We start from the raw sequence: 56,072 nt of genomic DNA, 5'->3' as shown, positions 1-56,072 counted from the left end.
GCGCAACTACACCGCGCAAGCAACTATTCTTTGGAGGAACCGGAATGGGTATCGCAGACGATGCCGTCGAGGTACGTGCCCAGGGCTGGCGGACCCTCGCCGCACTACACGGGCTGATCGAGCAGGCCTTGGAGCGCAGCCTCGGCGAGGCGGTCGAGCTGTCGGTCGTGGAGTACACGGTGCTGGATGCGCTGGGCCGTCAGGACGGCTGGCACATGCGGATGCAGCAGCTAGCCCGGGCGACCGCGCTGAGCGCGAGCGCGACCACACGTCTCGTGACGCGGCTCGAAGACCGCGGCTTGCTCACCAGGGTGCTGTGCGCGGATGACCGGCGCGGCATCTACACCGAGCTCACGGCCGCCGGTCAGGCCCTCTACGGGCGCGCCAAGCCGATCCATGATGAGACTCTCGAGCGCGCGCTGGACGACGCCCAGGCACAGCCAGAGCTCGCCCCGGTCGTCGCGGCGCTCCACGACTTCGCCCTGCCGGTCGGTGCCGCGTCCTTATCGCCGGGACGACTCGCTGAGCGCCGGGTCGGGTGACGGCGGCCGATGAGCAGGCCGAGCCTCGATCATCTACGCACGTTCGTGACCGTGTACCGGGCGGGCTCGGTGACGCGGGCCGCGCGACTACTGGGGATCTCTCAGGGGACGGCATCCATGCATGTCCAGGCGTTGGAGGAGTCGTTGGGGTACGCGCTGTTCCATCGCGACCATGACGGTGTGACTCCCACGGGGCGAGGGGTTGAACTTGCCCGCGAGGTCGCTGGTCACGTCGACGCCATCGAGGACGCCGCGTTGCTATCCGGACCGGACGCCGGGCCCGCGCGGGCAGTTCGCATCGGCGGCCCGGCGGAGTTGCTCTCCACCATGGTCGTCCCGCATCTGCGGGGCCTGATCGACGCTGCGGGAGCGCCGGTGTTTCTTCAGTTCGGGCTCGCCGAGGACCTCCTCGATCGTCTCGCTGACCGTTCCCTCGACATCGTGGCCAGTTCGGTGCCGCCGCGACGGCGAGGAGTCGCATCCGTGCCGCTCTACGACGAAGAGTTCGTCCTCGTCGCGACATCGCGGTGGACCGGTGTCGACCTGGACACCATTCCCGCGGTCGCCTACGCGGAGAACCTGCCCATCATTCGGCGCTACTGGCGAAGCGTGTTCGACCGCCCTCCCACGGGGCTGCGCGTGGCCGCGGTCGTCCCCGACCTCCGCGGCATCCGCACACTCATCCTCGCCGGAGCGGGAATGTCCGTCCTCCCCACCTACCTGGTCGCCGCCGATCTGGCCACAGGGGCGCTGGTCGCGCTCGACACACCCGACCTCGCCCCGCTGAACACGGTGTTCCTTGCCACGCGGGGACGGGAGGCCACCAGCAACGCCTCCGTTGGCGCGGCCGCCACGCACCTGCGCACACTCATTCGTTGAACCGCCGCCGTCGCCGGCGCGCCGCCGATCGACGAACCGATACCGGCGTTCGAAAACCCGATGGGGGCTTCCGACTCAATGTCGTCATGATCGGGTCCGACGAAAGGACCTACACATGTCGAACATTCTCATGGTCGTGACGGCGGCCGACTCCGTCACTCTCGCTGATGGCACCGTCCACCCGACGGGATACTGGGCGGAAGAGCTCGTCGTCGCACACCGCGACCTCGCACGCGCCGGCCACACCATCATCATCGCCACCCCCGGCGGCGACGTCCCCACCGTCGACCCCGGTTCACTCACCGTCGAGATCGTCGGCGATCAGGCCAAGGTCGACGACTTCCGCAGTTACCTCGACTCGATCGCGGCCAATCTCGCACACCCGCTGCCCCTCGACGCGGTCGCTGTGTCGGACTACGACGCGATCGTGATGCCCGGCGGGCACGGTCCGATGGTCGACCTCGCGTTCGATGCGAATCTGGGCCGGATCCTCACCGAGGCCGACCGCGACGGTGTCTGGATCGCCCCGTTCTGCCACGGCCCTGCAGGGCTGCTCAGCGCCGTCGATCAGGACGGGTCGCTGGTCTTCGCCGGGCGCCGGCTCACGGTGTTCAGCGACGAGGAAGAACTCACCGGCGGCCTCGGAAAGAACACCCCGTGGCTGGTCGCTACAACGCTTCGCGAGCGCGGCGCCCTCGTCGAGAACGGCGCGCCATGGTCGGAGCACGTGGTCCGTGACGGCAACCTCATCAGCGGGCAGAACCCGCAGTCCAGCGACGCCGTCGCGAAGGCCATCGTCGATGTGCTCGCCTAGCAACCGGAAGGGTCCGCCGAGAGGCGGGCCCTTCGTCGTCCACCCGTCAGCCCGGGTCGGGATCGGCCTTCCCGTCGCGCTCCTGATCCGCAGTGTTCGCTCCGTCGGAGTCCGCGCCGCGACTGTCCGACGTCACCGCGCCGAAGGCGACGGCGAACGCCATGCCGATGCCGACACCCAGCGCGATCCCGATCCCGATGTTCCCGAGCGCGACGCCGAGTGAGGTCCCGATCGCGAGCCCGAGCGCGATGCCGATCCCCCACGCGGTAGCCTGACTGCGCTCGCGCCGTTGCTGCGCGTCATCCTTCTCGCCCTCGTCCATATCGTCACGCTAGCCGCGGGGCTCGCGGGCTGCATCCGCCGCGGGACGGAGATCGCGTGGTCGGTATGCCTCTGTCGTCAGCCCTGCCCGCGGCGGAAGTCACGGGCCGCATCGAGCCAGAACAGCAGGCGTGTGTCGTCGTCGAGGTGGTCGTGATCCACGAGCAGCCAGCCCGGTCCCATCTCACGGCGCTGCGGCCCCATGACGGCCGGCGAGGCACCGGGTTCGAGCACCAGCGACGCCGCCTCCTCGACGTGCACCCGCACGAGCAGCGATGCGTCGCGGAAGACGGCGACCACGATCTTCTCGTCGAGCAGGAAGGCCCGGCTGCCGAACATCGCCTTCTCTTCGAGGTCGGGCTCGTCGGCCAGCAGGGCGCGCACGCGATCGGTCAGTTCGCCCTGCGCCTCGCTCAGCGGCATCCGCGGCTCCTCCCGATCGTGTCAGCCGCTCCTATCACACCGCATCGACGACGTCGGCGCGACGCTGGCGCACCGTCTGCGACGTCGCGTCGAACACACGCGTCCACCGGTCGGCTCCGTACGGCTCCCACCCGGGGTCGCCGTCGCGGATGAACGACAGCCACGCCTCGTGCATTTCGGCAGCCAGCGACGCGGGAGCATCGGCCCCCGACAGCGCGACGGCATCCGGGTTGGCGACGTCGCCGAAGGCGAAGGCGATCTCGACGGCGTGCGCGGCCCGCAGATCGCGCACCGGGCTCCGCCACGCGAACTCGTAGACGTAGGTGGGCGCCGTGCGTGCCGCGGCGAGCCGTGTCAGCGGTGCGCGCAGCAGCCGGTCGGTCACCAGCTGGCCCAGCACCTCGCCCGCCCCGGCATCCGGGAACTCCCGCCGCACCGCCCGCATCGCGCGACCCGGGATCCGCATCACCAGGCGTGCGATCGCCGCTTTCAGCGGGGAGATCGCCGCGAGCGCGGCGGGCGCCAGCCAGAGGCGGTACTCATCGGTGTTGCTGCCGATGAGCAGCGGCACCTCCACGTCGACGAGGGCCTCGTGCGGCGAGGCGGGCAACGAGTCGGGGTCGACGGCGAGCGTGAAGCCGGGGGTTCCGGCCAACGGCGATGCGCCGCCGGCCTGCGTCTCGCGGGCCTGCAGCAGCGCGGCGGGCGACTTCTCCCGGAACTGCGCGAGCGTCGGACGGATGCCGAGCACGCGGGCGAGGGCGTCGGTGACGCGTCCCGCGCGCGACCGGCTGACCGCCTCGAGAGGCCCGGACTGGATGATGCCGCCGCGCACGAGCGCACGCGCGTCGGGTCGCGCCAGCAGTGCCGCCACGAGCGCGCCGCCGGCCGATTCGCCCATGAGCGTGATGCGGTCGGGCGACCCGCCGAACGCGGCGATCTCCCGGTGCACCCAGGCGAGCCCCGCGGCGACGTCCTGCAGTCCGAGGTTCACCGGACCGTCGGCGAAGACGGAGAACCCCTCCGCCCCGAGCCGGTAGTTCAGCGAGACGAACACGACACCGGCGCGGGCGAACCCGGAGCCGTCGTATCCCACCAGCGCCGCCGTGCCCCGCTCGAGCGCGCCGCCGTGGATCCACACGACGACGGGGGCGTCGACGGCGTTCTGCGGTGCCCACACGTTCGCCGTCAGGATGTCTTCGCCGGGGATGTCGACCGACGACAGCAGTTCCGCGGTCGCAGGCGGATACGGCCGCTGCGGCGCGGTCGGACCGAAAGCGGTGGCGTCGCGGTCGCCCTCCCACGGCTCGACGGGCTGCGGGGGAGCGAAGCGGAGCTCGCCGAACGGCGGCTGCGCATACGGGATGCCGAGGTGTCGGACGACGCCGTCGCGGATGCTGCCGCGCAGCAGTCCGCTCGACACGGTGACGACGGCGGTCTCGGTGGTGTCCAACGCGTGTGCTCCCGTTCGGGTGCGCTCCCTCACGCACCTGCCCCGACCCTATCGAGCGGGGCGGCGCGGTCGCCGAACGCAGGTCGGTTTTCCCGGCGCGAGCCCGGGCGGTGAGCCGGCGGCACGCGTCAGACTGAGGCGATGCCCAAGGTGCCGGTGTACTACTACTCGTCCGTGTCGAACCTGACGCGTCGTTTCGCCGAGCATCTGGCGCAGCAGGGGCGCCCCATCCGCGACCTGGCGGATGCCGAGGTGCGCGCCAGTGAGGCGCCCGGGCCGTGGGTGCTGCTGACCCCGTCGTACAAGGCGGGTAACGCCGACGAGGCGACACTGCCCGCGCCGGTGCGCCGGTTCCTGCGATCGTCGACGAATCGACGCCGGCTGATCGGCATCCTGGGGTCGGGCAATCGCAACTTCGGTGCGCACTACCAGGCCGCGGCGCGCGAACTCGCCTCGATCTCGCACCGGCCGATCCTCTACGAGTTCGAGTTGTCCGGCACGCCCGAGGACGTCGCCGCGACGGTGCGGATCCTGAACGAGCTCGACGCGGGGCTCGCCGCCGGCTGACGTCCAGGCGCCCGCGCCCTGGCCCGACGTCCGGTGAGGCCAGCGCGTCAGACGCCGACGGAGTCGAGCCAGTCCATCAGCGCGGGGAGGGTGAGGTAGGCGATCGTGCCGTGCACGGCGCCCTCGATCTCGTGCAGCGTGACGTGCATGCCGTGGGCCGACTCCTGCGCGACGAAGTCCCGGGTCGCCGACGGCAGCACGAGCTCGTCCGAGAGCCCCTGCGCGACGAACAACGGCGCGTCGAACCCGACGCCGCCGGCGGAGTTCTCGGTGAGCAGGGTCGCCCACGGCTCGGTCTTCGTCGGCTCGGCCGACGTGAAGCGCCCGACGACGGGCTGCGCGATGCGGTGCAGCTCGCCGAGGTCGGAGAGCAGGCACAGCCGGTTCATCTCCGGCTGGATCGCCACCGCTTCCGGCGTCAGGATGCTGGAGATCTCCGCGCCCCGGTCGGCGTACACCTGCGAGAACGCGGTGAAGGCGTACGAGCCGATCGTCGCGCCCGAGATGTCGTCGAGATGGTCGCCCATGAGTGCCGTGAGGTCGGCGGCCGGTGCGGCGACGGCCACCGCCTCGACGTGCAGCTCCGGCGCGTAGGCGTCGGCGAGCTCGGCGGCGAACAGCGCCGCCTGCCCGCCCTGCGAATGCCCCCACAGGATGACGTCGTCGCCCGCTTCGGAGCCGTCGACGCGCTGCGCCGCCCGCACCGCGTCGAGCATGCTGTGCGCCGCGGTCGCCCCCACGAGGTACGAGTCCGGCCCCGCCGTCCCCATCCCGACATAGTCGGTGGCGACCACCGTGTAGCCCCGGTCGAGCAGGAAGCGCAGGCCCTCGATCATGTCGAACGGGTCGAACGAGCGCGAGGGAGCGCAGTCCGGATGGGTTCCCGTCGTCGGGTGCCCCCACGCGACGACCGTGCGCGGGCCCGGCACCGGATCGAGCGGGACGACCAGGATGCCGGTGGCGACGACCGGCGTGCCGTGCAGATCGGTCGTGCGGTACATGAGCCGCCACGCGCGCGCGTCGAGCGGGGCGGCGTCGAGCGCGGCGGCGCGCACGATCGTGCCGGGGTCGCCGACGGCGGCATCCGCGGGCTGGGCGTAGAACGCCTCGAGTCCGGCGCGGTCGATCGCGTCGCCGACGAGCCGCGCCTCGCCGGCGAGTACGAGGCAACCCGCGAGGGCGAGCATGAACGCGATGTACCGCGCGAACCCGGTGTCGCCGAATCGCCGCCGTGGCCGCGTGCGTGTCCCCATGAGCCGATCATGCCCGCATCCCGGGGTCTCGGCATACGGCGCGCGTACGATCGAGGGGTGGCAGGGGGCAGCAGGGGGCGGATCATGACCGGCCTCATCCGCGTCGCCCCGCACCGCGGCGATCACCGCGTCGCCCTGCGCGCGGCCTTCTCGCTCGCCGTTCCGCTGCTCGGGTTGTGGGCGCTCGGCCGGCTCGATCTCAGCGTGTATGCGAGCTTCGGCGCCTTCGCCGCGCTCTACGGCCGCTTCGACGGGTACGCCGATCGCATCCGGATGCAGGCGGCCGCGGGGTTGACCCTCGTCTCGTGCATGCTCGTCGGCACCCTGCTCTCACTCGCCGGCGTTCCGGATGCCGTGAAGGTCGGCGTCGTCGCGCTGGTCGCCGCCGTCGTCACCCTCATCGCGCACGCGGGACGCTGGCATCCGCCGGGGGCGCTGTTCGCCGTGTTCGCGAGCGGCGCGTGCGCGTCGATCCCGGCGTCGGGCGAGTCGCTGCTCGCGGTGCTGATCGTCGGCGGGGCGTCGGCGGTGTTCGGCATCGGCGTGTCGACGGCCATCGCACTCGTGCGCGGCCGCGGTCGCATCCCCGCGACACCGGCATCCCGGATCCCGGCCCGACCCTCCCTCCGGGCGGGCGTCGAGGTCGCGGCGACCGTCGCGATCGGCGCGGCGCTCGCCGGAGTGGCGGGACTGCTGCTGATCGGCAGCCACTGGTACTGGGCGATGGTCGCCGCCGTCGCCGCCCTCGGGGGAGCGGCGCTGAACGCGCGCGTCATCCGGGGTCTGCAGCGTCTGCTCGGGACGGTGATCGGCATCGCGGTCGCCGCCGGACTGCTCGCGCTGCACCTGCCGCCTCTCGTGGTGGTGCTCGTCGCGGTGCTGCTGCAGGCGGGCGCGGAGCTGTTCGTCGGGCGCAACTACGGCATCACGATGGTGTTCGTCACGCCCCTCGCGCTGCTCATGGTCGAGCTCGCCGTGCCCGTCGACCCGGCGGTGCTGCTGCGCGACCGCCTGCTCGACACGGTGCTGGGCGTCGCCGTCGGCACGGCCGTGGCGGTCGCGTCGGCGCTGCTCCGCCGCCGCGCCTGACGCCCGCAGCATCCGCATCCGCATGCGTCTGAATATGGTCTGACCTTTCATCTTGTGTGGTCGGACCACAAGGTGCATAATGGTCGCAAAGGACGGGGGACCATCCCGATCCGAACCGAGAAGGGCGCGGCGAACCGTGGCCCGGGTAGGAGACCCAGCAATGTCCACCTCGATCAATGCTCTGGTCGAAAAGGCGCAGCAGGCGCTGACGGAGTACGCCGACTTCACACAGGAACAGGTCGACCACATCGTCAAGAAGGCGAGCGTCGCGGCGCTGCACTTCCACGGCGAATTGGCCACCATGGCTGTCGAAGAGACCGGTCGTGGCCTGTTCGAAGACAAGGCCGTGAAGAACATGTTCGCGTGCGAGCACGTGACCAACTCGATCATCAACCAGAAGACCGTCGGCGTCATCGCGCACGACGAGCTCAACGGCATCACCGAGATCGCCGACCCGGTGGGCGTAATCTGCGCCCTCACCCCGGTGACCAACCCCACGTCCACCGCGATCTTCAAGTCGCTGCTCGCGCTGAAGACCCGCAACCCGATCGTGTTCGGCTTTCACCCGTCGGCGCAGAAGTGCTCGAGCGAGGCGGCGCGCATCGTTCGTGACGCCGCGGTCGCCGCCGGCGCCCCGGCCGACTGCATCCAGTGGATCGAAGAGCCCTCGATGGAGGCCTCGGGCGAGCTCATGAACCACCCGGGCGTCGCCCTCATCCTCGCCACCGGCGGCAACGCGATGGTCCGCGCCGCCTACTCGTGCGGCAAGCCCGCCCTCGGCGTCGGCGCCGGCAACGTGCCCGCCTTCATCGAGCGCACCGCGAAGGTCGGCCGCGCCGTCAACGACGTCGTGCTCTCGAAGTCGTTCGACATGGGCATGGTGTGCGCGAGCGAGCAGGCCGTCATCCTCGATGAGCCGATCGCCGCCGAGGCCCTCGCCGAGTTCGCCCGTCTGCACGCCTACACGGTCACGGCCGACGAGAAGCGGATGCTGGAGGAGTTCATCTTCGGCGTCACCGCGAACAGCGAGAACTGCGCCGGCGCGAAGCTGAACCCGAAGGTCGTCGGCCAGTCCCCGCAGTGGATCGCCGAGAACGCCGGCTTCACTGTGCCCGAGGACACCTCGATCATCCTCGCCGAGGTCTCGGGTGTCGGCCCGCACGAGCCGCTGACGCGCGAGAAGCTCGCCCCCGTGCTCGCCGTGCTCCGTGCCAACGGCGCCGACGAGGGCATCGAGCTGGCCCGCCAGATGGTGGAGTTCGACGGCCTCGGCCACTCGGGTGCGATCCACTCGAACGACCAGGAGGTCATCGCCCGCTTCGGCGAGGTCGTCCGTGCCGTCCGCATCATCACCAACAGCCCGTCGGCCCTCGGCGGCATCGGCGACATCTACAACGCCTTCATGCCGTCGCTCACCCTCGGCTGCGGCTCCTACGGTCACAACTCGGTCTCCAACAACGTCTCGGCGGTGAACCTCTTGAACGTCAAGCGCATCGGTCGTCGCAACAACAACCTGCAGTGGTTCAAGGTGCCGGCCAAGACCTACTTCGAGCCGAACGCCATCCGCTACCTGCAGGACATGCGCGGCCTCGAACGCGTCACGATCGTCACCGACAAGACGATGACGGACCTCGGCTACGTCGACCGCATCGTCGACGTGCTGAACCGTCGCGAGAACCGCGTTCAGGTGCAGCTGATCAACACCGTGCGGCCCGAGCCGAAGGTCTCGGAGGTCAAGGCCGGCGCCGAGCAGATGCGTCAGTTCCAGCCCGACACGATCATCGCCCTCGGCGGTGGCTCGCCGATGGATGCCTCCAAGGTCATGTGGCTGCTCTACGAGCACCCCGAGGTCGAGTTCTCCGACATGCGCGAGAAGTTCTTCGACGTGCGCAAGCGTGCGTTCAAGTTCCCCGAGCTCGGCAAGCTCGCCAAGCTCGTCTGCATCCCGACCACGTCGGGCACGGGTTCCGAGATGACCCCGTTCGCCGTCATCACCGATGACGAGACCGGCATGAAGTACCCGCTCGCCGACTACGCGCTGACCGCCTCGGTCGCCATCGTCGACCCGCTGCTGACCACGCAGCTGCCGGGCTTCCTCGTCGCCGACGCCGGATTCGACGCGCTGACGCACGCCACCGAGGCGTACGTGTCGGTCTACGCGAACGACTACACCGACGGTCTGTGCCTGCACGCGATCAAGCTGATCTTCGAGAACATCGAGCGCTCCGCCAAGGCGCAGCCGAACTCGACGGATGCTGAGGACATCAAGGCCCGCGAGAAGATGCACAACGCGGCGTCCATCTCGGGCATGGCGTTCGGCAACGCGTTCCTCGGGATCGTGCACGCGATGAGCCACGTGACGGGTGCGACGTACCACCTCGCCCACGGCCGCACCAACGCGACCTACCTGGCGCACGTCATCCGCTACAACGGCCGCATCCCCACGAAGCTCACCAGCTGGCCGAAGTACGAGCGCTACGTCGCCCCGGAGCGCTTCCAGGAGATCGCCAAGCACCTGGGTCTGCCGGCATCCACCCCGGAGGAGGGCGTGGAGAGCTACGCCCGCGCCGTCGAGGCGCTGCGCGAGAAGGTCGGCATCCAGCCGTCGTTCCAGGCGCAGGGCGTCGACGAGGCGACCTTCATCGCGGGTCTGCACGACCTCGCGATGGCCGCCTACGGCGACCAGTGCGCCCCGGCCAACCCGCGCATGCCGATGATCGAGGACATGAAGACGATCATGGAGGCCGCGTACTACGGCACCTCGTTCGACGAGGTGCGCGCGGGCCGCAAGGGCACCGAGGCGGCGAGCGAAGCCGCGACCGGCACCGTCCCGACGGTGAAGGCCGCCAAGGGTCGCGCCAAGGCCAAGGCCTGACGCCACCATCACGCGAAGGGGGCCGGGGGAGCATACCCGGCCCCCTTCGCCGTGCCCTGGCGGTGTTCAGTGCCCCCGGTGGTTGAGTAGCGCGCGCAGCGCGCGTATCGAAACCCCGCCAACGTCCTACGCTCAGCGTGCGTTCCCGTCGCAATCCGCGGCATCCACTTCTGGGAGAGAGCCTTTCGCGACAGGGATGCGGGTGCGTCGAAGCGCTCCATCGCCGGCGACGTCCAGTACTGTCCGAGCAGGCGCTGTCACACCCGACTGACCCGAACAGAGGGGGTGCGCGCCGTACACCCCCTGGCAGAAGGACCACAGCCGCGATGAAAGCCCTTCGGCATGTCCTGCGCGCGACGACAGTGCGCGAGGCCATCGATCGCGTTCCGGAGGCGTTCTACGAGCGCTTCGCGTTCGCCTTCCTTCTCGCCTGGCTCGCCGCGCCTCTGTTGCTCTGGTGGGTTGGGCCTGTCATCGGAACAGACATCACGTTCCTCGCGTGGGTGAATCTACAGGTCGGGCTTGGCGCGCTGATCCTCGTCGCTCTGCGGCTGGCGGCGCATCTCGTTCCGCCGAGAGACGTGTCCTGGCGGGTTGTCCTGCGTGACGAGCTGCCCCTCGTGCTGTTGGGTATGTTCCTGCTGCTCGCCGTTCTGGCGACCGCGCTGTCCCCGACTGCGGAAGCCCTGGACGGCGACTGGTACCGGCGGGAGTCCATCTGGACGTTCGCCGCATACGTGGGGTTCTTCTTCCTCGCCAGCCGGGTGGTCTCGGGTGTGCTCCGTCGTGCGCTGTTGGCCGGGGTCATCGCGCTCGCGCTCATCACGTGCATCGTCACGTTGGTGGCGGCGATCAGTGCGGGATGGCACACCGACGAAGGCGCCGTCGCGCATCGCGCGATCGCCTACTTCCACCAGTTCAACCACTACGGGTACCTGTTGGCGGTTGCGTGCGTGCTGGCCGCGGCAGCCGCCCTCACGGTCGCGCGGCGTGTGCTTCGCGGGGGACTGATCGCGGTGTTCGGCATCCTGCTGCTCACCCTGCTGCTCAACGACACGCTCGGCGCGTACCTCGCGGTTGTCGCCGGCCTCGCGGGACTCGTCACCTGGCTTGCCGTTCTCCGTCGGCTGCACGTCACGACGTTGCTCCTGCTCGCAGCGGTCGCTGTGGTTGTGCACGTTCTCGCGGATGCCCTCGGCGTAGGCGTCGCGGCGGAGATCGCGTCGCTCGGCGGCGACATGGTCGCCGTTTCGGAGGGAAGCGCCGATGCGGCATCCGCGGGTACCGGACGCTGGGGCCTGTGGATGATCACGCTCGAGCAGATCGCCGTCAGTCCGTGGTCCGGTCACGGCATCGAGGGGATCGCATCGTTGCTTCCGGGCGGCTACGGTCGTCCGCACGACGAGTACTTGCAGTACGCGGTCTTCTTCGGCATTCCGGCGCTGATCGCATACGTCAGCGCAGTGGTTGTGGTGCTCGTACGCGTGGTCCGCCGAGGACGTGCTGTCGACGGGATCACCGTCTGTGCCACTGCGGCAGCGTTCGCCTATCTGATCTCCGCGCTGTTCGGGAACACGATGTACTACACCGCCCCTTTGCTCTTCCTGCTTCTCGGCATCGCATGGGCGGGGGTTCGGGCCGCGGGCAGCGAATTGCTCGATGCGGAGTCCACGCCGTTGGCGGAGGACCGAACAGCTCCGACGCCAATAATCTGATTCCCATGCAGCAGCGCCCTCTCGCCCGCACCGGCCGTTCCGTCTCCGCCATCGGGCTCGGCACCTGGCAGCTCGGCGCGGACTGGGGTGACGTCGCCGAAGACGACGCGCTCGCCGTGCTAGCCGCATCCGCCGACGCCGGGGTGACCCTCTTCGACACCGCCGACGTCTACGGTGACGGCCGCAGCGAGCAGATCATCGGCCGCTTCCTCGCCTCCCGCCCCGGTCACGGCATCACCGTCGCGACCAAGATGGGCCGGCGGATGCCGCAGGAGCCCGCGAACTACACGCCCGAGAACTTCCGTGCCTGGACCGACCGGTCGCGCCGCAACCTCGGTGTCGACACGCTCGACCTCGTGCAGCTGCACTGCCCGCCGAGCGCCGTGATCGACGCGGATGCCACCTACGACGCGCTCGACGACCTCGTGGCTTCGGGTGCGACCGCGGCCTACGGCGTATCGGTGGAGACGTGCGCGCAGGCGCTGTCGGCGATCGCGCGGCCCGGCGTGTCGAACGTGCAGATCATCCTGAACCCGTTCCGACTGAAGCCGCTCGACGAGGTGCTTCCCGCGGCGGCGGATGCCGGCGTCGCCGTCTTCGCGCGCGTGCCGCTCGCGTCGGGACTGCTGAGCGGCAAGTACTCCTCGGCGACGCGGTTCGCCGAGAACGACCACCGCATGTACAACCGGAACGGCGAGGCCTTCGACAAGGGGGAGACGTTCTCCGGCGTCGACTTCGAGCTCGGACTGCAGGCGGTGTCGGAGCTGGATCGCGCGCTCCCGGCCGGGGTGTCCCTGCCTGCGGCGACGCTCGCCTGGATCGCCGGGCTCCCCGGCGTGACCTCGGTGATCCCCGGTGCGCGCAACGTCGCGCAGGCCGAGTCGAATGCGGCAGCGGGCGCGGTCGACGTGGACCTCTCGACGTTCGATGCCACCATCCACGACGTCTACGACCGCCTCCTGCGCCCCACCATCCACCCCCAGTGGTGACGCCCGCCACGCCCCGACCGGTGGTTGAGTAGCGCGCAAACCGCGCGTATCGAAACCACACCCTCGAGGTTGCCCGAGCCCGAACCCTCCGCGAGCATGGAACCATGCCGTCCCGCCTCGCCCTCGCCACCGCCGGTGTCGCCTGCGCGCTGGCGATCGCGGCCGTGGCGATCGCCGCATCCGTCGCCGTCACCGCACAAACCTCCCCGACGTTGACGCCTGTGCCAACAGCATCAGTCGTCGAGACGATGCCGACCGCGGTGCCGACGCCCACTCCGGATCCGATCCGCGGCGCACCCGAGAACGTTGCCGCCTATGACCTCGCCGCTCTGCCGCAGATCGACGTCTGGTCGGTAACGCCCGGTATCCCCGTCGACGACGATCCCATGGGCGGGTTCACCGGGCTCCTCGCGCAGCCGCGCACTGCGGCACCGATCTTCGCGGATCCCGCCGGCGAGCCGCTCGGCTACCTTCCGCGAGAGGCGACGTACGGCGGGACCGTTGTTCCCGTGATCACGCGCGACACGCACTGGGTGAAGGTGCTGCTCGCGGGCCGCCAGGGTGTGCCGCCGAACGGAAACGCCGCGCAGACGGTCGGCTGGCTGCGCGTCGCCGACGTCTACCTCACGCAGGCGACGCAGTCGGTGGAGGTGTCGCTGTCGGCGCGCACGATCGACATCGTGTCGGCCGGGGGAGCGGAACGCGTCGCAAATGACTTCGCCTGGGGCAAGGACGCGACGCCAACACCCGCCGGACGCACGTTCGTGATGCTGACCCAAGTCGTGCCCGAGCACGAGTACACCGAGGGGCATCCCCTGGTCTACCTCGGCGTGCAGTCGCCGACGCTCGCCGGCTTCGACGGCGGCGAAGTCGCGGTCACCGCGTTCCACTACTACAAGACCCGGTCAGGCAACAATTCGTTCGGCTGCATCTACCTCGACTCCGCCGCCATCACCCGCCTCGCCACCCTCCCGCCCGGCACCCCCGTCACCATCCGCCCCTGATCGCCGGCTGATTCCCGTCGTTGAGCGAGCGCAGCGAGTCGAAACGCCCCACCCTCCTCCGTTCGTTGAGCGAGCGAAGCGAGTCGAAACGCCCCGAGCGAACCACGCCGCGCGGTAGCGCTACCACGCACCCTCTCCACAAGTCCCATGTACAACATCTACAACTTTGCATCCACAGGCCTCAGAATCCTCAAGATTCGCTCAAGGCCCAAACTCCACATTGACAACAACATGAGAGTTCTCTCATGATTGCCCCTGAAGAGGTAGGACGTCCTCGCGACCGCCTCCCGCTTCACTCAGCACGTTTTCGATGCATCTTCGGATGCGGAGATCCCCCCCGATGTGCATATTCCCCCCGGATAGGTCATCGGCGTGCCGAGTTCCTGCAACCACATTCCTTCAGGAGAGGCACGCATCATGCGCAGCATCAAGAACTATGTCCAGGCGGTGAAGGCCCGTCGCGAGGAGAACGCCGATGACAAGGGCTTCTCGCTCATCGAGCTCATCGTCGTCGTCGTGATCCTCGGCATCCTCGCCGCGATCGCGGTCCCGGTCTTCATGAATCTCCAGAAGACCGCCCAGGAAGAGTCCGTCGCGACCATCGCGGCGAACGCCGCTACGCAGGTGGCGTCGAACATTGCCCAGGACGAGCCGGTGTCCACGAACCTTTCCAAGCTCGAGTCGACCGGCAAGGTTACGCTCACGGTCTCGCCCACGACGGGTGCGAAGATCGATAGCTACTGCGTCACGGCAACCAGCACGGCGGACACGACGATCGTGAAGAAGTCCGGCCCGGGCTGCACGGGCTCCTAAGCCGTTCCAGCTGACGAGGCCGGCCCGACCCGAACGGGCCGGCCTCGCTCGGCATCTGCGGCGCTTCGTCCTGGGGAGGTGAGTCATGCGCGCGCACTCGAAAGACGACGGCTTCAGCCTCGTCGAGGTGATCATCGCCATGTTCGTCCTCATGGTGCTCGCACTGGCAGTCCTTCCTCTGATGATCGGCGCCACCCGGCTGAGCGTAGACAATAAGGATCTCGCAGCCGCCAACGCCTTCGCCTCAGCCCAGCTGGCGGCGATCCGCGAAGACTTCCCGATCGGCGCGACGGCGACTACGAGCTGCGCCGCACTCCAGACCCGCAAGATTCCGCTGGCGTCCGCCGCTGAAGACCCCGCGGGCACCGGAATGGCGGCCACCGTCGACGTGCTCGACGCCTGCCCCGCAGCAGCCGCCGACTACCCCGCATCGATCCGCGTCACCGTCACCGTGCGTGACCGTTCCAGCGACGTCCTGGTGACACTTCCGACGCGCATCCGGGTGTCCGCATCATGATCGAGCGTGACGACGAAGGGATGACACTGGTGGAGCTCATCGTGGTCATCGCGGTCTCCGCTCTCTTCCTCGGACTGCTCGCGGGCCTCTTCATCAACGGCATCCAGACGCAGGAGCAGGCGACGGCGCGCGACCGGGCGACGGGTCGGGCGAACGTCGTCAGCAGCTCGATCGGAACCTCCGTCCGAAACGCCGTCGCCGTGAAGGTGAGTGGCTCCGGATCCCGCCTCGACGCGAAGATCCTGACGACCGCCGGTGGGTTCGAGTGCCGCGCCTGGGTGCTCGACGGCACGGCGCTGAGGTATAGCTCCGGCACGACGGCCCGGGCGAACACGCCATCCGGCTGGACGGCGCTCGCGACCGGCGTGACGGCCACACTGTCGGGGGGCGCGGCGTTCGCCCTGCAAGGCACCCAGGCTGTTTCCTTCGGGCTCACCGTCACCGACAACGGCCAGAAAGCGGTTCTCACCGACGGCGTGAAGGCTCAGGCATTCAAAGCAGGAGGCGTCGCATGCTTCTGAAGATCGATCCCGTGCGCGCACGTCGCGATGACGACGGCTCCGTCCTCGTGTCGGTGCTCATCATTATGCTCGTGCTGACCGTCGGTGCGCTCGTCCTCTCGAGCATCGTCGTCAACACGACCGGAATGCTGGCGGGAAGTCGCGGCACCGTGCAGTCCCGTGCCGCCGCGGATGCGGGACTCTCCGACACGATCGCCCGTGCGCAGCGCGGCGAAGACGTCTGCACGAACTCCACGTATTCGTCCACGTCTCCGAAGTACACCGTGTCGGTGATGTGCGATTCCGGTACCGTCACCTTCCGTGCGATCGGCAGCGGGGACGGCGTGGGGAGAACTGTCACGGAAGCCATCTACGCGCGCAACAGCACGCCGCGCAAGCTCGCCGGCGCGCTCGTCTCGGCAGCCGGCGCGCTCAACGTGTCGTCGCTGCTCGTGACGGCCCCCGCGATCGACGGCGACGTGGTGCTGAACACGGGCAACTTCGACTGCAACAACTCGATGGATATCAGCGGCGACCTCATCATCCGCAACGGCTACGCCAAGCTGTCGAACGCCTGCAACATCCGCGGTGATCTCATCGTGAGCGGCAGCGTGCAGATCGACAACAACGCCGTCGGCGTCGGCGGCGACGTCTACACCGGCGGCACCTTCGGGCTGACGACCGGTGCCACCATCAAGGGCAACGTCTACGCCGTGGGCGACGTCACGATCAGCAGCGGCGGCAAGATCGACAAATCGGTCACGACGCGCGGCAAGTTCACGATGGACGGATCTTCGTCGCGGATCAAGGGATCGGTCTGGGCCGCCGGCGCGCTCTCGGTGCAGAACACGTTCATCGACGGCAACGTGATCTCCTCGAGCACGAACAACGCCTACGTTTGGAACTCCACGCTCGGCGCACTGCGCGTGGCCGGCCCGATCGTGAAGATCCAGCAGTCGACCGTGACGCACGACGTGATCTCGGCATCGACCTCGACGAGCGAGATCCAAGCCGGCGTCACGATCGGCGGCAACCTGACTCTCGCCGGCGGGCGCACGGGTCAGCCGCCGACGGTCGCCGGAACGACAACGCTCAACGCAACCGGGGTCGTTGCACCGGCAGCTCCGACCATCAGTCCGCCGTGGCAGATGGACGCGAGTGCGTTCGAGTGGATCGACCTCGGCTACAACTCGTCCGCATGGGGCTCCTATGCGTACAAGACGACGCCGAGCTGCGACTTCCAGGGCTCGTGGAACCAGGCCCACAAAGACACGATCAATGCCTACACGACCCCGACCGTCGTGGACATGCGGGGATGCGCCAATGGCAAGGTCAACCTGTACCAGGCGACATTCAATCTGAAGACCGACATCGTCTTCCTCGTCGGCGAGGCGGAGGCGCAGGACCTCACGGTCACGAGCGCCGACGGCAACCCGCATGCGTTCCACATCATCTCGCCAGACAACACCGCAGACAAGGCGTCGACCTGCACGAACTCCTCGTGGAAGATCAACATCTACCACGTCACGATGTCCGACAAGATCAGCGGGATCGCCTACTCGCCGTGCACCGTCGCGGTCGGTTCGGGTGGCGGCGGGCGCTGGAACGGCCAGGTCTACGCCGGCAAGATCACGTGGAGCGGCAACGGGGCCCAGATGCAGCTCGACTACCGCGAAGTGAGTGTTCCGGGGATGGTCGTCTCGGTGGGAGGCGGCGGTGGTGCGGCGACCCCGTCGGTCATCGGGAGCCTCGTCTCGCTCGGAGACGTATGAGCACCATCACCGCCCTCCTCGTCGCGTTCGCCGCGCTGCTCGGCCTGATCATCGGATCGTTCCTCAACGTCGTGATCTACCGTGTGCCCGTCGGTATCCCGCTGACGCGTCCCAGCCAGTGCCCGCACTGCGACTCGCCCGTGAAGCCGTGGCAGAACGTGCCGGTGGTGTCGTGGCTGCTTCTGCGAGGGAAGTGCGCGAACTGCGGGGCGCCGATCTCGGTGCGCTATCCGCTCGTGGAGTTGGCGACGGGAGTCGCGTTCGCCGGGGTCGTGTGGATGCTGGTGGAGTCGGAGGCGTTTCGACTCGCTTCGCTCGCTCAACGACCGGAAGCGGGGGCGGAGGTAGGAGCGCTGGCGTTCGCGTTCATCGCCGTCGCGTACCTCTACCTCGCGGCGATCAGCATCGCCCTCACGATGATCGACCTCGACATGCGGCGCCTGCCGAACCCGATCGTCCTCCCGAGCTACATCGCGCTCGCCGTCCTCTTCACCGCCGCGTGTCTGGCAGGCGCACCGTGGGATGCGCTGCTGCGTGCGGCGATCGGCGGCGCGGCGCTCTTCGCGTTCTACTGGCTGCTGCGCTTCGCCAAGCCCGGCGGCATGGGCGGGGGAGACGTCAAGCTCGCCGGCGTGCTCGGCGCCGCACTCGGATTCGTCGGCTGGGGAGCACTGATCGTCGGCGCCTTCGCCGCCTTCCTCATCGGCGGCGTCGTCGGCATCGTCATGATGCTGACGCGCCGCGCGACCCGGAAAACCGCCATCCCGTTCGGCCCGTTCATGGTCGTCGGCGCATGGCTCGGCATCGTGATCGGCGAACCGATCGCCCGCTGGTACACCGGACTGCTCGGCCTCGCCTGAGCTCACACAGACACGACAGACAGTACAGAGAAAGGAGCGCGACATGGCCAAGACGATCGTCGGGCTGGAGATCACCGAGGAGGGAGTGCGCGCCGCCGAAGTGACGGTCGGCAAGAACCCCGTCGTCCTCGCGCAGGGCTCCGTGCCGCTTCCCGCGGGCGCAGCCAAAGACTCCGAGGTCTTCGACAAGGATGCCGTCGTCCTCGCGCTTCGCCAGCTCTGGACGCGCGCGGGCATCAAGGGTCGCAACGTCGTGCTCGGACTCGGCAGCCGCCGCATCCTCGTGCGCGAGTACACGACCACCGCGCTGCGGCCCGATCTGCTACGCCAGGCCCTGCCATTCCAGGTGCAGGACCTGCTTCCGGTGCCGGCCGAGCAGGCCGTGCTCGACTTCTACCCCACCTCACAGGAGGGCGATCAGGTGACCGGCCTGCTCGTGGCCGCCGTCGCCGAGACCGTCGAAGACCTCGTCGCGACGATCGCGAAGGCGAAGCTGACGGTCGACGTCGTCGACCTCGCCCCCTTCGGCCTCGCGCGAGCCGTCGCACGTAGCGCGGCATCCGGCGAGACGGTCGCCGCACTGCACCTCGGTGACCACACCAGCCACGTCGTGGTGGTGCAAGACGGCATGCCGCGCTTCGTACGCATCATCCCGATCGACATCACGACCGAGGCGGTGCGCTCCCGCGAGAACGCCGCCCTCGACGATCTCTCGATCGAGCAGCCGGTCGTCGAGGAACTGCTCGAGACGGTGCCGGCGAACGGCGACGGCCCGCGGATGCGGCGCTCCCGCGGTGCCGCCCGAGGTGCGGTGCGTGTCGGGGCGATGTCGGATGCCGCCATCGACGACCTCGTCACCCGGCTCGGCAGCACCCTGCGCTTCTACGCCGACCGGGCCGCCGACCGGCCGATCACCCGGGTGCTGCTCACCGGGGCCGGCGCCGCGGTGGAAGGCGTCGCCGATGCCCTCGCGGCGACCCTGCCGATGCCGGTCACGGTCACCGGCGCGGTCGACGTCGCACAGATCAAGTCCCCGCTGGCCTCGGCCGAGGACAATCTCAACCTCGTGTCCACCCTCGGCCTCACGATCGGAGCGAACGTCTGATGGCCCTGTTCTCGTCCGCATCCTCGGCGCCGACTCTCACGATCGGCGGGATACCGCGCGTCAACCTGCTGCCTCGCTCGGTGACCGAGGGGCGCGAGCGGTCGCGCCTGCTGAAGCGATGGGGGTGGGGCCTGGTGGCAGCGCTCCTCGTCGTCGCGCTCACCGCCGGAGGCGCATTCGCCTACCTCAGCTTCACGGCGATGCAGCTCGTCACGGCGCAGGCGCGAACGACGCAGCTCATGACCGACCTCGCCGCCCTCGCGCCGGTGCGCGCGCAGCTGAGCCTCGTCGACGACCTGGAGCTCTACCGCAGCGAGGCGATGGCGACCGACCTCACGTGGACGCGCGTGAGCGACGTCATCAGCCCGGCACTCCCGGAGGGTGCGTTGGTGAGCGCGGTGGCGATGACGGTCGGCGCCGTGCCCCAAGGTGACGACCCGACGCTCGAAGTCGGCCTCACCGGAACGGTGACCGTCGCCAGCGCCAACCCCATCGACATCGTCGACGTCGTCCGCAAGCTCCGCGGCGCCGAGGGCGTTCTCGCCGTGGACGGGACCGACCTGCAGTCGGGCGCTTCCGAAGACGCGCCCGACGCCGCCGCCGGCTTCACCTACATCCTCACCGTCGCGCTCGATCAGTCCCTCTACACGAACGCCTACGCCGAGGAGGTCGCCCCGTGACCCTCAACAAGCAGCTCATCAACCTGCTCGGCATCCTCGTCGTCGTCGGCATCCTCGTCGCCGGCATCGCCCTCATCGCGGTGCCGATGATGGGGCAGGCGCAGACGACGTCGTCGCAGGCGAAGACGGTCGAGCAGGCGAACTCCGTCTACGAACTGCAGATCACGCAACTCACCGCCGCGCAGGCCGACCAGGCGCAGCTCGATGCCGACACCGCCGAACTGCGCGCGGAGATCCCCGCGACGACGCAGTTCGACGACGTCTTCGAGATCGCGATCAACGCGGCCACGGCGCACCAGCTGACCATCCAGTCGGTGACTGTGGCCGAGCCCGCTCCGTGGACGGCCCGCGCGGCCGTCGGCGAAGACGGCGCGGCCGTGCCGGCGCCCGCGGAGGCGACCCCGGCCGAGGGCGCGACCGACGGTGCCGCCACCGACGGCGCCACGGACGCCGCCACCGGCGATGCCGAGGCGACCACGCCACCCGTCGATCCGGCATCCACCCCGCGCCAGCAGGCAGCCGTCACGATCACGGTGCCCGCACCCGACCTCGCCACCGCCACCGCCTACGTCGACAGCCTGAAAGACGGACTGCGGCTGCTGAACCCGGTGCAGTTCGACTACACCGGCGGCATCCTCACCGTCACCGTCGACACCTTCATCCGCACGGAGGACTGACATGCCCATCGACGTCACCCCCCTCACAGACCTGCTCGCCGTCGCAGCGCGCGCCCGCGCATCCGACGTGCACCTGACGGCGAACCACCTGCCGCTCATGCGCGTCGACGGCGACCTGGCCGAGATGCCCGGTTTCCTCGAGCCGACGACCGCGAACTGGCTGGAGTCGGCCATCGGCGGGATGCTCACCAACGAGCAGGTCGCCGAGTTCCGGCAGTCCGGCGAGGTCGACCTGTCGATCACGGTGCCGGGCGTCGCCCGCTTCCGTGTCAATGTGTTCCGCCAGCTCGGCGCCGTCGCCGTCGCGCTGCGGTTCATCCCCGACCGCATCCGCAGCTTCTCCGAACTCGGTGTGCCGCAGGTCGCCGCGGAGCTCGTCTCCAAGCCTCGTGGACTCGTGCTCGTGACGGGACCGACGGGTTCCGGCAAGTCGACGACGCTGGCCTCGATGATCGACCTCGTCAATCAGACCAAGCCGGCGCACATCGTGACGGTCGAAGACCCGGTCGAGTTCCAGCACTCCAGCAAGAAGGCGCTGATCCACCAGCGCGAGATCGGCAGCGACACCGCGTCGTTCAGCGAGGCGCTGCGCCGCGTGCTGCGTCAGGACCCCGACATCATCCTCATCGGCGAGCTCCGCGACCCCGAGTCGATCTCGACCGCCCTCACCGCCGCCGAGACCGGCCACCTCGTGCTCTCGACGCTGCACACGCAGAGTGCGGCGAAGTCGATCAACCGTATCGTCGACGCGTTCCCGTCCGACCAGCAGAACCAGGTGCGAACGCAGCTCGGCGACACCCTCCGCGGCATCATCACCCAGACGCTGCTGCCGAAGGCGCAGTCGGGGGGACGCGTCATCGCGACCGAGGTTCTCGTGAACACGCCCGCCATCGCGAACCTCATCCGCGAGGGTGAGATCAGCCAGATCTACTCGATGTTGCAGGCGGGCGGCGCGATCGGCATGCACACGCTCGACCAGGACCTCAAGCGCCTCGTCGAGGACGGCTCGATCTCGCTCGCGCTCGCCAAGGAGATCGCCGAAGACCCGAAGTCGTTCGACGAGGCGCGCGTGCGGCCCGTCGACTACGACGCCGAGTCGTGGTCGATGCACTCCGACCGCCAGGCCGTCGGCTGGGGCCACTGATGCCGCTCGTCGAGGAGTACACCTACCGCGCCGTCGACGCGAGCGGCGGGGGAGTCGTCAAGGGCACGATCGAGGCCACGAGCGAGAGCGCCGTCGCATCGAAGCTGCGCGCGCAGGGCCTCACCCCGCTCGAGGTCGCGCTCACGTCGAAGACGGGCCTCAACCGTGAGATCTCGATCCCCGGATTCGCCAAGCGGGTCAAGGTCGACGTGCTCGCGGTGTTCGCCAAGCAGATGGCGGGACTCATCAACGCGGGGCTTCCCTTGATGCGCACCCTGTCGATCCTCATCGACCAGGCCGAAGACAAGAAGCTCCGCGAAGCGCTCGTGCAGGTGCACGCCGCGGTCGAGACCGGAAGCGCGTTCTCCAGCGCGCTGGCCCAGCATCCGGATGTCTTCCCGCCGCTCATGGTCAGCATGGTGCGCGTCGGCGAATCGGGTGGTTTCCTCGGGCAGTCGCTCACCACGGTGGCCGACACCTATAAAGAGGAGGCCGAACTCCAAAACAAGATCAAGTCGGCCACGACCTACCCGCTGATCGTGCTCGTCATCGCGATCCTCGGCGTCGTCGCGATGATCACCTTCGTCGTGCCCGTCTTCGAGGGCATGTTCAAGAACCTCGGATCCGAGCTGCCGATCCCGACGCAGATCCTCGTGACGCTCTCGAACAACATGTTCTGGATCCTCCCGATCATGGTCGTCGCGGGCATCGTGTTCTGGTTCTGGTGGATCAAGAACCGCAACGAAGAGCGCGTGCGCAAGGTCGTCGACCCACTGAAGCTGCGGATGCCGGTCTTCGGACCGCTCGCCACCAAGATCGCCGTCGCCCGCTTCAGCCGTGGGCTGTCGATGATGCTGAAGGCCGGCGTGCCGCTCGTGCAGGCGCTCGGGATCGTCGGTGCGGCATCCAACAACTACAAGGTCGAAGAGGCCGTGCGCGCCGTGCAGGAGTCGGTCAAGCAGGGCAAGTCGTTCTCGACGCCGCTCGCCAAGGCCGAGGTCTTCCCGCCGATGGTCGCGCAGATGGCCGCCGTCGGCGAGGAGTCGGGCACCCTGCCGGACATGCTCGCCTCGATCGCCGACTTCTACGAGGGCGAGGTCAAGACCGCGACCGAGCAGCTCACCTCGGCGATCGAGCCGATCCTCATCGTCGGCATCGGCATCATCATCGGCGGCATGGTCATCTCGCTCTACATGCCGATCTTCTCGATCTACGGCGAACTCGGAAACTCGGGCGGCTGATCCGGCTCGTCCCACAGACGACAGGGCGCGCGGCAGGGGAGGCCACGCGCCCTGTTCTGTGCGCGCTGCGTGTGCCCCGCGCCGTATTCCTGGCGCGAACGGCGGGTTCGTTCGGCGGATGGCCGCCGAATGCGACGGGAACGTCGCCTCCTCCCCACCCAGAGGACAGGGCGAGTTCTCCCCGATACGGATGCGGGTGGCTCCACGCGCGTGTTCCGGATGCCGCGGTGGGCGGATGCCGCGATCGCCCGCACCGCTTCCCGACGAGCTCGGGTCGGCCTTCGCCGTGGGCGACGCGGCGGCCGCAGGCGTCAGCCGGGCGCGCTTGCGTGCCCGTGACCTCGAGAAGCCGTTCCGCGGGGTGCGCGCGATCGCGACGCTCGCGGGGGAGGCCGACGGCATCCGTGATCTCGATGCCGAGGAGCACCTCCGCCGCGCGCGGGCGTACGCGACGCGGATGCCGCCGACGTGGTTCTTCTCGCACCGCACGGCCGCGCTGTTCTGGGGCGCCGCGCTGCCCGCGACCGCGGACGACCGGATCGACGTCGGCGTGCGTCCGCCCGAGCGGCTGCCGCGCGGCCGCGGCGTGAGAGGGCACGAGATCGCCCCGCACCTCGGATCGGTCCGTGTGCTCGGCGGGCTGCGCGTCGCCTCACCAGCATCCGCGTGGGCGCAACTGGGCGGCGAACTCGACGTCCGCGACCTCGTCGCCGTCGGCGCGTGTTTCGTCACGCCCTCGCGCGGGCCCGATGGTCACCGGGTGGAGGGCACCGCGACAGCGCAGCTCTCGGAGCTCCACGCCGCAGCGGATGCCGGCCCCCGCACGGGCGTCGCCCGGCTCCGAGAGGCGTTGCGCTACATCCGTCCCGGACTCCGTTCCCGGCCCGAGGCGCACCTGTACGTCGCGCTCGTCGAGGCCGGCCTCCCCGAGCCGGCCTTGGACGTCGAGGTCTTCGATGCCCGCGGCGTCCGCATCTGCATCACCGAGATCGCCTTCCCGCGGCATCGGGTGCTGATCGAATACGAGGGCGACTACCACCGGCTCTCGCGTCGCGCGTGGCAACGCGACGTCCGCCGCCATGAAGACGCGCGAGAGGCCGGCTGGACCGTGGTGCACTTGACGGCCGCCGACCTCTATCCGTCGCCCGCCCGCGCCGTTGCCCGCGTGCGTGCCGCCCTCGCGGCGTCGGCGCGCCCGCATCCCTGACGCAAAGTGCGGGTATCCGGCCGCCGAAGCAGCCGAACGCGACAGGGACGCGCCCGCCCACGCACTCACACCGAGACGCGCAAGACCTCTTCGATGGTCGTGATGCCTTGCGTCACCTTGCTGAAGCCGTCCTCGCGCAGCGACACCATGCCCTCGCTGATGGCGACGGCGCGCATCTCGGTGCCGGTCGCGTGCGCGACCACGAGCTGCTCCAGCTGTTCCGACACGGTCATCACCTCGTGCAGCGCGACGCGCCCGCGGTAGCCGGTGCCCGAGCAGGCCTGGCAGCCGACGGCGCGGTACAGCTGGGGCGGATCGGCGGGGTTGTGGGGGAAGCGCACCGAGTCCAGCAGCTGCCGCGACTCGACGTACGGCTCCCGGCACTTCGCGCACAGCCGCCGGGCGAGGCGCTGGGCGACGACCGCCGACAGTGCCGTGCCGACGAGGAACGGCTCGCAGCCGATCTCGGTCAGACGCGTCAGCGCCGAGGGGGCGTCGTTGGTGTGCAGCGTCGACAGCACGAGGTGGCCGGTGAGGGCCGCCTCGATCGAGATCGTCGCCGTCTCCTGGTCGCGGATCTCGCCGACGAGCACGACATCCGGGTCGGAGCGCAGGATCGAACGCAGCGCTGCCTGGAAGGTCATGCCTGCGCGGGCATTCACCTGCACCTGGTTGATGCCGGCCATCCGGTACTCGACCGGATCTTCGACCGTGATCACGTTGATCCGCGGGTTCGCGACCGTGTTGAGGGCCGTGTACAGAGTCGTCGACTTGCCCGAACCGGTCGGCCCGGTCACCAGCACCATTCCGTGCGGGCGCTCGATCGAGCCGCGGAACCGCTTCTCGTTGATCATCGAGAACCGCAGGTCCTGCATCGTCAGCGACTGCGCCGAGCTGTCGAGGATACGCATGACGATCTTCTCGCCCCACACCGTCGGCAGCGTCGCCAGACGCAGGTCGATCTGGCGACCGTCGTGGTGCACCGACAGGCGTCCGTCCTGGGGTTTGCGCCGCTCGGCGATGTCGACGGATGCCATGATCTTCAGGCGGGAGATGACGCCGTCCTGGATCGCCCGGTCGGCGCGCTGCATCTCGTGCAGCACACCGTCGATGCGGTAGCGCACCATGAGGTGCTTCTCGCCCGGTTCGATGTGGATGTCGCTCGCGCGGTCGGTGATGGCCTGCGAGATCAGCAGGTTGACGAAGCGCACGATAGGCGCGTCGTCGGAGGTGTCCTCGATCGACTCCGTCGCACCGGGACCGACTTCGGCCGCCGCGATCTCGCCGATCTGCTCGGAGAGGTCGCTCAGCTCCTCATCGGAGCGGAGGAACCGCGAGAAGGCCGCGTTCAGCGCATCGGGGGAGACGACGACGGGGCGGATGTTGAGCTCGGTGGCGCTGGTGACGTCGTCGATCGCGATGAGGTCGGTGGGATCGAGCATGCCGATCGTGAGGGCGCGACGGCCGCGCTCGACCGGGATCAGGTGGTAGCGGCGGCACAGGGTCGGCGGGACCAGGGCGATGATGTCGGCCGACAGGGAGACCGACGAGAGGTCGACGAATGCATACCCCGTCTGCGCGGCGATGCCCTCTGCGATCTGCGCCTCGGTCGCCAGCTGCGCCGACACCAGGCGTGCACGCAACTCCTCGCCCTCGCCGACTTCGGCGACGGCGTCCCACATGTCCTCGGCGCGGACGACCCCAGTGCGCACGAGGGTTTCCGCGAGTCCCTTCACGGCAATCCCCTCTCCCGGGGCTAGTCTATGCGTCCGCACGCATCCGTGTGAATAGTGGGATTCCTGTGACTCGTGTGGCACCGCGCGAGCGCGCCGCCCACCGCTGTCAACCCCCGCCATGCCGGCCGCCCGTCCCGATAACCTGACCGCATGGACGTCGCGCGCATCACGGCCTGGGCCCTCGAACGCAGACCCGTGCGCGCGTTCCTGCGCTACAGCGAACGCAGCGGCGCGCAGCTCGCCGACAGCGTTACCTACCGCGCGCTGTTCTCGATCTTCGCGGGCGTGCTGCTCGGCTTCTCGATCGCGGCGCTCTGGCTGAGCGGCAACCCCGACGCCTGGCAGTCGCTCCTGGATGCCGTCAACCGCGCCATCCCCGGACTCGTCGGCGAGGACGGGCTCATCAAGACCGACGCCATCGAGGCGCCGGCGGGTCTGTCCGTCGCGGGCGTCATCGCCGTCATCGGCCTCGTCGGCGCCGCGATCGGGGCGATCGGGTCGCTTCGCGCCGCGATGCACGCCATCGCCGACAAGCCCACCGGAGATCTGGCCTTTTACTGGGTGATGCTGCGCAACCTCGCCATCGCGATCGGCGCCGCCGCCGCACTCGGGGCCTCCGCCGTCATCACCGCCCTCGGCACCGCCGGGATCGGCATCGTCGGCGGGTGGTTCGGCATCGCGGGCGACGACCCGCTCCTCGCCTTCGGCGGTCGTGCCCTCGCGCTCCTGGTCACTTTCGCGCTCGACACGATCGCCATCGCCCTGCTCTTCCTACTGCTGTCGGGCGTCCGCGGCGCCGGCCGCGACCTGTGGCCCGGCGCGGTCTACGGCGGTATCGGCCTCACCGTGCTGCAGACCCTCTCCGGCCTGTTCGTCGGGGGAGCGACCTCCAACCCGCTGCTGGCGTCGTTCGCGTCGCTGATCGCGCTGCTGCTGTGGGTCAACCTCTCCGTGCAGGTGATCCTGCTCGCGACGTCGTACATCGTCGAGAACGTGGAGGAGCGCGCCGACCGCGTGCGCGTGCGCCACGGGGCGCCGACGTTCGCGCACCGCCGCGTGCAGAAGGCCGAGGATGCCGTCCGCCTCGCGACCGACGAACTCACCGAGGCCCGCGACGCCCTCGCCGAGCAGGGCGCCGGCACAGACGGCACAGGCGACACCGACCGCTAACGGCACGTCACGGCTCTGTTAACTCTCGGATTTCTCCCGCTGTGAACGGTCACGGCGGCGCGCGCGAGTGTGTAGCGTCTTCTGCGTGACCGCATCCGACATCGCACCCGGTTCCGCGCACCCCACCGGTGCCACGCACCCGCTCGCCCTCGCGCCCGTCGCGGGCCCGGCCAGCACGGTCGACGGCTTCGTGCGCCAATTCCTGCGCAACCTCAACTACGAGCGCGGCGTGCCGCTGTCGGCCTCGAGCGACAACGACCGCTACTTCGCGTTCGCGATGACGGTGCGCGACTACCTCATGGCCCGCTGGCTCGAAGACGTCAAACGTCAGCGCGACGCGCAGGCCAAGGGCGTCGCCTACCTCTCCGCGGAGTACCTGCTCGGCCGGCAGCTCGACAACAACCTGCTCGCGAGCGGCCTCGGCGACATCGCCGCCGAGGCGATGGCCGCGTGCGGCATCGACATCGAGGACATGCGCGCGCAGGAAGTGGAACCGGGCCTCGGCAACGGCGGCCTCGGCCGCCTCGCCGCGTGCTTCATCGACTCCCTCGCGACCCTCGGCGTCCCCAACACCGGCTACGGCATCCGCTACGAGTACGGCATCTTCCGCCAGACGTTCCAGGACGGCCAGCAGGTCGAGCAGCCCGACTCGTGGCTCAAGCTCGGCTCGCCGTGGGAGTTCCCGCACCCCGAGGCCGCGCAGACCATCACGTTCGGCGGGCACACCGAGACCTACGACGACGAGGGCGTCACCCGCACGCGCTGGGTGCCGGCGTGGAACGTGCTCGCTGTGCCCTACAACTACATGGTGCCCGGCTACCTCAACGGGCGCGTCAACACCCTGCGGCTGTGGAGCTCGCGCGCGACGAACGAGTTCGACCTGCGCGTGTTCAACTCCGGCGACTACGAAGAGGCCGTGCGCGCGCAGACCTTCGCCGAGAACATCTCCAAGGTGCTCTACCCCGAAGACTCCACGCCCCAGGGCAAGGAGCTGCGCCTGCAGCAGCAGTATTTCTTCGTCGCGGCATCCATCAAGGACTTCCTCGAATCGCTGCCCGAGGGCTTCGACCTCGCAGAGCTGCCCGAACGCATCATCTTCCAGCTCAACGACACCCACCCCGTCATCGGCGTGCCCGAGCTCATGCGCATCCTCGTCGACGAGAAGAAGCTGGAGTGGGATGCCGCCTGGCAGATCACCCAGCAGTGCTTCGCGTACACGTGCCACACGCTGCTGCCCGAGGCGCTCGAGGTGTGGTCGGTCGACTTGCTCGGACGCCTGCTGCCGCGCCACCTCGAGATCATCTACCGCATCAACGAGGAGTTCCTGATCGCGGTGCGCGAGCGCTTCGGCGACGACGAGCTGCGCCTGCGCAACATGTCGATCATCGGCGAGTTCCCCGAGCGCTCCGTGCGGATGGCGTTCCTCGCCACCGTCGCAGGCTCCAAGGTCAACGGCGTCGCCGAGCTGCACTCGCAGCTGCTGCGCGACAAGGTGCTGCCCGACTTCGACGAGTTCTACCCCGGCAAGTTCACGAACGTCACCAACGGCGTGACCCCGCGCCGCTTCGTGCGGCTGTCGAACCCGGGGCTGTCCGAACTCATCACGGATGCCATCGGCACGGGATGGCTGACCGACCTCGAGCGCCTGCGCGAGCTGGAGGTCTACGCCGAGGACCCGTCGTTCCGCGAGAGCTTCGCGTCGGTGAAGGCCGCCAACAAGCGGCGCCTCTCCGAGGTGCTGCACGCCCGTGACGGGCTCGAGGTCAGCGACGGGCACATGCTCGACGTCATGGTCAAGCGTCTGCACGAGTACAAGCGCCAGATGCTGAAGCTGCTGCACATCGTCACCGAGTACGAGTCGATCGTCTCGGGTCGCGTCGCCGCCGGCGACGTCACCCCGCGCACCTTCATCTTCGGTGCGAAGGCGGCTCCCGGTTACGTGAACGCCAAGCGCATCATCCACCTCATCAACGCGGTCGGATCCGTCGTCAACGCCGACGCCCGCGTCGAGGGACGCCTGAAGGTGCTGTTCCCGCCGAACTACAACGTGACCCTCGCCGAGCGCCTCATCCCCGCCGCCGACCTCTCGGAGCAGATCTCGCTTGCCGGCAAGGAGGCGTCGGGTACCGGCAACATGAAGTTCGCCCTCAACGGTGCACTCACGATCGGCACCGACGACGGCGCGAACGTCGAGATCCGCGAGCTCGTCGGCGACGACAACTTCTTCCTGTTCGGGCAGACCGAACCCGAGGTCGAGGCGTTGTGGGCGAAGGGCTACAAGCCGTCCGACTTCTACCAGGCCGACGACGGCCTGCGCCGTGCGATGGACCTCATCGCGTCGGGCGCGTTCTCCGGCGGCGACCGCTCGGTGTTCGAGCCGGTCGTCTCGAACCTGCTCTACGACGACCGCTTCATGGTGCTCGCCGACTACTCGTCGTACATCGCGGCGCAGGCGAAGGTGGATGCGGCCTACCAGGACCAGGACGCGTGGACCCACTCGGCGATCCTCAACGTCGCCCGCTGCGGGTTCTTCAGCTCCGACCGTTCGATGCGCGACTACATCGAGCGCATCTGGCACACCCCGCCCCTGCTGTAACCGGCACAGGCGTTTCGACTCGCTGCGCTCGCTCAACGACCGGAAGTTCCCGCACCACCCCGGTCGTTGAGCGAGGAGCGCAGCGACGAGTCGAAACGCCCCGAGCCCGTCAGCGGGCGTAGCGGTCGGTGAAGGCGCGCAGGATGCGGTCGGTGTGCGTCACCGGCGCCCGCCGCACGGCGGCGAGCGTCAGGTCGAGCTCGTGCGCGGCGAAGTACCCGTGGTCGGCGTAGGCGCGGATGCGGGTCGTGATGCCGTCGACGTCGAGCTCCGGATGGAACTGGGTCGCGTACACGTTCTCGCCGACGCGGAACATCTGCACCGGGCACGCGTCGCCGCGCAGCAGCAGGGTCGCGGATGCGGGCAGCCGCGTGATCGCCTCCTTGTGGCCGACGAACGCGGTGAACGAGTCCGGCAGGTCGCGCAGCAGGGGGTCGACGGCGCCGGCATCCGTGCGGGTCACCTCGACGACGCTGATCGGTTCGCGGTGCGTGCCGTCGATCACCGCGCCTTGATGCGCGCCGAGGGTGCCGATGCCGTAGCAGGCGCCGAGGAACGGGAAGTCCCGCGCGACGACCTCGTCGAGCAGTGCGGCGAACTCCGCCTCGACGCGCTGCTGCACCGCGGACTTGCGCTCCGGCGGATCGGACGCGTTGAACGGCCCGCCGCCGACGAAGATGCCCGACCAGTCGTCGAGATCGACGGCTCCGAGTGGCCCCGCCTCCATCCGCACCCGCACGAGGTGCCGCTCGGCGAGTCCCGTCGCGCGCCGGAACAGCGCGTACTCCTCGTCGGCGGGGACGTCTTCGGCGCGGGTCGCCAGCAGCAGGAAAGGCTTCATCCTCACCGAGCCTAGGGCCTGCGCGCAAGGCCCCCGGCGTGACGGATCCGCGGGCGTAGGCTGACCGGGAAGGAGGCTCACCATGGCCATTGCACGACTGAACGGCGGCCCGCTCGACGGGCAGCTCATCCCTCTCGACGACACCGCGTCCGACCGGCTCATCCTGCCCTACAGCGAGACGCAGATCGTCTACGCCCGCGCCGGCGCGCCCGAGAACACGGGGGAGGGCGACGGTCCGACCGAGGTCGTCTTCGACTTCGTCGAGTCGGAGGACGACATCGATCCCGACCCCGACGGCCGCGACGCGTGAGCGCAGCCGTCTCCCTGGAGATCGAGCGCAAGTACGACGTCGACCCCGACACCCCGCTGCCGGACTGGGCGGCGTTGCCGGGCGTCGACGCCGTCGACGCCCCGGAGGCGCGCGCGCTCGACGCGCGCTACCTCGACACCCCCGACGCCCGCCTCGCCGGCGCCCTCACCGCACTGCGGCGCCGCACCGGGGGTCCCGACGAGGGGTGGCACGTCAAGCGGTCGACGCCCGAGGGCAAGCTCGAGACGCACTGGCCGCTGGGGGAGGACCCGACCGACCCGGATGCCGATCCGGTCGTCCCCGATGCGGTGCTCGCCGAACTCGCCGCGGTGGCGCCGGGCCCGTTCGCGGTGATCGCCCGCATCCGCAACGCCCGCACGGCGTACGCGCTGCGCGACGCGGCCGGCGGTCTCGTCGCCGAGTTCGTCGACGACCACGTCACCGCCACCGATCGGCGCCGCGACGTCGAGACGACGTGGCGGGAGTGGGAGCTGGAACTCGGCCCCGCGGCGCCGCAGGATGCCGCCGCACGCGCCGCGCTGTTCGCCGCGGCCGACGCACTCGTGGCCGCGGCCGGTGGCCGGGTGTCGGCATCCGCGTCGAAGCTCGGCCGCGCGCTCGGCGTCTGACCCCTCAACGCACTGACGCCGCCCCCGGCTTCGATGGGGCGGCGTCAGTCGCGAGTGCCCACGCTACCGCGTGGACGTATCCGCGTAAATAGGGTCTGAGAGCGGTCTCAGGCTCTCTCAGAGGTTGATCATGTGGCCCGCGAGACCGTGGAAGGCCTCCTGCAGCGCCTCCGACAGCGTCGGGTGGGTGTGCACGTTGCGGGCGAGCTCGAGAGCGGTGAGGTCCCACTTCTGCGCGAGGGTGAGCTCGGGCAGCAGCTCGGAGACGTCGGGACCGATGAGGTGCCCGCCGACGAGCTCGAGGTGCTCGGCGTCGGCGATGAGCTTGACGAAGCCGACCGGCTCGCCGAGGCCGTGCGCCTTGCCGTTGGCCATGAACGGGAACGTCGCGACCTTGTACTCGCGGCCCGTCGCCTTGTACTGCTCCTCGGTGTAGCCGAACGAGGCCACCTGCGGCGAGCAGAACGTCGCGCGCGGCATCATGCGGTAGTCGCCCAGTGCCATCGTCTCGGCGCCGCCGATCGTCTCGGCCGCCACGACGCCCTGCGCCTCGGCGACGTGGGCGAGCTGCAGCTTCGCGGTGACGTCGCCGATCGCGTAGATGCCCTCGACGTTGGTGCGCATGAAGTCGTCGATGTCGATCGCGCCGCGCTCGGTGAGCTTCACACCGGTGTTCTCGAGGCCGAAGCCCTCGACGCGGGGGGCGAATCCGATCGACATGAGCACCTTCGACGCCTCGACCTGACCGGCGGCCCCGGTCTTGTTGTCGGTGTAGCTCACCGTGACCGTGGAGCCCGAGTCGACGACCGACTCGACCTTCGTGCCGACGAGGATGTCGACGCCGAGGTTCTTGTACTGCTTGGCGATCTCCTTCGACACGTCGGCGTCCTCGTTGGGGAGCGCGCGGTCGAGGAACTCGATGATCGTGACCTTCACGCCGTAGTTCGTGAGGACGTACGCGAACTCCATGCCGATCGCGCCGGCGCCGACGATGACGATCGACTCGGGCAGGTCGCGCGTGAGGATCTGCTCCTCGTACGTGACGACGTTCTCGCTGAGGGTGACCCCGGGCAGCAGGCGCACGGTCGAGCCGGTCGCGATGATGACGTTGTCGAAGGTGACCGTCTCGGTCGATCCGTCGGACTTGGTCACGACGATCGACTTGGCGTCGGCGAACGAGCCGCGCCCCTCGAACTCGGTGACCTTGTTCTTCTTCATCAGGTAGTGGATGCCCTTGACGCGGCCGCCGGCGACCTCGCGGCTGCGGTCGAACGCCTTGCCGAAGTCGAGCGTGAACTCACCCGAGATGCCGAAGAAGTCGGCCTTGTGCTTCAGGGTGTGCGCGATCTCGGCGTTCTTCAGGAGCGCCTTGGAGGGGATGCAGCCGACGTTGAGGCAGACACCGCCCCAGTACTTCTCTTCGATGATGGCGACCGACTGGCCGAGCTGTGCGGCGCGGACCGCCGCGACGTAGCCGCCGGGGCCGGCGCCGAGGACGACGACGTTGAAATGAGGCATGGCTCCAGCCTAGTCCTCGGAGGAGGGCCGTCTCCGAGCCAGCAGCACGACGACCACGACACCGACGACCAGCACCGCGCCGACCACGATCAACAGGGTCGGATCGAACGCGGATGCGGGCGACGACGGGTTCGCGGCCTCAGCGCACGGAGTCTGTCCGGGCTCGTTGCCGACCGAGAACGACCACGTGCCAGAGACCGGGTGGCCGTCGCTGGAGACGACGCGCCAGACGACCGTGACGGGGCCGGTCGCGTCGCCGGTGAGCTCCTGCTGCACGCGCGTGCCGTCGAAGCTCGGGTTGCCGGTCGCCAGCGAGGCGCAGGATGCGTCGAGCACGTCGATCTCGGTCGCGCCCGCGTCGGCGAGGATGATGCCGCTGAAGGTCATCGTGATCGTGTCGGGCAGCGCCGTGACGGTCGAGTCGATCGCCGGGTCCGAACCGATCAGCTCGTCGTGCGCATACGCCGGCGCCGCGATCCCGGTGAGCAGCGCGACGACGAGCGCGCCGAGCGCCAGGATGCCGTGGCGACGGCGTCGGGCGTGGGGTCCGTGACTGTTAATTCTCGATGACGGCACGCTCACGAGCCTATCCGCGCCTGTCGCGACGGCATCCGGCGGCCTAACATGACCCGAAGGCGGACATCCTGCCCGCCGGCCCCGGCATCCGCCCGGGGACCCCGACGGAGGAGGATGCGCGATGGACGCGATGATGATGGGCGTGATGTCCGAGGACATGATGTCGATGGACGGCATGCCGGCGATGGACATGGCCATGATGCAGGCGTGCATGGACGCGTGCGCCGCGTGCGAGCAGGCCTGCACGGTCTGTTCGACGCAGATGATGGACTGCGCGCCGGCCTGCATGAACTGCGCCGACATGTGCAACACGATGATGCGCGCCATGATGCGCATGCAGGGGATGACGCCCGCGTCGATGATGGCGATGCTCGACGCGTGCATCGCCATGTGTCAGACGTGCATGGACATGTGCATGGAGCACGCAGACATGAGCCCGGTCTGCAAGATGTGCGCCGACGCGTGCAAGGCGTGCATGGACGCCTGCATGGCGATGCGCTCCGCGATGGCCGCCGCCTGACGGCCGCCGCCTCAGACGAGCACGTTGAAGCGCGCCGCGCCGGCGGCGACCACGTGGTACCGCGGGTGGAAGGCGACCGGCGAGCCGGTGGACACGGAATCCGCCGCGCCCGCACCGTTCCACACCTCGACGCGGTCACCCGACAGCGTGTGGAGCACGAGCGTGCCGTCCGCGGGGGAGACGTCCCCCACGATCGCGTCGACCCACTCCGCCGGCGTCGCCGACACGAGACGCGCCTGGATGAGGTGCACCGCGTGACCGGGGGCGAAGGAGGAGCAGGCGCCGCCGCTCGCGCACATGCAGATCGCGGCCTGACGCACCGGGGCGGGCGTGAGGGGGCGATACGGCGTGGGCACGAGATTCTCCTTGTGGTCGGGGACGGTCATCGGCCAGGCTAGGCGGACCCCCCACGCGGTGTCGCGCCCGACGACACACGCGGAAACATGACGCATCCCCCCGCGCGTCGGAACCCGCGCCCGACCCCACCCGGGGCCGGGCGATCCGATAGTGTGGAAAGGGAGGAGGAATCGTGAGCGACAGCAACCGCTTCGGCGACGAGATCCGGCGCGACGCCGACGACGCGTCGCGTCCGAACGGGTCGGACACGACCCAGACCTTCGGCCACGACTCCGATCTGTCGTTCGTGCCGTTCGGCAGCGACCTCACCGATGCCGAACGCGAGGCGATCGCCGCGCTTCCGTCGCGCTCCGCCATCCTGCTCGTGCGCTCCGGTCCGACCGCCGGTGCCCGCTACCTGCTCGACACCGACGTCACCACGATCGGACGCCACCCCGAGGCTGACATCTTCTTCGACGACGTGACCGTATCGCGTCGTCACGCGGAGATCACGCGCACCGGCGCCGCCTTCGAGCTCGTCGACCAGCGCTCCCTCAACGGCACCTACGTCAACGGCGACCGCGTCGACCGTGCCGTGCTCACCGACGGCTCCGAACTGCGCATCGGCAAGTTCCGCCTCAACTTCTTCGTCTCTCCGCTCGACCGCGACCAGGCGACCACCCGGTGACCCCGGCAGCATCCCCGCGCGGACGTGGTCCGGCCGCGGGTCATCTGAGCATCGGTCAGGTGCTCGCCCGACTCGCCCCGGAATTCCCCGAACTCAGCGCGAGCAAGCTGCGCTATCTCGAGGTGCAGGGCATCGTCACCCCGGTGCGCACCGACTCGGGCTACCGCAAGTTCTCGCCGAGCGACCTCGAGCGACTGCGCACGACGCTGACGATGCAGCGCGACTACGGCATCCCGCTGGCCCGCATCCGCGAGCACCTCGACAGCGGCGCCGGAGACGGCGCGGTGCCGACCTCGATCATCGCCGCCACGCGGCGCTACCGCCGTGACGAGCTGCTCAGCGCGTCGGGAGCCTCCGCCACCCTGCTGACCGACGCCGTCAGCGCGGGGCTGATCTCGGCGGCCGACAGCTACGACGAGCGGGCGCTCGCCCTGCTGCGCTCCCTCGTCGCGCTCGACGCGCACGGCATCCAGCCGCGCCACCTGCGCACGCTGCGGCAGGCCGCCGAACGCGACGTCGCCCTCGTCGAGAGCGCCCTCGCGCCCCTGCTGCGTCGTCCCGACGCGGCCGGCCGGGCCCGCGCCCACGAGCTCGCGCCGGAGCTCGTGCGCCGGCTCGACGACCTGCGCACGGCCTTCGTGCAGACCGCGCTCGACCGACTCAGCCCCTGACCGACGCGACACGCCGGACGACACGAGCGGATGTCGTTGCCGGAGGGCATCGCCTCCTCTAGCGTGGAAGAACCGAACGATCCGCAGGAGGCGAAGATGACCGCGCACGACGCGCTGGGCGGCGAGCCGCAGTTCGCGACCGAACTGCTGTTCACCGACGGTCTCCCGCAGATGGACGACGAAGTCGGCTACCGCGGCGCCCAGGCGGCCCGCGCCGCCGGGATCACCTACCGTCAGCTGGACTACTGGGCCCGCACCGAGCTCGTCGAGCCCACGGTGCGCGGCGCGAGCGGCTCCGGGTCGCAGCGACTGTACGGCTTCCGCGACATCCTCGTGCTCAAGCTCGTCAAGCGCCTGCTCGACACCGGCATCTCGCTGCAGCAGATCCGAGTCGCCGTCGAGCAGCTGCGTGCCGCCGGCATCCGCGACCTCGCCGGCACCACGCTCATGAGCGACGGTGCCTCGGTGTACCTGTGCACCTCGAACGACGAGGTCATCGACCTCGTCAGCCGCGGCCAGGGCGTGTTCGGCATCGCCGTCGGCAAGGTGCTGCGCGAGGTCGAGTCGACCCTCGTCGAGTTCGACCCGCAGGCGCCCGACCCCGTCGACGAGCTCGCCGCCCGTCGCTCCAAGCGTTCCGCCTGACCCGCTCGACGCGTTTCGACCCGTCGCTCAACGATCGGGCGGGGCCTGTGCGTCCGGTGGTTGAGTAGCGCGCGCAGCGCGCGTATCGAAACCCGCCGATCGGGAGGTCGACGCGTTTCGACTCGTCGCTGCGCTCCTCGCTCAACGACCGGGAAGTGAGCAGCGAGTCGAAACGCTCAGGCGCGCTGTTCGCCGGAGGCGGGGATGCGGCCGGTGCGCATGACGCGGTCCAGCAGCGAGTCGAAGTCGGCGGCGAGCTCCTGCGCGGAGTCACCGGGCCAGATGTGCAGCGGCTTCGCGGCGCCCTGCGCCTGCTGCAGCGACGTGCGCTCGGGCAGCTGCGGCGAGAGCACGAGCGGACCGAACATGTCGCGCAGCTCCTTGATGCGGAACTGGTGCTCGATCGACTGCGGACGCACCCGGTTGACGACGATGCCGAGCGGCTGCAGACGCGGCGACAGGCCGCGGCGGATCTCCTCGATCGCCCGCAGCGCACGGTCGGCGGCGGCGACGGAGAACAGGCCCGGCTCGGTGACGACGATGACGCGGTCGGATGCCGCCCACGCGGTGCGGGTGAGCGCGTTCAGTGACGGAGCGCAGTCGATGAGGACGAGGTCGTAGTCGGCCTCGATCGTCGCGAGCGCTTCCTCGAGCTTCCACACGTCGCGCACGCTCGGATGCGGGCCGTCGAAGTTGATGGCCGACGGGCTGCCGATCATGACGTCGATCGTGCCGGGGTGCACCTTCGCCCAGCCGCTGGAGGTGATCGCCTGACGGACGACCTTCTCCTTGGGGTTGGCGAGGACGTCGGCCACGTTGAGGCGGCCGGCCACCTGGATGTCCATGCCGGTGGACACGTCGGACTGCGGGTCGAGGTCGACGACGAGCGTGCGCACTCCCCGGGCGAAAGCGGCGGACGCGAGTCCGAGGGTCACAGTCGTCTTGCCGACCCCACCTTTGAGAGAGGAGACGGAGAGTACGTGCACGAGGCTCTACGTTACCGTCCCCTAGGCTGTGAAGGTACTCAGCCCCGGGGGCGGCTCGAAGACGTGTCGCCTCGGCATCCGAATGAGGTGCGCATGTTCCGCAAGATCCTTGTCGCCAACCGCGGTGAAATCGCCATCCGCGCCTTCCGCGCCGCCTACGAGCTCGGCGCCCGAACGGTCGCCGTGTATCCGTACGAGGATCGGTACTCCCTGCACCGGCTGAAGGCCGACGAGGCCTACCAGATCGGCGAGACCGGGCACCCCGTTCGCGCCTACCTCGACGTCGACGAGATCGTGCGGGTCGCCGTCGAGGCGGGGGCGGATGCCGTCTACCCCGGCTACGGCTTCCTCTCCGAGAACCCGGACCTCGCCGCCAAGGCCGCCGCCGCGGGCATCGCCTTCATCGGCCCGCCCGCGCGGGTGCTCGAGATGGCCGGAAACAAGGTGACCGCGAAAGAACACGCGATTGCGGCCGGTGTGCCCGTGCTGCGCTCGACGGAGGCGTCGGACGACGTCGACGCACTCGTCGCGCAGGCCGACGACATCGGGTTCCCGATCTTCGTGAAGGCCGTCGCCGGCGGCGGGGGCCGCGGCATGCGGCGCGTCGAGGAGAAGGAGCAGCTGCCCGAGGCGATCGAGGTCGCCATGCGGGAGGCCGGCAGCGCGTTCGGCGACTCGCGCGTGTTCCTCGAGCAGGCCGTGCAGCGGCCCCGGCACGTCGAGGTGCAGATCCTCGCCGACAAGACCGGACACACGATCCACCTGTTCGAGCGAGACTGCTCGGTGCAGCGGCGCCACCAGAAGGTCATCGAGATCGCGCCGGCTCCGAACCTCGACGACCGCATCCGCGCAGACCTGCACCGCTACGCCGTCGCCTTCGCGACCTCGATCGGCTACGAGAACGCCGGCACGGTCGAGTTCCTCCTCGAGACGACGGGGCCGCGCACCGGCGAGGTCGTCTTCATCGAGATGAACCCCCGCATCCAGGTCGAGCACACCGTCACCGAGGAGGTCACCGACGTCGACCTCGTGCAGTCGCAGATGCGCATCGCGGCAGGGGAGACGCTCGACGACCTCGGGCTGCGTCAGGAGGACGTGCGGCTGCGCGGCGCGGCGCTGCAGTGCCGCCTGACGACGGAGGACCCGACGCAGGAGTTCCGCCCCGACACCGGCAAGATCACGACGTACCGCTCGCCGGGCGGCGCCGGCATCCGCCTCGACGGCGGCACCACGGCTGCGGGATACCAGATCAGCCCGCACTTCGATTCGATGCTCGCCAAGCTCACCTGCCGCGGGCGCGACTTCGGCGCGGCGGTGCGCCGCTCCAAGCGTGCGCTGGCGGAGTTCCGCATCCGGGGCGTGTCGACCAACATCCCGTTCCTTCAGGCGGTGCTCGACGACCCCGCCTTCGCGGCGGGCGACCTGTCGACCGCGTTCATCGACGAGCGGCCCGAGCTGCTGCGCGGGCGCGAGTCGCGCGACCGCGGCTCGAAGATCGTGTCGTGGCTGGCCGACGTCACGGTCAACCGGCCGCACGGCGAGAATCCGCTGACGATCGACCCGGCCGCAAAACTCCCCGCGATCGACGTGTCGCAGGCCCCGCCCGCCGGCTCGCGGCAGCGGCTGCTCGAGCTCGGTCCCGCCGGATTCGCGCAGGCCCTGCGGGAGCAGACCGCCCTCGCCGTCACCGAGACCACGTTCCGCGACGCGCACCAGTCGCTGCTCGCCACGCGCGTGCGCACCCGCGACCTCGTCGGCGTCGCGCCCTACGTCGCGCGGCTCACGCCGCAGCTGCTGTCGGTGGAGGCGTGGGGCGGAGCCACCTACGACGTCGCCCTCCGCTTCCTCGGCGAGGATCCGTGGGAGCGCCTCGACGGACTGCGGACCGCCCTGCCGAACGTCGCGATCCAGATGCTGCTGCGCGGGCGCAACACCGTCGGGTACACGCCGTACCCCACGCGTGTCACCGACGCGTTCGTCGAAGAGGCGGCGCTGTCGGGCGTCGACGTCTTCCGGATCTTCGACGCCCTCAACGACGTGTCGCAGATGCGGCCCGCCGTCGACGCGGTGCTGGCCACCGGCACCGCCGTCGCCGAGGTGGCGGTCTGCTACACCGGCGACCTGCTCGATCCGCGCGAAGACCTCTACACACTCGACTACTACCTGCGCCTCGCCGACCAGATCGTCGAGGCGGGTGCCCACATCCTGGCGATCAAGGACATGGCGGGACTGCTGCGGCCCGGCGCGGCGGCCAAGCTCGTCGCGGCGCTGCGGGAACGGTTCGACCTGCCCGTGCACGTGCACACCCACGACACCGCGGGAGGACAGCTCGCCACCCTGCTGGCGGCCAGTGCCGCCGGCGCGGATGCGGTCGATGCGGCGGCCGCCCCCATGTCGGGCACGACGAGCCAGCCGTCGCTGTCGTCGCTCGTGGCCGCCCTCGCCCACACCGAGCGCGACACCGGACTCGACCTCACTGCGGTGGGCGACCTCGAGCCGTATTGGGAGGCGGTACGTCATCTGTACCGTCCGTTCGAGTCGGGCCTTCCCGGACCCACCGGCCGGGTGTACCGGCACGAGATCCCCGGCGGGCAGCTCTCGAATCTGCGTCAGCAGGCGATCGCGCTCGGCCTCGCCGACGACTTCGAGCTCATCGAGGACATGTACGCCGCCGCGAACGAGATGCTCGGACGCGTGCCCAAGGTGACGCCCTCGTCGAAGGTCGTCGGCGACCTCGCCCTCCACCTCGCGGCGGTCAAAGCCGACCCCGCCGACTTCGCGGCGAACCCCGAGAAGTACGACGTCCCCGACTCGGTCATCGGCTTCATGGCGGGGGAGCTGGGCGATCTGCCCGGCGGGTGGCCCGAGCCGTTCCGCTCCAAGGTGCTCGCCGGACGCGAGGTGAAGACCGGGGTGACGGAGATCTCCGACGAGGCGGCCGCCGACCTGGACGCCGGGGGCACGGTGCGCCGCGACCGCCTCAACGAGCTGCTCTTCCCCGCGCCGACCCGCACGTTCCGGGAGATGCGGGAGACCTACGGCGACCTCAGCGTGCTCGACACGGCCGACTACCTGTACGGCCTGCATCCGGGCACGGAGCACGTCGTGCAGATCGACCGGGGCGTGCAACTCTACTTCGGCCTGGAGGCGATCGGCGAAGCGGATGAGAAGGGGATGCGCACCGTCATGGCGACCCTCAACGGCCAGCTGCGGCCGGTGTTCGTGCGCGACCGCGGCATCACGGTCGAGTCGCGCTCAGCCGAGAAGGCCGACAGTGCGCAGCCGGGACACGTCGCCGCTCCGTTCTCGGGTGTCGTGACGCTGAAGGCGGCCGTCGGCGACGCGGTCACGGCGGGGCAGCCGGTGGCCTCGATCGAGGCGATGAAGATGGAAGCCGCCATCGCCGCACCCATCGACGGCGTGGTCGAGCGGCTCGCGGTCGGCGGGACCTCGCCGGTCGAAGCGGGCGACCTTTTGCTCGTCGTCCGGCCCGCCCAGTAGCCTGGAGGGCGCCTGAAGCCGCAGGCGCGGCCGGCGCAGCCCGGCCAGAAGCACAGGAGTGAACCCGCAGTGACGTCTGATCGCAACGACGAGACCCAGGATGCCGAGAACGGCATCCTGAGCAGCACCGACTCCGCGGGCACCACCGACATCGGGATCACCGACGGCGCGACCGCGCAGATCGACATCGCACTGCCCGTCGCCGACGACGACGACTTCGACGACGCCGACGTCGTGCTCGACGACGTCGCGTTCGAGGACCTTCCCGAGCTCACCGAGCTCACCGAGGTCGTCGACGACGACGAGCAGCTGCTCACCTCAACGGTCGCGACGACGCCGGCGGCACCCGCATCCGTCGCCCCCGCACCTGCGGCCCCAGCGGTCGCGCCGACGCCCGACGATGACGCGCACCACGAGCGCGTGCGCCCGCGCACCTCCGAGATCGCGCTGCAGTCCCGGCGCCTGGGCGACTTCGAGCCCGACCGCGAGAGCGCCGACCTGCTCACCGCCGACCGCCTGCTCGATCCCGCCCACGTGGTGCAGCCCGAGCCGGAGGGCGCGTGGCGGCACTTCGTGTACGCGATCTCGGGACGACGCATCAACCTCGGCGACTCCAAGCGCGCCCGCGCCCGCAAGGAGCTCGACCGCCGCATCGCCGCGCCGCTGACCGGCGGCGCCAAGTTCGTCCCCGTGCTCTCGCGCAAGGGCGGCGTCGGCAAGACGACCGTGACGACCCTGCTCGGCATGGCGCTCGCCGACGCGCGCGACGACCGTGTGATCGCCGTCGACGCCAACCCCGACCGCGGCACCCTCGCCGAGCGCATCGGACGCACGAGCGGACGCACCGTGCGCGACCTCGTGCGCACGCACGGCGAGGTGCACGGGTTCAACGACCTGTCGCAGATCGTCGCCCGCGACGAGACACGCCTCGACGTGCTCGCCTCGGATGCCGACCCGCACGTGTCCGAAGCGTTCAGCGACGACGACTACCGGCACGTCGCCGACCTCGCCGCCCACTTCTACTCGGTCGTGCTCACCGACACCGGCACCGGCATCGTGCACTCCGTCATGACCGCGACCCTCGAGCTCAGCGACCAGATCGTCATCGTGGCAGGCCTCAGCGTCGACGAGGCACGCCTCGCGAGCGAGACGCTCACATGGCTCGAGACCAACGGTCACTCCGAGAAGGTGCGTCAGGCCGTCGTCGTGCTCAACACGGCGCGACCCGGCGCCCCGCTCGTGCGCGCCGACGAGCTTGAGTCCCATTTCCGCTCGCGTGTGCGCGCCGTCGTCCGTGTGCCGTACGACCCGCAGATCGCCGCGGGCAGCGCCATCACGTTCCGCGACCTGCAGCCCGAGACCCGCGCCGCCGCGCGCGAGCTCGCCGCCGTCGTCGTCGAGGGCCTGCGCGCCCAGGCCGCGGCCGCCTGATGGCCGTCCGCGGTATCCGTCTGTTCGGCGACCCCGTTCTGCGGGCGCCGTCGGCGACCATCGACGTCGTCGACGACGGCATCCACGCGCTCGTGCGCGACCTGCTCGACACCGTCGAGCCGGCCGGCCGCGCGGGCGTGGCCGCCCCGCAGATCGGCGTCGGCCTGCGCGCCTTCAGCTACAACATCGACGGGGACATCGGGTACGTGCTCAATCCCGTTATCGTCGAGGTGCGCGGCGAGCCGGTCCCGACCGGCGAGGGCTGCCTGTCGGTCCCCGGCCTCTGGCACGACACCCCGCGCTACCCGTGGGCGAAGGTCGTCGGCACCGACCTCGACGGGAACGAGGTCGTGCTCGAAGGCGAAGGGCTGCTCGCGCAGGCGCTGCAGCACGAGACCGACCACCTCGACGGCATCCTGTATCTGCAGCGTCTCGACCCCGCGACGCGGAAGGTCGCGATGCGCGAGGTGCGCGAGAGCTCCTGGTTCTGAGCCCTTCCGACGTTTCGACTCGCTGCGCTCGCTCAACGACCGAGGGATGGTCGCCTCCCGGTCGTTGAGCGAGGAGCGCAGCGACGAGTCGAAACGCGTCAGCCGAGCGGAACGTTGGTCGTCGTGACCGGCACCGTGTAGAGCTCCTCGACCGCGTCGGCGAAGTCGCTCATGATGACGTTGCGCTTGATGCTCATCTTCGGCGTGAGGTGCCCGGAGGCCTCGGTCCACTCCGAGTCGAGGATCGTGAACTTGCGGATCGACTCGGCGCGCGAGACGCCCTTGTTGGCGACGTCGATGGCCCGTTGCACCTCGGCGCGCACCTTGTCGTTCTTCGCCGCATCCGCCAGCGACATGTCACCGGGCAGGTCGTTGTTGGCCAGCCACGTGGGCAGCATCTCGGGGTCGAGGGTGACGAGGGCCGCGATGAACGGCTTCTGGTCGCCGACGACGACGACCTGGCCGACGATCGGGTTCGCGCGGATCGGGTCCTCCAGGGCCGCGGGGGCAACGTTCTTGCCGCCGGCGGTGACGAGGATCTCCTTCTTGCGTCCGGTAATCGTGAGGAAGCCCTCCGCGTCGAACGAGCCGATGTCGCCGGTCTTGAACCAGTCGCCGTCGAATGCGGCGGCGGTGGCCTCCTCGTTGCGCCAGTACTCCTTGAAGACGTTGATGCCGCGCACCTCGATCTCGCCGTCGTCGGCGAGACGGACGCCGACACCGGGCAGCGCGGGACCGACCGTGCCGATCTTCGACTTCGTCGCCAGGTTGACCGTCGCGGGCGCGGTGGTCTCGGTCAGGCCGTAGCCCTCGAGGATCGTCACCCCGAGGCTGTGGAAGAAGTGGCCGAGGCGCGCGCCGAGCGGTGCCGATCCCGACACGGCGTACGTCACGCGCCCGCCCATCGCGGTGCGCAGCTTGCTGTAGACGAGCTTGTCGAACAGCGCGAACTTGATCTTGGTGCCGAGCGGGATCTTCTTGCCCTCTTCGAGAAGCCGCGAGTGCTCGATCGCGGTGTGCGCGGCGGCGCGGAAGATCTTGCCCTTGCCGGCCGCCTCCGCCTTCTGCTCGGCCGAGTTGTAGACCTTCTCGAACACGCGCGGCACGGCCAGCAGGAACGTCGGCCGGAACGATCCGAGCGCGGGCAGCAGCTGCTTCGTGTCGGGCTGGTGGCCCGTCTTCACGCCGGCGTGGATGTTGAGGATCGAGATGAAGCGCGCGAACACGTGCGCGGTCGTGATGAACAGCAGCGTCGACGCCCCCGGCGTCTCGACGACCTCGTGCAGCGACTTCGCCGAGTTGCGGGAGAGCTCGACGAAGTTGCCGTGCGTGAGCACGCAGCCCTTCGGGCGTCCGGTCGAGCCGGACGTGTAGATGAGGGTCGCGATGTCGGCGGAGACCGCGACGCGGCGGCGGCGCTCGATCTCGTCGTCGGCCACCTCGGCGCCGCGCGTGACGAGCGCGTCGAGGTCGCCGTCCGCCATCGTCCACACCTCGCGCACGAGCGGCACCTCGCCGCGGATCTCGGCGATGCGGTCGCGGTGCTCGTCGGACTCGGCGATGACCGAGACGGCGCCCGAGTCCGACAGGATCCAGCTGATCTGCGAGGCCGAGCTGGTCTCGTAGATCGGGACCATGACGGCGCCCGCGAAGAAGAGCGCGAAGTCGACGAGCGTCCACTGATAGGTCGTGCGGGCGATGAACCCGATCTTGTCGCCGGGCTCGACGCCGGCGGCGACGAAGCCCTTCGCGAGGGCGATCACCTCCCGCTCGAACTCGGCGGCGGTGATGTCCCGCCAGCCGTCGCCGTCGGGCACGGCGAACAGGGCCAGGGACGGCGTCGCCTTGACGCGCTCGACCAGCAGGTCGGCGATGTTCGCCTGCGGGTCGGCGGGGACGACGGCGGGGACTTCGAACTGGACAGCGCTCATGGGCGGCAACTCCTTCGGTACCGGACGGGCGGCGATTCGTGACATCGAGTCTAATGGGGAGTGAGACCGAGTCTTACGCGTGTCGCTTCTGCAGTTGTCCCGGCCCGCGCCCCAGCGGTGCTTCTTCATCTCCACACTAGACTCTCGGAGGCCGCACCGCCCGGGCGCGCGCCGGGAGGGATGCGTCGTGCTCAGCGTCGGAATCGACATCGGCGGAACGAAGATCGCGGGCGGAGTCGTCGACGACGCCGGGACGATCGTGGAGCAGGCGCGTGTCGCCACCCCGACCGACCCCGACGCCCTCGCCGACGCGGTCGGCGCGATGGCCCTCGATCTGGTCTCCCGGCACGAGGTCGTCGCCGTCGGCGTCGCCGCCGCGGGCTTCATCGACGCGACGCGCTCGATCATGATCCACGCCCCGAACATCGACTGGCGCAACGTCCCGCTGCGGGCCGAGTTCGAGCGGCGCATCGGCCGCCCGGTCACCCTCGAGAACGACGCCAACGCCGCCGGCTGGGGCGAGTACCGCTTCGGCGCGGGAGCCGGCTCGTCGAACATGGTCATGCTCACCCTCGGCACCGGCGTCGGGGGAGCCGTCGTCACCGACGGAGAGCTGCTGCTGGGCGGCAACGGCACCGCGGGAGAGCTGGGCCACCTGCGCTACGAGCGCGGCGGCCACGCCTGCGGATGCGGACAGCGCGGCTGCCTCGAGCAATACGCCTCCGGTCGCGCGCTGCAGCGCGAGGCGCGGGAGATCGCCGCGCAGGAGGGTCTCGGTGCGGGTCTCGCCGCTGCGCAGGATGCCGAGGGCGTCATCCCGGGCGACGCGATGGCCCAGCTCGTGCTCGACCGAGACCCGGGTGCGCTGGAGGCGGTGCACCGCGTCGCCGTCGCGCTCGGTGAGGCGTGCGGCCAGTTCCAGGCCGTGCTCGACCCCGACCTGTACGTCATCGGCGGCGGCGTCGCCGACCTCGGCGAGGCGCTGCTGGTGCCCGCGCGCGTCGCGTACGAGCGGTCGCTTCCCGGCTTCAGCGGCCGGCAGGTCGCCCGCTTCGAGATCGCGACGCTCGGCAACGACGCCGGTCTCATCGGCGTCGCCGACCTCGCGCGCATCCGCGGCTAAAGGGTAGGCTCCCGCACGATGTTCTACTGGTTCATGAAGTACGTCGTGATCGGACCGATCGTCAAGGCGATCTTCCGGCCGTGGATCGTGGGCCGGCGCAACATCCCCGCCGAGGGCGCGGCGATCCTTGCGAGCAACCACCTGTCGGTGAGCGACTCGATCTTCCTGCCGCTCATGATCGACCGGCCGATGTCGTTCCTCGCCAAGAGCGACTACTTCACCGGCAAGGGCCTCAAGGGCTGGGCGACGCGTGTCTTCATGAAGGCGACCGGGCAGATCCCGATCGACCGCACCGGAGGCAAGGCCTCGGAGGACTCGCTCAACACCGGCCTGCAGGTGCTCGGTCGCGGCGACCTGCTCGGCATCTATCCCGAGGGCACCCGCAGCCCCGACGGCAAGCTGTACCGCGGGCGCACCGGGCTCGCGCGCATGGCGCTGGAGGCCCGCGTGCCGGTCGTGCCGGTCGTGATGGTCGACACCGGCGAGATCATGCCGATCGGCCGCAGCATCCCGCGCATCGGCCGGGTCGGCATGGTCATCGGCGAACCGCTGGATTTCTCCCGCTTCCACGGCATGGAATCGGACCGCTACGTGCTGCGCTCGGTGACCGACGAGATCATGGTGGCGCTGCAGCGACTGGGGGAGCAGGAGTACGCCGACGTGTACGCCTCGACCCTCAAGGACAGGGCCGTCGTCGCGGCGTCATGAGGACGCTCCGGCATCCGCGCCGACAGTAGACTGAGCGGATGCCGACTTCGCAGCCCGACCTCGATCGCTGGCGTTCGCTCCCCATCAAGCAGCAGCCGCAGTGGGGCGACGCGGATGCCGTCGCCGCCGTGTCGGCCGAGATCGCGTCGCTGCCCCCGCTCGTCTTCGCCGGCGAGGTCGACCTGCTGCGCGACCGACTCGCGAAGGCCGCGTCCGGGCAGGCGTTCCTGCTGCAGGGCGGTGACTGCGCCGAGACGTTCGCGGGTGCGACCGCCGAGCAGATCCGCAACCGCATCAAGACGGTGCTGCAGATGGCCGTCGTGCTCACCTACGGGGCGTCGATGCCCGTCGTGAAGATGGGGCGCATGGCGGGCCAGTTCGCCAAGCCGCGCTCCAGCGACACCGAGACGCGCGGCGACGTGACGCTGCCGGCCTACCGCGGCGACATCGTCAACGGCTACGACTTCACCGAGGCGTCGCGTCAGCCCGACCCGCAGCGTCTGCTGAAGGGCTACCACACGGCGGCCTCGACCATCAATCTCATCCGCGCGTTCACGCAGGGCGGGTTCGCCGACCTCCGCGAGGTGCACTCCTGGAACAAGGGCTTCGCGCAGAACCCGGCCAACCAGCAGTACGAGCGGCTCGCGCAGGAGATCGACCGCGCGATCAAGTTCATGGAGGCGGCGGGCGCCGACTTCGACGAGCTCAAGCGCGTCGAGTTCTACACCGGCCACGAGGGCCTGCTGATGGACTACGAGCGGCCGATGACGCGCATCGACTCGCGCACGTCGACGCCGTACAACACGTCGGCGCACTTCCTGTGGATCGGGGAGCGCACCCGCGAGCTCGACGGCGCCCACGTCGACTACTTCTCGCAGATCCGCAACCCCATCGGCGTGAAGCTCGGCCCGACGACGTCCGTGGACACGGCGCTCGCCCTCATCGACACGCTCGACCCTGAGCGCGAGCCCGGCCGTCTCACGTTCATCACGCGCATGGGTGCGGGTAAGATCCGCGACGCGCTGCCGCCGCTGCTGGAGGCCGTCAAGGATTCCGGTGCGCAGCCGCTGTGGGTCACCGACCCCATGCACGGCAACGGCATCACGACGCCGACCGGCTACAAGACGCGACGCTTCGACGACGTCGTCGACGAGGTGCGCGGCTTCTTCGAGGCGCACCGCGCCGTCGGCACGCACCCGGGCGGCATCCACGTAGAGCTCACCGGCGACGACGTGACGGAGTGCCTGGGCGGGTCGGAGCAGATCGACGAGGCCACCCTCGCGACCCGCTACGAGAGCCTCTGCGACCCGCGCCTCAACCACATGCAGTCCCTCGAGCTCGCCTTCCTGGTGGCCGAGGAGCTCGAGAAGCGCTGACCCCTCGACACGTCGAGACCCGACTTCCACGCCGAGACCCGCGTTCTGAACGCGGGTCTCGGCGCGTGAAGCGGGTCTCGACGCGCGTGCCGAGCGCCGCAGGCTCAGCGGTACCGGCGGCGGAGCGCGCGGCTAGAGGCCGGGGGTCAGGGTGATGGTGCTGCCCTTGGGGGCCATCGTGCCGGCCTTGGGGTTCGTGGAGCGCACCTTGTAGACGTCCCAGTACTTGAACCCGAGCGGCAGGTCGCCGTCGTCGATCCCGGCGTTCACGTCGAAGCCGAGCGCCTCCAGCTCACGCACGGCCGTGCGGATCGTCTCCCCGGTGACATCGGGCACCTCGACCGGCTTCGGCCCGTCCGAGACGACGAGCGTGACGGTGTCGCCCTTGTGCAGCGGTGCGTCGTCGGGGATGCCGTCGACCCGGATGACGAGGCCCTTGTCGAGGTCGTCGCTGTACTCGCGGCTGGTCTCGGTCTCGAGCCCGACGGCATCCATGGCCTGCGCGGCGTCGTCCTGCGACATCCCGGCGACGTCCGGCACCGGCCCCAGCGACACCTGCAGCGACGCGGTCGCCCCTTCGGTGACCGCGCACCCGTCGGCGCACGGGACGGCGTCGCCCCCGCCGAACGGCGTCACCGCGACGGCGACGACCTGCCCGGCGGCGAGGCCGTCGAAGAACTCCTCGGTTCCGGTGACCTCGATGCGCGACTGGGTCAGGATCTGGGTGACGTCGGATGCCGGTCGGTCGCGGAGCGCGGGAAGGTCGACGGGAGCGGGTCCCTGCGAGATGACCACCGTGACGGTGGACTCCTTGTCGACGAACGCTCCCGCGTCGGGATCCGTGCGGATGACGAGCCCCGCCTCGACCTCGAGACTGTGGTCGGCGCCTTCGACCGCCTGCAGCGACTGCGCGGCCAGCGCGGTCTGCGCGTCGGTGAACGTGAGCCCCTGCACCGACGGCACGGACACGAGCGATCCGGGTCCCGACCCGAACCACCAGCCGGTGCCCCCGGCGAGTGCGGCCAACAGCACGACGAGCGCGATCAGCCAGCCGCCCTTGGCGGAATTGCGCCGCGCGCGGCGACGCAGCTTCGTGGCGTTGTCGACGTCTTCCGTGACGGTCGGCGCGGTGAACGCCCCCGGCAGCACTTTGGTGACCTCGCCCGAGTCGATGCCGTCGTCCGAGCCGATCAGGCCCACCGGCGTCGCGCGCACCACCTGCGGGTGCACGCCGAGCTCCCGCTCGATCTCGCGCAGCCGGTCGAGCATGGCGCGCGCGTCGACGGGGCGCTCGTCGGGGGAGCGCTCGGTCGCCCACAGCACGAGCTCGTCGAGCTGCTCCGGAACGCCGGGGTTCTTCGCACTCGGGCGCGGCACCGAGTCTGTGGCGTGCTGGTAGGCGATCTGCATGGGCTGCTCGCCCTTGTAGGGCTGCTCGCCGGCGAGCATCTCGTAGAGCATGATGCCGAGCGCGTAGATGTCGCTGCGGGCATCCGCCGTGCCGCGGGTGACGAGCTCGGGCGCGAGGTAGGCGATCGTGCCCATGAGCATCTGGCCGCTCGCGGTGTTGGCGGTGGTCGCACGGGCAAGGCCGAAGTCGCCGATCTTGATGCGGCCGTCCTCGGCCAGCAGCACGTTCTCGGGTTTGACGTCGCGGTGGACGATGCCGGCGCGGTGGGCTGCCGCCAGGCCCGAGAGCACCGCATCCATGATCGTGATCGTCTGCGGGATCGACAGGCGTCGCTGCTCGCGCAGCAGTTCGCGCAGCGTGATCCCCGGGAGGTACTCCATGACCAGGTACGCCATCTCGCCGTCCTGGCCCTGGTCGAACACGTTCACGACGTGGGGATCGGCCAGACGGGCGGCGGCGCGCGCCTCCTGGATGAAGCGGCTCTGGAACACCGTGTCGTCCGAGAGGTGCCCGTGCATGACCTTCAGGGCGACCCGGCGCTCGAGGCGCAGGTCGGTCGCCACGTAGACGGTGGCCATGCCGCCGCGGGCGATGCGAGCACGCACCCGGTACCGGCTGTCGACCAGACGGCCGATCAGCGGGTCGGTCTGCTGGCTCGTGCTCACGGGGGGAAGTCTACGGATGCCCGCCCGAGAGGCCCGTCAGCGGCGCACCCCTGAGCGCACACCGATACCGCACCGAGACCGACGCGGTGCTCACCCGAGGGCCGCGAGCCACGCGTAGGCCTGCGACTCCCACTCTCCGTAGCGGTCGGGGTACGCCGAGACCTGCACGGCCTGCGCCGCAGCGCTGAAGCCCATCGACTCCCACCCGCCGATGTCGAGGAGGCCGCGGGTGCGCGCGCCGTTCGGGTCGGCCGAGCCGCCGTAGAAGACCGCGGCCGCGCGCCGCGGGTCCATGACCTCGGCGGCGCTGCCCCAGCCGGTGCTGGGACGCTGCTGGAACAGGCCCAGCGAGTCGTACGTGCCCCAGTCGACGTTGCGGATCCAGGACTCGACCATCGCCGTCGCCAGCGCGATCGCGATGCCGCGGTCGGGCACGCCGCGTTCCCGGCCGACCTCGATGATGATGCGGGCGTTGCCGATCTGCTCGTCGTCCAGGCCCAGCGCGGCCGTGTCGACGGCGGGCGCGGATGCCGGGGCCGCCGCGCCGGGCACCGACAGCACCTGACCCGGATAGATGATGGACGACTCCGCCAGGCCGTTCGCCTGCAGCAGCGCCGCGAGGGCGACACCGTGCCGGTCGGCGATGGACCACATGGTCTCGCCGCCGGCGACCGTGTGGGTCGTGGCCGCCGGGGTGCTCGGCGCGGGCGCCGAGACCGGCGTGGCGGATACCGCCGGGACCATCCCGCCGGGCAGGGCGAGCGACTGGCCGGTGCGGATGAGGGAGCTCGACCCGAGCCCGTTGGCACCGCGGAGCGCGTCGACGCTCACGCCGTGCCGCTGCGCGATGGACCAGAGCGTGTCGCCCTGCTGGACCGTGTAGGAGCCCGCCATCGGTGCGGCGGGCGCGGGGGAGGCGGCCCCGGTGAGCCGCAGCACATCGCCCGGGCGGATGATCGAGTCCCACCCCAGCCCGTTCCATGCGAGAACGTCGGCGGTGCGCAGTCCGTACCGCGCGGCGATGCGACTCACGGTGTCGCCGGGAGCGACGGTGTGGGTCGCCGGGGTGTTGGAGGTGGCGGCCGTCGTTGAGCGGACGGAGGATGCGGCGGCGTCGCGCTTCTCGGGCTGCATCTCGAGCGGGCGCGGCTCGGCCCCCACGGGCTGCGCCTGGGCGGCGGGCGAGGCGCCGAGGGTGAGGGCGATCGACCCGAGGATCGCGGTGGGAGCGGCGAGGGCCGCGGGCATGGTCGGTCTCTGTCGCACGAGATCTCCCCCTTCGGTGACTCCGCCACGCTGTCACGCGGGTGTGAATCGAGTCAACTGAAGTGACTGATGTGAAAGATGAGAGTTCTGTCATGTCGCGACGGGTGCGATAGTGGAGAGGTGAACACCGCGCCCGTTCCCACTGAGTGGCTGACCCTTCCCGAACTCGTCGAGCAGACGGGCGAGAGCCTGGGCCGCGTCCGGCGACTGCTCGACGAGAAGCACCTCGTCGGCTCGAAGCGCGACGGTGTGTTCAAGGTGCCCGCCGTCTTCCTACAGGGCGACCGTCCGCTCTCTTCGCTGCGGGGCACCGTCATCGTGCTGCAGGATGCCGGCTTCGGCGACGACGAGCTGATCGACTGGCTGCTGTCTCCCGACGACACCATCGGGATCGCCCCCATCGAGGCGCTGCAGGCCGGACGCAAGAGCGAAGTGCGCCGCGTCGCGGCCTCGCTCGCCTGATATCCGCCTGGCCCGAATCCGCCGCGTCAGGACGTGCGCGCCGTCGCGGCGCGCGCGAGATCGCGCAGCTCGCCGACCGCGGCGTTGCCCAACGGCGCGCCGCGCAGCGCGGCATCCGCCTCGGCGGTCTGCCGACGGATCACCTCCTCCACGCGCTCCAGCGCGCCGGAGTCGACGATCGTGCGCTGCAGCGACGCGATCTGCTCACCGTCCAGCAGCGGGTCGCCGAGCAGTTCGTCCACGACGCGGCGGGTGCCGGAGGGAAGGGCCTCGCGTGCGTAGGCGATGAGGAGGGTCCGCTTGCCCTCGCGCAGGTCGTCGCCGGCGGGCTTGCCGGTGACCTGCTCGTCTCCGAACACGCCCAGCACGTCGTCGCGCAGCTGGAAGGCGATGCCGATGGGGTGACCGAAGCGCGACAGGGCGTCGAGCTGGGCGGCATCGGCCCCCGCCAAGGCTGCGCCGATCAGCAGGGGCTGCTGCACCGAGTAGCGGGCCGACTTGTACGAGGCCACGCGCAGCGCACGCTCGGCGTGCTCGTCGTCGGGCGCGGTGACGAAGGCGGCCTCCTCGGCGATGTCGAGATATTGACCGATCGTGACGTCGCGACGCATCCGGGCGTACTCGGCCCGCGCCGCGCCGGCGTGCGCCGCCGCGGCGAGACCCTGCTCGAGCAGGTCGTCGCTCCAGGCGACCAGGAGGTCGCCCAGGAGCACGGCCGCCGCCCGGCCGTACGGTTCGGCCTCGCCCGCCCACCCCTGCGCCCGGTGGCCCGACTCGAACGCGCGATGCGCCGCGGGGCGGCCGCGTCGGGTGTCGGAGTTGTCGATGATGTCGTCGTGCACGAGCGCCGCCGCATGGAAGACCTCCAGTGCCGCGGCGGCCGAGAGCACGTCGTCCGGGAGGGCATGGGCGGGGCCGCGCCGCTCGGCGATCGCCCGCCAGCCGGTCAGGCAGAAGCGGGCCCGCAGACGCTTGCCGCCGCGCACGGCGTCGGCGCCAGCGGCCGCGAAGGCGAGCGCGTCGGCTCCCAGCGCGGATGCCGCGTCGAGCTGGTCCCCGATGAACCTTTCCAGTCGCTGGGAAACGGCCTCGATCGCATCAGGGGAGCCACTCACGGGCCTAGCCTAGTTCTCGTCCGGATGCGTAGAATCGTAAGGACTTCGAGATCCTCAGAGGGGGCATGTATGCCACTGTCAGAGCAGGAGCAGCGTCTGCTCGATGAGATGGAACGCCATCTCATGCGCAACGACGCCGACGTCGTCGCGCCGAGCGAGGGACGCCCCCTCAGTTATCGGAACATCGTCTACGGGGCCGTCCTCGCCCTCGTCGGCATCGGCGGTCTGATCGTGGGTGTGTCGACGTCGCTCATCGTCGTCGGCGTCATCGCCTTCCTCGTCATGCTCGGCGGCGTGATCCTCGCCGTCACCCCCGCCAAGGGTGCGACCGCGGCGCCGCGGTCGGCATCGGCATCCGCTTCCGCTCCACGATCCTCCACCCGGTCCGGGCAGAGCTTCATGGACCGCATGAACGACCGCTGGGATCGCCGCCAAGACGGGCACTGACCCCGCTCGGCCCACACGACACACGCGAGAAGCACCGACCTGAGGGTCGGTGCTTTTTTGCGTGCCCGCCGCGCGCACCCCGTGATCCTGCGGCGTCCGCCGGGTGAGGGGAGCGCGGCGCGTGTTTTCGATGGTGAAGTGGAGGGAAGTGGAGTAAAGTGGCGCACACCTGAGTCGGGCCGGCGCGAAAGGGGGGTGAGTGACCGATGCTGTTGGGCACCTACACCCCCAAGCTCGACGACAAGGGGCGCGTCATCCTGCCGGCGAAGTTCCGCACCGACCTCGGCGACGGCCTCGTGGTCACCCGCGGTCAGGAACGCTGCCTGTACGTGTTCAGCACGAAGGAGTTCGAGCGGGTCTACGAGAAGATCCGCGAGGCGCCGCTGACCAACAAGCAGGCCCGCGACTTCCAGCGCATGTTCCTCTCCGGGGCCAGCGACGAGAAGCCCGACAGCCAGAGCCGCATCACGATCCCGCCGCACCTGCGCGCCTACGCGAGCCTCGACCGCGAACTCGTCGTCACCGGTGTCGGCGCGCACGCCGAGATCTGGGACGCCGAGGCCTGGAACGCCTACGCGGCCGGAAACGAAGACAGCTACTCCGACATGGAGCAGGAGGTGATCCCGGGATTGTTCTGACCCGCCGACCCTGACCTCCAGCCGCACGCCCTGGCGCACTTCCCCGGTGCCAGGTCGCGGCGGATGGGGATCAGGATCTGCGGACCGGACCCCGCCTCATCATGGACCTCCGCGACATCCACACCCCCGTCCTGCTCGAGCGCTGCGTCGAGCTGCTCGGCCCCGCCCTCGAGCGCGACGACGCCGTCCTCGTCGACGCGACGGAAGGAATGGGCGGCCACTCCGAGGCGCTGCTCGAGCGCTTTCCCAACATCCACCTCATCGGACTCGACCGCGATACCGACGCGCTGCGCATCGCGGGGGAGCGGCTCGCGCGCTTCGGCGACCGCGTCTCGCTCGTGCACACCGTCTACGACGGCATCGCTGCGGCGGTCGCCTCCACCGGACGGCGCCGCGTCGACGGCATCCTGTTCGACCTCGGTGTCTCGTCGCTGCAGCTCGACGAGGCGGAGCGCGGCTTCGCGTACGCGCGGGACGCACCGCTGGACATGCGGATGGACCAGACCGCCGGCACCACCGCCGCCGACATCGTCGCCACCTACGGCGAGGGCGATCTGCGTCGCATCTTCGAGCGCTACGGCGAGGAGAAGCTCGCCGGCCGCTATGCCCGCGCCATCATCGACGCGCGCGGTCGCGCACCGCTCACGCGCACCGGCCAGCTCGTCGACGTGCTGATCGCCGCGACGCCGGTCGCCGTGCAGCGGGAGGGGCGCGGTCACCCGGCCAAGCGCGTCTTCCAGGCGCTGCGCATCGAGGTCAACGCCGAACTGTCGGTACTCGAGGCGGCGATCCCCGCCGCGATGGATCTTTTGAACGTCGGCGGGCGCATCGTGGTCATGTCCTACCAGTCGCTCGAGGACCGTCTCGTCAAGCGCGTCTTCGCGGATGCCGTCCGCTCGACGGCGCCGGCGGGGCTCCCGGTCGAGCTCCCCGAGCACGCCCCGCGCTTCCGGCTGCTCGTCAAGGGCGCCGAGCTCGCCTCCGACGCCGAACGGGAGCGCAATCCGCGCGCCACGCCGGTGCGCCTGCGCGCGGCCGAGCGCATCCGGGAGGCCGTCGCATGAGTGCCGACCTGCTGTCCACCGCCGCACTGCCGATCCGCGAGGCGGTCCGCGAGTCGGGACGCCCGGACGAGAGCCCGGGTCGTCGCCTGCGGGTGCTCGACAGGCCGGCCCCCGGCCGGCGCCCCCGCCTGCTCTACGGCGTCATCGCCGTCGCCGGTGCACTCGCGATCGCCGGGGTGCAGATGGGGATGTCGATCCTCACGACGCAGACCTCGTACGAGCTGAAGACCCTCACGAGCCAGCAGAAGGACCTCGACTGGCAGAAGCAGATCCTGCGGGACGACCTCGCCGGCCTCAGCTCGCCGCAGTACCTGGCGGCGAACGCCGCGTCCCTCGGCATGATCACGGGGCAGACGCCGAGCTACCTGCGGCTGAGCGACGCCGCCATCGTCGGCACGGGTGAGGCCGCCGCGAGCTCGTCGAGCATCGACGCGCTCGGAAAGGCAGCGGTCGGAAACGCGCTCGTGGCCGGCACGCCGCTCGTCACCGACGAGAACGCCACGATCGCGACCGGGCCCGCTCCGGCCCAGCCCGATCCGAACGCCGCGCCGCCCGCGGACGGTGCCGACCCCGCGGCCCCGCCCGCCGATACGGCGACACCCCCCGCCATCACCGACGGTCTGCCCACCCCCAGCACACACTGAGAGACATGACGACTCGAGCCACCCGCAGCCCGCGCCGCCGCACCGTCGTCGCCCTCGCCGTCGTCCTCGCCGTCTTCGCGGCTTTCGTCGTGCGCCTCGTCGACATCCAGGTGGTCAACGCCAACGACCACGTCGAC

54 protein-coding genes (1 of these 54 cut by a window edge) are annotated in these 56,072 nt (G+C 70.0%); 40 read left to right on the top strand and 14 right to left on the bottom strand.

From position 1 onward, the window contains the following. Nucleotides 1-44 precede the first annotated feature (44 nt). From C7474_RS09300 to C7474_RS09290, 3 genes are all read left to right on the top strand, one after another. On the top strand, nucleotides 45-542 hold the full coding sequence (locus C7474_RS09300; RefSeq protein ID WP_121059176.1) for a MarR family winged helix-turn-helix transcriptional regulator: 498 nt from the start codon (nucleotides 45-47) through the stop codon (nucleotides 540-542). A gap of 9 nt (nucleotides 543-551) precedes the next feature. Beyond that, nucleotides 552-1,421 carry a LysR family transcriptional regulator gene (locus C7474_RS09295; protein WP_121059174.1) on the top strand — a complete coding sequence of 290 codons (870 nt, stop codon included), beginning with the start codon at nucleotides 552-554 and terminating at the stop codon, nucleotides 1,419-1,421. A 115-nt stretch (nucleotides 1,422-1,536) separates the two neighbouring features. Further along, the gene (locus C7474_RS09290) at nucleotides 1,537-2,235 is read left to right on the top strand and encodes a type 1 glutamine amidotransferase domain-containing protein (protein WP_121059171.1); all 699 of its coding nucleotides are present in this window, start codon (nucleotides 1,537-1,539) and stop codon (nucleotides 2,233-2,235) included. 46 nt (nucleotides 2,236-2,281) lie between these two features. Here C7474_RS09290 and C7474_RS09285 read toward each other — a convergent pair whose 3' ends face one another. The 3 genes from C7474_RS09285 to C7474_RS09275 form a co-directional block, all read right to left on the bottom strand. Further along, complete coding sequence (locus C7474_RS09285; RefSeq protein WP_121059169.1) at nucleotides 2,282-2,557, bottom strand: glycine zipper domain-containing protein; 276 nt, start codon at nucleotides 2,555-2,557, stop codon at nucleotides 2,282-2,284. Between the two features lie 77 nt (nucleotides 2,558-2,634). Beyond that, nucleotides 2,635-2,979, bottom strand: a complete 345-nt coding sequence (locus C7474_RS09280; RefSeq protein WP_121059167.1) for a TfoX/Sxy family protein — start codon at nucleotides 2,977-2,979, stop codon at nucleotides 2,635-2,637. A gap of 34 nt (nucleotides 2,980-3,013) precedes the next feature. Next, nucleotides 3,014-4,432, bottom strand: coding sequence for a carboxylesterase/lipase family protein (locus tag C7474_RS09275; protein ID WP_121059165.1), 1,419 nt, complete (start codon nucleotides 4,430-4,432; stop codon nucleotides 3,014-3,016). Between the two features lie 141 nt (nucleotides 4,433-4,573). On the opposite strand from C7474_RS09275, the gene nrdI reads away from it, so the two are divergent. Beyond that, nucleotides 4,574-4,999, top strand: a complete 426-nt coding sequence (gene nrdI, locus C7474_RS09270) for a class Ib ribonucleoside-diphosphate reductase assembly flavoprotein NrdI (protein WP_121059163.1) — start codon at nucleotides 4,574-4,576, stop codon at nucleotides 4,997-4,999. A gap of 47 nt (nucleotides 5,000-5,046) precedes the next feature. Here nrdI and C7474_RS09265 read toward each other — a convergent pair whose 3' ends face one another. Next, nucleotides 5,047-6,252: an alpha/beta fold hydrolase gene (locus C7474_RS09265; RefSeq protein ID WP_199692407.1), complete on the bottom strand. Its 1,206-nt coding sequence runs from the start codon at nucleotides 6,250-6,252 to the stop codon at nucleotides 5,047-5,049. Nucleotides 6,253-6,336: 84 nt separating this feature from the next. Between C7474_RS09265 and C7474_RS09260 the strand changes: the two genes are divergently transcribed. From C7474_RS09260 to C7474_RS09185, 16 genes are all read left to right on the top strand, one after another. Beyond that, on the top strand, nucleotides 6,337-7,341 hold the full coding sequence (locus tag C7474_RS09260) for an FUSC family protein (protein WP_241965173.1): 1,005 nt from the start codon (nucleotides 6,337-6,339) through the stop codon (nucleotides 7,339-7,341). A gap of 160 nt (nucleotides 7,342-7,501) precedes the next feature. Further along, nucleotides 7,502-10,216 carry a bifunctional acetaldehyde-CoA/alcohol dehydrogenase gene (gene adhE, locus C7474_RS09255; protein ID WP_121059159.1) on the top strand — a complete coding sequence of 905 codons (2,715 nt, stop codon included), beginning with the start codon at nucleotides 7,502-7,504 and terminating at the stop codon, nucleotides 10,214-10,216. Between the two features lie 326 nt (nucleotides 10,217-10,542). After that, the gene (locus C7474_RS09250) at nucleotides 10,543-11,931 is read left to right on the top strand and encodes an O-antigen ligase family protein (protein ID WP_121059157.1); all 1,389 of its coding nucleotides are present in this window, start codon (nucleotides 10,543-10,545) and stop codon (nucleotides 11,929-11,931) included. A gap of 5 nt (nucleotides 11,932-11,936) precedes the next feature. After that, nucleotides 11,937-12,920: an aldo/keto reductase gene (locus C7474_RS09245; RefSeq protein ID WP_121059155.1), complete on the top strand. Its 984-nt coding sequence runs from the start codon at nucleotides 11,937-11,939 to the stop codon at nucleotides 12,918-12,920. Between the two features lie 104 nt (nucleotides 12,921-13,024). Further along, a complete protein-coding gene (locus C7474_RS09240) occupies nucleotides 13,025-13,924 on the top strand; it encodes a hypothetical protein (RefSeq protein ID WP_241965172.1) in 900 nt (299 codons plus the stop codon). 417 nt (nucleotides 13,925-14,341) lie between these two features. Then, the gene (locus tag C7474_RS15400; protein ID WP_121059153.1) at nucleotides 14,342-14,737 is read left to right on the top strand and encodes a type IV pilin protein; all 396 of its coding nucleotides are present in this window, start codon (nucleotides 14,342-14,344) and stop codon (nucleotides 14,735-14,737) included. Between the two features lie 85 nt (nucleotides 14,738-14,822). Beyond that, nucleotides 14,823-15,254: a type IV pilus modification PilV family protein gene (locus C7474_RS09230; RefSeq protein ID WP_121059151.1), complete on the top strand. Its 432-nt coding sequence runs from the start codon at nucleotides 14,823-14,825 to the stop codon at nucleotides 15,252-15,254. 20 nt (nucleotides 15,255-15,274) lie between these two features. Next, nucleotides 15,275-15,775 (top strand): hypothetical protein, encoded by a 501-nt coding sequence (locus C7474_RS09225; protein ID WP_158597320.1) that lies wholly within the window; start codon nucleotides 15,275-15,277, stop codon nucleotides 15,773-15,775. Beyond that, complete coding sequence (locus tag C7474_RS09220; RefSeq protein WP_121059147.1) at nucleotides 15,766-17,526, top strand: polymer-forming cytoskeletal protein; 1,761 nt, start codon at nucleotides 15,766-15,768, stop codon at nucleotides 17,524-17,526. The genes C7474_RS09225 and C7474_RS09220 overlap by 10 nt, the downstream gene beginning before the upstream one ends. Continuing rightward, on the top strand, nucleotides 17,523-18,386 hold the full coding sequence (locus tag C7474_RS09215; RefSeq protein WP_121059145.1) for a prepilin peptidase: 864 nt from the start codon (nucleotides 17,523-17,525) through the stop codon (nucleotides 18,384-18,386). Before C7474_RS09220 ends, C7474_RS09215 begins: the two co-directional genes overlap by 4 nt. 43 nt (nucleotides 18,387-18,429) lie before the next feature. Continuing rightward, nucleotides 18,430-19,491, top strand: a complete 1,062-nt coding sequence (gene pilM / locus C7474_RS09210) for a pilus assembly protein PilM (RefSeq protein ID WP_121059143.1) — start codon at nucleotides 18,430-18,432, stop codon at nucleotides 19,489-19,491. Continuing rightward, nucleotides 19,491-20,171, top strand: a complete 681-nt coding sequence (locus C7474_RS09205) for a hypothetical protein (protein WP_121059141.1) — start codon at nucleotides 19,491-19,493, stop codon at nucleotides 20,169-20,171. The genes pilM and C7474_RS09205 overlap by 1 nt, the downstream gene beginning before the upstream one ends. Further along, nucleotides 20,168-20,848 carry a hypothetical protein gene (locus tag C7474_RS09200; RefSeq protein ID WP_121059139.1) on the top strand — a complete coding sequence of 227 codons (681 nt, stop codon included), beginning with the start codon at nucleotides 20,168-20,170 and terminating at the stop codon, nucleotides 20,846-20,848. Before C7474_RS09205 ends, C7474_RS09200 begins: the two co-directional genes overlap by 4 nt. A gap of 1 nt (nucleotide 20,849) precedes the next feature. Further along, nucleotides 20,850-21,992 carry a type IV pilus twitching motility protein PilT gene (locus C7474_RS09195; RefSeq protein WP_121059137.1) on the top strand — a complete coding sequence of 381 codons (1,143 nt, stop codon included), beginning with the start codon at nucleotides 20,850-20,852 and terminating at the stop codon, nucleotides 21,990-21,992. Then, nucleotides 21,992-23,233 carry a type II secretion system F family protein gene (locus tag C7474_RS09190; protein WP_121059135.1) on the top strand — a complete coding sequence of 414 codons (1,242 nt, stop codon included), beginning with the start codon at nucleotides 21,992-21,994 and terminating at the stop codon, nucleotides 23,231-23,233. The genes C7474_RS09195 and C7474_RS09190 overlap by 1 nt, the downstream gene beginning before the upstream one ends. A 235-nt stretch (nucleotides 23,234-23,468) precedes the next feature. Then, complete coding sequence (locus C7474_RS09185; protein WP_121059133.1) at nucleotides 23,469-24,440, top strand: hypothetical protein; 972 nt, start codon at nucleotides 23,469-23,471, stop codon at nucleotides 24,438-24,440. 65 nt (nucleotides 24,441-24,505) lie between these two features. Here C7474_RS09185 and C7474_RS09180 read toward each other — a convergent pair whose 3' ends face one another. Continuing rightward, entirely contained in the window at nucleotides 24,506-26,176 is a 1,671-nt protein-coding gene (locus C7474_RS09180; RefSeq protein ID WP_121059131.1) for a GspE/PulE family protein, read from the bottom strand. A gap of 150 nt (nucleotides 26,177-26,326) precedes the next feature. Here C7474_RS09180 and C7474_RS09175 point away from each other — a divergent pair, with 150 nt between their 5' ends. Together C7474_RS09175 and C7474_RS09170 are read left to right on the top strand one after the other, a co-directional pair. After that, nucleotides 26,327-27,346 (top strand): YihY/virulence factor BrkB family protein, encoded by a 1,020-nt coding sequence (locus C7474_RS09175; RefSeq protein ID WP_121059129.1) that lies wholly within the window; start codon nucleotides 26,327-26,329, stop codon nucleotides 27,344-27,346. 85 nt (nucleotides 27,347-27,431) lie between these two features. After that, a complete protein-coding gene (locus tag C7474_RS09170) occupies nucleotides 27,432-29,942 on the top strand; it encodes a glycogen/starch/alpha-glucan phosphorylase (protein WP_422385786.1) in 2,511 nt (836 codons plus the stop codon). A gap of 109 nt (nucleotides 29,943-30,051) precedes the next feature. On the opposite strand, the gene C7474_RS09165 is transcribed toward C7474_RS09170, so the two are convergent. Beyond that, nucleotides 30,052-30,783 (bottom strand): glutamine amidotransferase, encoded by a 732-nt coding sequence (locus tag C7474_RS09165; RefSeq protein ID WP_121059127.1) that lies wholly within the window; start codon nucleotides 30,781-30,783, stop codon nucleotides 30,052-30,054. Between the two features lie 82 nt (nucleotides 30,784-30,865). Between C7474_RS09165 and C7474_RS09160 the strand changes: the two genes are divergently transcribed. Continuing rightward, the gene (locus C7474_RS09160) at nucleotides 30,866-31,093 is read left to right on the top strand and encodes a response regulator (protein WP_121059125.1); all 228 of its coding nucleotides are present in this window, start codon (nucleotides 30,866-30,868) and stop codon (nucleotides 31,091-31,093) included. Beyond that, entirely contained in the window at nucleotides 31,090-31,722 is a 633-nt protein-coding gene (locus C7474_RS09155; protein ID WP_121059123.1) for a CYTH domain-containing protein, read from the top strand. The genes C7474_RS09160 and C7474_RS09155 overlap by 4 nt, the downstream gene beginning before the upstream one ends. 117 nt (nucleotides 31,723-31,839) lie before the next feature. On the opposite strand, the gene lpdA is transcribed toward C7474_RS09155, so the two are convergent. Both lpdA and C7474_RS09145 read right to left on the bottom strand, forming a co-directional pair. Further along, nucleotides 31,840-33,240, bottom strand: coding sequence for a dihydrolipoyl dehydrogenase (gene lpdA / locus C7474_RS09150; RefSeq protein WP_121059121.1), 1,401 nt, complete (start codon nucleotides 33,238-33,240; stop codon nucleotides 31,840-31,842). A gap of 9 nt (nucleotides 33,241-33,249) precedes the next feature. Next, on the bottom strand, nucleotides 33,250-33,822 hold the full coding sequence (locus C7474_RS09145; RefSeq protein WP_158597319.1) for a copper resistance CopC family protein: 573 nt from the start codon (nucleotides 33,820-33,822) through the stop codon (nucleotides 33,250-33,252). Between the two features lie 115 nt (nucleotides 33,823-33,937). Between C7474_RS09145 and C7474_RS09140 the strand changes: the two genes are divergently transcribed. Continuing rightward, nucleotides 33,938-34,336 carry a four-helix bundle copper-binding protein gene (locus C7474_RS09140; RefSeq protein ID WP_121059409.1) on the top strand — a complete coding sequence of 133 codons (399 nt, stop codon included), beginning with the start codon at nucleotides 33,938-33,940 and terminating at the stop codon, nucleotides 34,334-34,336. 11 nt (nucleotides 34,337-34,347) lie between these two features. On the opposite strand, the gene C7474_RS09135 is transcribed toward C7474_RS09140, so the two are convergent. Next, nucleotides 34,348-34,722 (bottom strand): hypothetical protein, encoded by a 375-nt coding sequence (locus tag C7474_RS09135; RefSeq protein ID WP_121059117.1) that lies wholly within the window; start codon nucleotides 34,720-34,722, stop codon nucleotides 34,348-34,350. A 143-nt stretch (nucleotides 34,723-34,865) separates the two neighbouring features. Between C7474_RS09135 and C7474_RS09130 the strand changes: the two genes are divergently transcribed. The 3 genes from C7474_RS09130 to C7474_RS09120 all read left to right on the top strand — a co-directional run bounded on the left by C7474_RS09130 (nucleotide 34,866) and on the right by C7474_RS09120 (nucleotide 36,676). Next, complete coding sequence (locus C7474_RS09130; RefSeq protein WP_121059115.1) at nucleotides 34,866-35,360, top strand: FHA domain-containing protein; 495 nt, start codon at nucleotides 34,866-34,868, stop codon at nucleotides 35,358-35,360. Continuing rightward, nucleotides 35,357-36,031 (top strand): transcriptional regulator FtsR, encoded by a 675-nt coding sequence (gene ftsR, locus C7474_RS09125; RefSeq protein ID WP_241965171.1) that lies wholly within the window; start codon nucleotides 35,357-35,359, stop codon nucleotides 36,029-36,031. Before C7474_RS09130 ends, ftsR begins: the two co-directional genes overlap by 4 nt. Nucleotides 36,032-36,127: 96 nt before the next feature. Beyond that, nucleotides 36,128-36,676 (top strand): MerR family transcriptional regulator, encoded by a 549-nt coding sequence (locus C7474_RS09120; RefSeq protein ID WP_121059405.1) that lies wholly within the window; start codon nucleotides 36,128-36,130, stop codon nucleotides 36,674-36,676. A gap of 176 nt (nucleotides 36,677-36,852) precedes the next feature. Here the strand turns inward: C7474_RS09120 and C7474_RS09115 are convergent, their stop codons facing one another. Beyond that, nucleotides 36,853-37,662: a ParA family protein gene (locus tag C7474_RS09115; protein WP_121059113.1), complete on the bottom strand. Its 810-nt coding sequence runs from the start codon at nucleotides 37,660-37,662 to the stop codon at nucleotides 36,853-36,855. Between the two features lie 93 nt (nucleotides 37,663-37,755). On the opposite strand from C7474_RS09115, the gene C7474_RS09110 reads away from it, so the two are divergent. From C7474_RS09110 to def, 3 genes are all read left to right on the top strand, one after another. Next, complete coding sequence (locus C7474_RS09110; RefSeq protein ID WP_121059111.1) at nucleotides 37,756-41,163, top strand: pyruvate carboxylase; 3,408 nt, start codon at nucleotides 37,756-37,758, stop codon at nucleotides 41,161-41,163. A gap of 69 nt (nucleotides 41,164-41,232) precedes the next feature. Continuing rightward, the gene (locus C7474_RS09105) at nucleotides 41,233-42,594 is read left to right on the top strand and encodes a MinD/ParA family ATP-binding protein (RefSeq protein ID WP_121059109.1); all 1,362 of its coding nucleotides are present in this window, start codon (nucleotides 41,233-41,235) and stop codon (nucleotides 42,592-42,594) included. Beyond that, nucleotides 42,594-43,085, top strand: a complete 492-nt coding sequence (gene def / locus C7474_RS09100; RefSeq protein ID WP_121059107.1) for a peptide deformylase — start codon at nucleotides 42,594-42,596, stop codon at nucleotides 43,083-43,085. Before C7474_RS09105 ends, def begins: the two co-directional genes overlap by 1 nt. Before the next feature lie 98 nt (nucleotides 43,086-43,183). On the opposite strand, the gene C7474_RS09095 is transcribed toward def, so the two are convergent. Next, a complete protein-coding gene (locus C7474_RS09095; RefSeq protein WP_121059105.1) occupies nucleotides 43,184-45,016 on the bottom strand; it encodes an AMP-dependent synthetase/ligase in 1,833 nt (610 codons plus the stop codon). A 187-nt stretch (nucleotides 45,017-45,203) separates the two neighbouring features. On the opposite strand from C7474_RS09095, the gene C7474_RS09090 reads away from it, so the two are divergent. The 3 genes from C7474_RS09090 to C7474_RS09080 are packed head-to-tail and all read left to right on the top strand — an operon-like array spanning nucleotide 45,204 to nucleotide 48,223. Next, complete coding sequence (locus tag C7474_RS09090) at nucleotides 45,204-46,139, top strand: ROK family protein (protein ID WP_121059103.1); 936 nt, start codon at nucleotides 45,204-45,206, stop codon at nucleotides 46,137-46,139. A gap of 18 nt (nucleotides 46,140-46,157) precedes the next feature. After that, on the top strand, nucleotides 46,158-46,847 hold the full coding sequence (locus C7474_RS09085) for a lysophospholipid acyltransferase family protein (RefSeq protein WP_121059101.1): 690 nt from the start codon (nucleotides 46,158-46,160) through the stop codon (nucleotides 46,845-46,847). Nucleotides 46,848-46,885: 38 nt separating this feature from the next. After that, the gene (locus C7474_RS09080; RefSeq protein WP_121059099.1) at nucleotides 46,886-48,223 is read left to right on the top strand and encodes a class II 3-deoxy-7-phosphoheptulonate synthase; all 1,338 of its coding nucleotides are present in this window, start codon (nucleotides 46,886-46,888) and stop codon (nucleotides 48,221-48,223) included. A 132-nt stretch (nucleotides 48,224-48,355) separates the two neighbouring features. On the opposite strand, the gene pknB is transcribed toward C7474_RS09080, so the two are convergent. Further along, on the bottom strand, nucleotides 48,356-50,299 hold the full coding sequence (gene pknB, locus C7474_RS09075) for a Stk1 family PASTA domain-containing Ser/Thr kinase (RefSeq protein WP_121059097.1): 1,944 nt from the start codon (nucleotides 50,297-50,299) through the stop codon (nucleotides 48,356-48,358). Between the two features lie 90 nt (nucleotides 50,300-50,389). Then, the gene (locus C7474_RS09070) at nucleotides 50,390-51,547 is read right to left on the bottom strand and encodes a LysM peptidoglycan-binding domain-containing protein (RefSeq protein WP_121059095.1); all 1,158 of its coding nucleotides are present in this window, start codon (nucleotides 51,545-51,547) and stop codon (nucleotides 50,390-50,392) included. A gap of 138 nt (nucleotides 51,548-51,685) precedes the next feature. On the opposite strand from C7474_RS09070, the gene C7474_RS09065 reads away from it, so the two are divergent. After that, a complete protein-coding gene (locus tag C7474_RS09065) occupies nucleotides 51,686-52,027 on the top strand; it encodes an Rv2175c family DNA-binding protein (RefSeq protein ID WP_121059093.1) in 342 nt (113 codons plus the stop codon). Between the two features lie 26 nt (nucleotides 52,028-52,053). On the opposite strand, the gene C7474_RS09060 is transcribed toward C7474_RS09065, so the two are convergent. Next, nucleotides 52,054-53,142 (bottom strand): polyprenyl synthetase family protein, encoded by a 1,089-nt coding sequence (locus C7474_RS09060; protein WP_121059091.1) that lies wholly within the window; start codon nucleotides 53,140-53,142, stop codon nucleotides 52,054-52,056. A 69-nt stretch (nucleotides 53,143-53,211) separates the two neighbouring features. Here C7474_RS09060 and C7474_RS09055 point away from each other — a divergent pair, with 69 nt between their 5' ends. The 5 genes from C7474_RS09055 to C7474_RS09035 form a co-directional block, all read left to right on the top strand. Further along, a complete protein-coding gene (locus tag C7474_RS09055; RefSeq protein WP_121059089.1) occupies nucleotides 53,212-53,589 on the top strand; it encodes a DUF3040 domain-containing protein in 378 nt (125 codons plus the stop codon). Nucleotides 53,590-53,795: 206 nt separating this feature from the next. Further along, nucleotides 53,796-54,227 (top strand): division/cell wall cluster transcriptional repressor MraZ, encoded by a 432-nt coding sequence (gene mraZ / locus C7474_RS09050; protein WP_121059087.1) that lies wholly within the window; start codon nucleotides 53,796-53,798, stop codon nucleotides 54,225-54,227. A gap of 101 nt (nucleotides 54,228-54,328) precedes the next feature. Further along, on the top strand, nucleotides 54,329-55,291 hold the full coding sequence (gene rsmH, locus C7474_RS09045; RefSeq protein ID WP_121059085.1) for a 16S rRNA (cytosine(1402)-N(4))-methyltransferase RsmH: 963 nt from the start codon (nucleotides 54,329-54,331) through the stop codon (nucleotides 55,289-55,291). Then, a complete protein-coding gene (ftsL, locus tag C7474_RS15015; protein WP_158597317.1) occupies nucleotides 55,288-55,935 on the top strand; it encodes a cell division protein FtsL in 648 nt (215 codons plus the stop codon). The genes rsmH and ftsL overlap by 4 nt, the downstream gene beginning before the upstream one ends. Before the next feature lie 5 nt (nucleotides 55,936-55,940). After that, on the top strand, nucleotides 55,941-56,072 hold the 5' end (the start) of the coding sequence (locus tag C7474_RS09035) for a peptidoglycan D,D-transpeptidase FtsI family protein (protein ID WP_121059083.1). 1,680 nt of this gene lie beyond the right edge of the window; only the first 132 of its 1,812 coding nucleotides appear in the window; the start codon lies at nucleotides 55,941-55,943; the stop codon falls past the right edge of the window.

It is taken from the genome of Microbacterium telephonicum, from assembly GCF_003651225.1.
Taxonomy (GTDB): domain Bacteria; phylum Actinomycetota; class Actinomycetes; order Actinomycetales; family Microbacteriaceae; genus Microbacterium; species Microbacterium telephonicum.
Note: the sequence above shows the minus strand (reverse complement) of the source record. Positions and strands in the feature narration are given on the sequence as shown.

Excerpts from the sequence above, each read along its gene's own strand:
- C7474_RS09110 (WP_121059111.1), top strand. The coding sequence starts at position 37,756 with ATGTTCCGCAAGATCCTTGTCGCCAACCGCGGTGAAATCGCCATCCGC.
- C7474_RS09265 (WP_199692407.1), bottom strand. The coding sequence starts at position 6,252 with ATGGGGACACGCACGCGGCCACGGCGGCGATTCGGCGACACCGGGTTC.
- C7474_RS09080 (WP_121059099.1), top strand. The coding sequence starts at position 46,886 with ATGCCGACTTCGCAGCCCGACCTCGATCGCTGGCGTTCGCTCCCCATC.
- C7474_RS09280 (WP_121059167.1), bottom strand. The coding sequence starts at position 2,979 with ATGCCGCTGAGCGAGGCGCAGGGCGAACTGACCGATCGCGTGCGCGCC.
- C7474_RS09245 (WP_121059155.1), top strand. The coding sequence starts at position 11,937 with ATGCAGCAGCGCCCTCTCGCCCGCACCGGCCGTTCCGTCTCCGCCATC.
- C7474_RS09300 (WP_121059176.1), top strand. The coding sequence starts at position 45 with ATGGGTATCGCAGACGATGCCGTCGAGGTACGTGCCCAGGGCTGGCGG.
- C7474_RS09220 (WP_121059147.1), top strand. The coding sequence starts at position 15,766 with ATGCTTCTGAAGATCGATCCCGTGCGCGCACGTCGCGATGACGACGGC.
- C7474_RS09285 (WP_121059169.1), bottom strand. The coding sequence starts at position 2,557 with ATGGACGAGGGCGAGAAGGATGACGCGCAGCAACGGCGCGAGCGCAGT.
- C7474_RS09135 (WP_121059117.1), bottom strand. The coding sequence starts at position 34,722 with ATGACCGTCCCCGACCACAAGGAGAATCTCGTGCCCACGCCGTATCGC.
- rsmH (WP_121059085.1), top strand. The coding sequence starts at position 54,329 with ATGGACCTCCGCGACATCCACACCCCCGTCCTGCTCGAGCGCTGCGTC.
- C7474_RS09190 (WP_121059135.1), top strand. The coding sequence starts at position 21,992 with ATGCCGCTCGTCGAGGAGTACACCTACCGCGCCGTCGACGCGAGCGGC.
- C7474_RS09230 (WP_121059151.1), top strand. The coding sequence starts at position 14,823 with ATGCGCGCGCACTCGAAAGACGACGGCTTCAGCCTCGTCGAGGTGATC.
- C7474_RS09195 (WP_121059137.1), top strand. The coding sequence starts at position 20,850 with ATGCCCATCGACGTCACCCCCCTCACAGACCTGCTCGCCGTCGCAGCG.
- C7474_RS09165 (WP_121059127.1), bottom strand. The coding sequence starts at position 30,783 with ATGAAGCCTTTCCTGCTGCTGGCGACCCGCGCCGAAGACGTCCCCGCC.
- C7474_RS09140 (WP_121059409.1), top strand. The coding sequence starts at position 33,938 with ATGGACGCGATGATGATGGGCGTGATGTCCGAGGACATGATGTCGATG.
- nrdI (WP_121059163.1), top strand. The coding sequence starts at position 4,574 with ATGCCCAAGGTGCCGGTGTACTACTACTCGTCCGTGTCGAACCTGACG.
- C7474_RS09160 (WP_121059125.1), top strand. The coding sequence starts at position 30,866 with ATGGCCATTGCACGACTGAACGGCGGCCCGCTCGACGGGCAGCTCATC.
- C7474_RS09085 (WP_121059101.1), top strand. The coding sequence starts at position 46,158 with ATGTTCTACTGGTTCATGAAGTACGTCGTGATCGGACCGATCGTCAAG.
- C7474_RS09175 (WP_121059129.1), top strand. The coding sequence starts at position 26,327 with ATGGACGTCGCGCGCATCACGGCCTGGGCCCTCGAACGCAGACCCGTG.
- pilM (WP_121059143.1), top strand. The coding sequence starts at position 18,430 with ATGGCCAAGACGATCGTCGGGCTGGAGATCACCGAGGAGGGAGTGCGC.
- lpdA (WP_121059121.1), bottom strand. The coding sequence starts at position 33,240 with ATGCCTCATTTCAACGTCGTCGTCCTCGGCGCCGGCCCCGGCGGCTAC.
- C7474_RS15400 (WP_121059153.1), top strand. The coding sequence starts at position 14,342 with ATGCGCAGCATCAAGAACTATGTCCAGGCGGTGAAGGCCCGTCGCGAG.
- C7474_RS09290 (WP_121059171.1), top strand. The coding sequence starts at position 1,537 with ATGTCGAACATTCTCATGGTCGTGACGGCGGCCGACTCCGTCACTCTC.
- def (WP_121059107.1), top strand. The coding sequence starts at position 42,594 with ATGGCCGTCCGCGGTATCCGTCTGTTCGGCGACCCCGTTCTGCGGGCG.
- C7474_RS09225 (WP_158597320.1), top strand. The coding sequence starts at position 15,275 with ATGACACTGGTGGAGCTCATCGTGGTCATCGCGGTCTCCGCTCTCTTC.
- C7474_RS09215 (WP_121059145.1), top strand. The coding sequence starts at position 17,523 with ATGAGCACCATCACCGCCCTCCTCGTCGCGTTCGCCGCGCTGCTCGGC.
- C7474_RS09260 (WP_241965173.1), top strand. The coding sequence starts at position 6,337 with ATGACCGGCCTCATCCGCGTCGCCCCGCACCGCGGCGATCACCGCGTC.
- C7474_RS09250 (WP_121059157.1), top strand. The coding sequence starts at position 10,543 with ATGAAAGCCCTTCGGCATGTCCTGCGCGCGACGACAGTGCGCGAGGCC.
- C7474_RS09095 (WP_121059105.1), bottom strand. The coding sequence starts at position 45,016 with ATGAGCGCTGTCCAGTTCGAAGTCCCCGCCGTCGTCCCCGCCGACCCG.
- mraZ (WP_121059087.1), top strand. The coding sequence starts at position 53,796 with ATGCTGTTGGGCACCTACACCCCCAAGCTCGACGACAAGGGGCGCGTC.
- C7474_RS09295 (WP_121059174.1), top strand. The coding sequence starts at position 552 with ATGAGCAGGCCGAGCCTCGATCATCTACGCACGTTCGTGACCGTGTAC.
- C7474_RS09185 (WP_121059133.1), top strand. The coding sequence starts at position 23,469 with ATGCCGCGATCGCCCGCACCGCTTCCCGACGAGCTCGGGTCGGCCTTC.
- ftsL (WP_158597317.1), top strand. The coding sequence starts at position 55,288 with ATGAGTGCCGACCTGCTGTCCACCGCCGCACTGCCGATCCGCGAGGCG.
- C7474_RS09205 (WP_121059141.1), top strand. The coding sequence starts at position 19,491 with ATGGCCCTGTTCTCGTCCGCATCCTCGGCGCCGACTCTCACGATCGGC.
- adhE (WP_121059159.1), top strand. The coding sequence starts at position 7,502 with ATGTCCACCTCGATCAATGCTCTGGTCGAAAAGGCGCAGCAGGCGCTG.
- C7474_RS09070 (WP_121059095.1), bottom strand. The coding sequence starts at position 51,547 with ATGCCCGCGGCCCTCGCCGCTCCCACCGCGATCCTCGGGTCGATCGCC.
- C7474_RS09055 (WP_121059089.1), top strand. The coding sequence starts at position 53,212 with ATGCCACTGTCAGAGCAGGAGCAGCGTCTGCTCGATGAGATGGAACGC.
- C7474_RS09240 (WP_241965172.1), top strand. The coding sequence starts at position 13,025 with ATGCCGTCCCGCCTCGCCCTCGCCACCGCCGGTGTCGCCTGCGCGCTG.
- C7474_RS09120 (WP_121059405.1), top strand. The coding sequence starts at position 36,128 with ATGACCGCGCACGACGCGCTGGGCGGCGAGCCGCAGTTCGCGACCGAA.